Below are 54,887 nucleotides of genomic sequence, written 5' to 3' on the forward strand. Positions count from 1 at the left end.
GCGTCACTATGACCGCGGCTACGCCGAGATGAAGCGCATCATCGACTCCGGCGAGCTGGGCGCTCCCCTGGTCATCAAGGCCTGCCACCGCAACGTGGCTCAGGGCCCGGGCTTCAAGACCGAGAACGGCGTGACCAACGTGGCCATCCACGAGCTGGACATCTGCCGCTGGCTGCTGGACGACGAGTACGAGGACGTGCAGTGCGTCAAGGTCCGTCAGTCCGCCAACTCCGACAAGGGCTATGACAACCCCCAGGTCATGCTGATGCGCACCAAGAAGGGCTGCTTCATCGACGTGGAGGTCCAGGTCGCCGACGGTTACGGCTATGACATCCAGTGCGAGGTCGTCTGCGAGAACGGCACCGTCAAGCTGCCCGATCCCTACGCTGTGGTCCGTCGCTCTCGTCCCCAGGGCTGGGACAGCCTGAATCCCGCCGAGTCCATGCCCATCATGACCGACTGGAAGGAGCGCTTCATCGAGGCCTACGACATCGAGTTCTGCAAGTGGGTCGAGTCCGTCCACGCCGGCAAGCTGACCGGTCCCTCCTCCTGGGACGGCTATGTTGCCTGCGTTGCCGGTGACGCTCTGAACGCTTCCCGTGGCACCTCTCAGTTCCTGAAGGTGGAGACCATGGAGAAGCCCGAGATGTACAAGTAATTCCATTTTCCATCAGCACTTCAAACGGCGGAGCAGCCTGGCTGCTCCGCCGTTTTATGCCTGCTGTCTCAAATTGACTATCCGCCATCGCCGTAATATACTAAAAAAAACAATGGAGGTGTGCCCATGAAACGAAACCGCGTCATCCTTTTCACGATTGTCGCCCTTCTGCTTTCGGGATCACTGGCCTATCTGCTGATCCCCGCCAACGCGGTATCCGGTACATATCGGATTCACCAGGTGGAACAGGACGGCCGCTATATCACAGAGGATTTGGAGCCAGCCGCATTGGAAAACCTGGCAGCCCTAGTGTCCCGAGCCAAGTGTCGCCGCTGGTCAAACCCGCTGGGCGCTCACCCTGTCAAGGGCAGCATCTGCATCCACGGCATGGATGACAACGGCCCTTGCTTTTTCTACCTGGTGGGAAGTACTGGCCGTTATTCGGTAAATGACCATGAATTGATTCGCGGAGAGCAGCTTCTGGAGCAGGTACAGGACCTGTTGAATACCCCATGAAAAAACGGGCCGGATGGCCCGTTTTTTATTCAATCTCAATATGTACCGACTCATGGAACTCCGGCTCCACCAGGCCAGGGATCTCCACGGCGTCCGTGAACCGCACGTCTCCCACACACTCTTTCAGGAGGCTGACGATGTAGGGGTGGGGACGCTCATCCGGTCGCCGTGCCGCCACGCACACCACCGCCGTCTTGGGCCGCAGCATCTTCAGCAGCTTCCGGGTGGTGGAGGACAACGACGCGTGATGGGGCACCTTCAAAATATCGCAGGGGGTGGCCGTGGCCGTCTCCCACATGTGGGCGTAGGCGTCGCCCCCCAGCACGATCTCTTTACCGTGATAGTACAGCCGCTGCCGCAGGCTGGCCACATTCATGGACTTGGCCCAGTGGATCAGATCATATCCGTTCCGCTCGCCCCGGTAGGCGGCGTCGTACACTTCCTTCTGCCGGGGATACAGGGCCGGCTCACCGAAGAGGACATCCATGCTCAGGTCCTCGGTCAGGTGCAGAGTCTCCATCCGGTCTCCGGCAAATTCCACGATCTCCCGGATGCGGTCTCCCTGCCGCCGCAGGGGTTGGACATACATATCCACGCAGCGCAGCAGGTTTCGGGCTGCCTTGGGCAGGCCGTTGTCCCCGTCCGGGTCCAGAGCAGGAGCATCCGCAGGCGGCGCATAGGGAGTCATCAAACGATCTACCGTCACTGCGTCCAGTACCCGGCTCAGACCGCCCACATGGTCCCGGTGGAAATGGGTCAGCAGCAGGATATCCAGATGGTCCACTCCCTGCTGTTTCAGGAAGTCTCCCGCGTAAATACGTTGGGAGCGGGGGTCCAGCTCCTGGGCGTGGTCGTCACGTACCAGGTTGTCATGGCCGCAGTCCACCAGCATGGCAAACCGCTGCGCTCCCTCCTTCATCTCCCGCACCAGGATGGAATCGCCGTTGCCAACGTTGATGAAATCCAGTACCAGCATATACCAGTTCCCCCTGCCCGTTTATTGATAATACGATACCACAGTTGCCCCACAGCGGCAACGAAAAAACACATCCGGCCCCTCCAAAAATTTGTACTGAATTTTGTCATCCTGACGAAGACAAAGGGCTGTTTTCAGGAGCGGAAATGTCCTTGCCAACAGATGATGTTTTCTTTATAATAGTCCTATCAAACGCAGGGAGGTCGCTATGAAGCAGCAGACAAATATTCCCTCCATGGACGCATGGATCAAAGAGGCAAAATCCGCTCCCAATGCCGATCAGGTAGGCATGTACCTGTTCCACAATGGCGTTGTACGGGGTACAGCCAAGGCCCAGGTTCGCCTGGGGCAGCAGGATACGGCCCCCGTCACCGGCATGGTGTTCTCTTATGATCAGGAGAAGGTGGACGCCGCCGTGGAGGCCGCCTACCGGCTGGAGGGCATCTATTATATTAAGGTATGGCTCAACCAGGGTGCGCTCCAAGTAGGCGATGACATCATGTACGTGCTGGTGGGCGGCGACATTCGCCCTCATGTGGTGGATGGCCTGCAATTCCTGGTAGAGCGACTCAAGACCCAGTGCGTCACGGAGACGGAGCTGCACTGAGGCAAAGCCGTTTATTCTGGCAGCCCGAGCGCCAGCAAATACATCTATATAGATTTCAAGGGAGCTGACTTGTGCGTCAGCTCCCTTGTCCTTATATGTGCGCTTACAGCGTCCGCAGGGCGTCCACCAGAGCGGTTTTGCTCTCGGTCTTGGCGTCCTTCATCTTGATGACCCGGGCAGGGCTGCCCGCCACCACAGCGTTGTCGGGCACATCTTCAATGACGATGGCACCGGCGGCCACCACGGCGTTCTTGCCGATGTGGACGCCCTCGATGACCACGGCGTTGGCACCCACCAGGACGCCGTCCTCCACGATGACGGGAGTGGCGGAGGCGGGCTCCACCACTCCGGCCAGCACCGCGCCGGCGCCGATGTGGCAGTTATCGCCCACAGTGGCCCGTCCGCCCAGCACGGCGCCCATGTCGATCATGGTGCCCTTGCCCACCACGGCGCCGATGTTGATGACGGCGCCCATCATAATGACGGCGCCCTCACCGATCTCCACCTTTTCCCGGATAATGGCGCCGGGCTCGATGCGGGCCTTGATGTTCTTCAGGTCCAGCAGGGGCACACCGGAGTTGCGGCGGTCGTTCTCCACCACGTAATCGGTGATCTTGTCAGCATTGGCCTCCAGAATGGAGGACAGCTCGGTCCAGTCACCGAACACGGTGAAGCTGTTGCCGCTGCCGAAGACCTTGGCGGAGCCGAAGTCCACAGGGCCGGTGGTGTTGACATACAGCTTCACCGGGGTCTTCTTCTCGGAAGTCGCGATATAGTTGATGATCTCCTGAGCGTTCATGTGTCTCTCCTATTTTTATTCTCCAAAGAGAATTTTTTGCAGGTCATAGACCCCGGCAGGCTGCCCCGGCAGCAGGCGGGCCATGTGCAGGGCGCCATTGACGAAGATCTGGCGGCTGGCGGCCCGGTGAGTGAACTCCAGTTCCTCGTCAGGGCCGAAGAAGTGGACGGAGTGGGTCCCGGCCACGGTGCCGCCCCGCAGGGCGTGGACACCGATCTCGTCCTTTCCCCGCTTGCCGCAGTTCCCCTCCCGGCCATAGACCGGAGTCAGGGCGTGGGCGGGGTCGATGGCCTCCACCAGCAGCTTGGCGGTACCGCTGGGAGCGTCGGCCTTCTGGTTGTGGTGGGTCTCGGTGATCTCAATGTCAAAGTCCGGCTTCAGCACATCCGAGATGGTGCGCAAAGCCCGGTACAGCACCGCCACGCCCAGGGAGAAGTTGGCGCTCCACAGCACAGGGACCGTGCTGCCCAGGGCAAACAGCTCCGCCTTCTGGGCCTCGGTGTAGCCGGTGGTGCCGGACAGCAGGGGCGTCCCGGTACGGCGGACATATTCACAGACGGCAGGCAGGGCCTCCGGCCGGGAAAAGTCGATGACCACATCGGCCACTTTTCCCAGTCCGGCCAGCTTGCCCAGGTCATCGTGGCCGAAGGCGGCCACGACCTCGTCCCCGGCGGCCTTGGCGGTGGACTGGATCAGTTTGCCCATTTTTCCCCGGCCGATCAGAAGGATCTTCACAGCAGGCCCGCCTCCTTCAGGCTGGCCCGCAGGATGGCCTGATGCTCCTCACTCATTTCGCACAGGGGCAGCCGCATGGGACCAACGTTCAGGCCCATCATGTTCATGGCGCTCTTGACGGGGATGGGATTCACCTCGATAAACAGATCGTTCATCAGCTTCAGATACTTCAGGTGGTTGGCCAGGGCCTGAGCCTGGTTGCCGCCCAGGTAATCCGCCACGATCTGGTGGCACATGGCGGGCATGACATTGGCGTAGACGGAGATGACGCCGCTGCCGCCGATGCTCATGAGGGGCAGGGTGATGTCGTCATTGCCGGAGTACAGGGCGAAGTCCGGCCCGATGCAGTGGGCGATCTTCATGGCGTAGGACATATCGCCGCTGGCTTCCTTGATGCCGGTGATGTTGGGGTGCTTGCTGAGCTTCTCCACCACGCTGACGGGGATGGAGCAGCCGGTGCGGCCAGGGACGTTGTACAGCAGGCAGGGAATGTGGACGGCGTCGGCAGTCTCCGCAAAGTGGCGGTACATGCCCTCGGGGTTGGCCTTGTTGTAGTAGGGGGAGATCAGCAGCAGGGCGTCGGCGCCCATGTCCTGATACTGGATGCTCTTCTCCAGCTGAGTGGACGTGCAGTTGGAACCGCTGCCCACGATCACAGGCACCCGGCCGTTCACGACCTTGATGGTGTGCTCCACCACGGAGGCGTCTTCCTCATGGCTCATAGTGGGATACTCGCCGGTGGTGCCCAGGGTCAGGATACCGTCGGTGCCCTCAGCGATCTGCCGCTCCAGCAGCTCCGTCAGGACCTCAAAATTGACGCTGCCATCCTCGTGGAAAGGGGTGATCATAGCCACGATGGAACCCTTGATGTTTTCGAACTTCATGTTGTGTGCCCTCCATACTTTTTATTTCTGTATTTGTAAAAGAAAAAGTCGGTAGAGACACGCTCCTACCGACAGTCCATTCACGCACAAAAGCGTGGAGTCTCTGTTAGCGGATAGCGCCCCCGCAGTCTCCCGCGGACAGTCCAACGGGTGTTCCCCGCAGGCCCACCTTCCTGCCACGCCTGACCGAAAAGTTCGGCGGATTTGCCCTTCCCACCTTCCCAGCCTGCCGGCTCCCGTGGGTCCATCGCATCCGCGCCTCTATCTCATTTTTCGCTATCATATCATTATCCGCCAATCGTTTCAATAGAAATTTTCCAAAAATTCTATCCGTTTTTCTGACAGTATGTTATAGTAAGTGCAATAAAATTCCCGCAAGGAGGTCCCCTGCATGTCCCAAACTGTTGTTGACCACCGCCGTGCCCTGCACCAGATCCCGGAATTGGACAACCAGCTGCCCGAGACTGTGGCCTATACCCGCTCTGTTCTGGAGCCGCTGGGCTGTACCCTGTCCAGCCCCATTCCCGGCAGCGTCTGTGCCTTTTTTGACGCCGGAAAGGCCGAGACCGTGGCCTTCCGGGCGGACATGGACGCCCTGCCTGTCATGGAGTGCACCGGTCTGCCCTACGCCTCCACGCATCCCGGAAAGATGCACGCCTGCGGCCACGACGGCCACACCGCCATGGCCCTGGCATTGGCGGAATATGTGTCCGCCCATCTGGAAAAGCTGCCCCGGAACGTGCTGTTCCTGTTCCAGCCCGCCGAGGAGACCACCGGCGGCGCCAAGGGGTTGTGCGAAAGCGGCATTCTGGAAGCCCACCACGTCACCCAGGTCTTTGGCCTGCACCTGTGGCCGAATCTCCCCGCTGGAAAGGTCTTCACCCGCCCCGGTCCCCTGATGGCCCGGGCCAATGAAGTGACAGTCACCGTCACCGGAAAAAGCGTCCACCTCTCCCGGGCCAGCCAGGGCCTGGACGCCATGACGGCAGGTGTGGAGTACCTCCGCCGGGCCTACGCCATGGTGGACACCCTTCCCCCTGAAGAACCCCGGGCCTTCCTGTTCGGCAAAATGACCTCTGGCACCGTCCGCAACGCCGTCAGCGGGAAAACGGTGCTGGAGGGCAGCCTGCGGACCTACCGGGAGGAGACGTATCATTTCTGCAAACAACAGTTGGAGTCCATCGGGCAGGAGATTACCGCCGAGACCGGCTGCGGTGTGAAAGTCTGTCTCAACGAGGGGTATCCCGCGGTATGGAACCACGAGGGGCTGTACGAGACGGTCTGCACTGCCTTGGGGCAGGACGCCCCTTCCCTGCTGGAGGCCCCGGCCCTGGCGGCGGAGGATTTCTCCTTCTATCAGAAAGCCGTGCCCGGCGTGTTCTTCTTCCTGGGCGCAGGCGATACGCCGGAGCTTCACGCGCCGGACTTCTGCTTTGATGACGAGGCCGTTTTGCCCCAAGGCGTGGAATTTTTGAAGAAACTGCTATTCATGGCGTGAGATGTCCCCTTTGGGGGACGGGGGAGGCGCCCCCACTTTTCTTTGGGTTGCGCCCAAAGAAAAGCGCCGCGCCCGGTGGGAAAAGAAAGGCGCTTGGGGCCTCAAACTTGACCCGCTCCGGGGTCAAGTTTGGACCGGAGCGGGAGTGGAGCGAGACGATACTACCGTGCCTTGCAAGCCTTCTGCCGAGTGCGTCTGACACCGGCAAAACTCGGATAGAATATCCCCGCATTTGTTACTTCCGACATGCTTTCGGGGCGGTAGACGCATGGACCAGCGTCTCTTTCCGCTGCCGCTCCTGTGCATCTGCGCATGTCTCCGCAACCGCCGGTTGCGGTATTTGACAGCTTGAAATGGTAGTCTTTTCCCGGCCGGTCTGGTAGTCTATTCCCATCAAAGCAAGGAGGTCCCCCCTATGACGCTGGGTGCAAAAATACAGGCTTTGCGTACAGACGCCGGGATGTCCCAGGAGGATCTGGCAGAGCGCCTGGTGGTCAGCCGCCAGGCTATCAGCAAGTGGGAACTGGACAAAACCGTGCCGGATGTGAAATATATTGTGGCGCTGAGTGAGTTGTTTCAAGTGTCTACGGACTACCTGCTGAAAGACAGCCCCCATCATACCTCGCCGCCCCAGGCGCAGGCTCCGGCCCCTCCTCCGCCTCCCGTCTCCCCGGAGTCTGTCTTCCCTCTGACCGCATCGGCCTCTCCAGACCCTTCCTGCTTGCTTTTGGATGTAAGCCTCTGTCTGTTCGTGCTGCTGATTCTCCTGTATCTGGCTGACGATTGCTTCATGCTTTCCTTATTTTCGACCAGATGGCCGCTGCTGGTGGTTCTGCTGGGAACCCCGGTAATGCTGTTGGCTGGCTTCGAGCTTTTTACCGCTGATACTTCCCTTCAACGGTTCCGCCGGAGCGTAGCCGGATTCTGTATGCTGTGGGGTTTTTCCATGGCGCTGCTGTGCGGTTTCTCAGAAGTCTTTTTCGTGTTGATCAGTCAGGTAGGCGGCATCGCCAGTCTGATTCTCTCGCTACTGCTCATTGCTTTGTTTCTGCCCTTTGGGTACGCAGGCCGACGCCTTGCAGATCATCTCCTCAAACGGCGCAAGGTATAAAAAATACGCTGTGCACGGCGCACAGCGTATTTTTTATACCATTTACAGGGTCTTGATGAACTTCTCGATCCGGTCCAGGCCCTCTTTCAGGTCCGCGTCGGAGTAGCAGTAGCTCAGGCGCATATAGCCCTCGCAGTCGAAGTAGCAGCCGGGGATCAGGCCCACCAGGCCCTCCTTCAGCATCTTCTCGCAGAAGGTCAGAGAGTCCATGCCGTACTTTTTGATGTTGATGAACATGTAGAAGGCGCCCTCCGGCTCCTGGACCTCCAGGCCCATATCCACCAGCCGCTTGTACACGTAGTCCCGGCGCTTGCGGAAAATCTCCACCATGCCGCTGGTATCGCTCTCCAGAGCCGCCACACAGGCAGGCTGGACAAAGGAGGGGGCAGAGACCACCATGTACTGATGGAAGATCTGCATCCGGTCCCGGATAGGGGCATCCGCCAGGCAGTAGCCCAGGCGCCAGCCGGTCATGGCATAGGGCTTAGAGAAGCTGTTGATGACGATGATGCGGTCCCGCATGTCCTGATACTCGGAGAAGCTGTGGTAGTCCTCTGTGTAGACCAGGGTCCGGTACACATCGTCGCACAGAACGAAGATGGGCTTGTCCACCAGGATGTCGTGGATGGCGTCCAGGGTCTCCTTGGTATAGATGCAGCCGGTGGGGTTATTGGGAGAGGTCAGGATGATGGCCTTGGTCTTTTCATTGATGGCGGCCTTCAGAGCCTCCGGGTCCACCTGGAAATGGTTGTCCTCCGTGGGCAGGTTCACAGGAACGCCGCGGCACAGCCGGGTGATGGAGGCGTACAGGCTGAAGGAGGGCGTGGGGATGATGACCTCGTCGCCGGGGTTCAGCACAGTGGCCAGAGCGATGTGCAGGCTCTCGGTGGCGCCGATGGTCAAAATAATCTCCTCGGGGTCATAGTGTAGCCCATGGGCCTTATCCTCGAATTTGGAGATGGCCTCCAGCATATAGGGATAGCCGTTTCCGGGAGGATAGTGGGTGTCGTTGGCATCCAGGGCAGCCTTGGCGGCCTCCTTCACCATATCGGGGGTATTCAGGTCCGGCTCGCCGATGGTCAGGGCACAGGCGCCGGGCGTTCCCCGCACCAGGAAGGTAAAACGACGAATGCCGGATAGTTCCTCGCCGAGCACGGCGTTATTCAGTTTCAATTCCATGGGTCTCACGCTCCTATTTTACGATTTAAAGTAAGTATATGCGCATCCCCAAAAGATGTCAACGGCCAATTCTGCTTGCAGGAAAAAACGGGACGGCAAAACCGTCCCGTTTTTCAATGGTTTGTCAGGCCCTGGTCTCCAGGGGGAAATCATCCGTGGGCTTCTCCTCGCCCTCGAACCGGAAATCAGAAGCAGGAATGATACCATTCTCCGGGAAAGAAGCCTCATCCAGCCGGTAGGTGTACCAGATACTGTCGCCCACATCCAGTAAGACGGCTCTGGGCACCTCCGCCGCGTTAAAGTCCAGATAGCCCAGGCTGTGCTCCATGCGCACATAGTAGTGGGTGTTGCCGCCCACCACGGCGCTGCGGATCTCGGCGATGATGCCGTGCTCCTCCCTGACATCGCCCTGGTTCACCTGGGCGTCTCCGGCGCCGATCAGGCCCGCGTTGGCCAGGGTCTTGCGATAGTTGGTCTCGCACTGGGCCACGGTGCTGCCGGTCTCCACGATCTGATACTGCTGGACGTTGACCATGGCATACATTTTCACCAGGCCGTCCTCGCCTTTCAAAGACATGAAGTAGGTGGGCTGGTCTGCAATGTTCAGCAGCAGGGGGAAGGTTGCCACATAGCGCATCTGCTGCACCTGGCTCTGGGCGGAGTCCATGGCAGAGGTCTCCGTGGCGCCGGCGCAGGGATAGAAGTGGGTCTCCTTTGTCCGCTGATTGGAGAGGATGAAGCCGATGTTGGACTGGTCAGAAGTAACGGAGGTGACACCAGTGTACATATACACATCGTCGTTGATGGCAATATAGTTCCAGCCGGAGGTGGTCAGCGTCACATCCCGCTGGCCGAACAGAGAGTTCAGGAAACCGTTGTGGTACATGCCGTAATAGTCGTACTGATCCATGATGATGTCGGAGGAATACACCCGGTCCACCCAGTTGGGGACCTCCTGGTAGTACTCGCTCTCACCGGTGATGGCGTTCACCAGCACGGCCCCCTCCACATCGGTGCCGCCGAAGAGGCCGATGGTCTTGACGATGCGGGAGCAGACCCAGTAGGGGATGCCGTCCTCGTCGATCTCAAAGACCGGCTCATCAAACATCATGGTGGGGTACTGGAACCGCAGGTGGCGGTACAGGTTCCGGCCAAAGTGCTCAGCCACGGTGTACTTCATCCCTTCGTTCAGCCGCACCACCTCAGCCTCCTGGGTCACCATGTCGATGACGATATAGGCCGGCAGGCCATCGGAGCGGTTGGTAAACCACTTGATCAGGTCGCCGTAGGCCAGAGAGGTGACCCGGACCGGGCGGCCCTGGTAGTTGATCTGGGTGTAGCTGGGCAGGATCTCAAACTGGGACACCATGTCCGCCAGCTCGCCCAGCTTCCGGCTGCCCAGACGGGAGGCGGAATCCGCATCCAGCATGGGGATCTGGTCATAGCTGATCTCCTCCACCTCGGCGGTGAAGTCGCCGCTCTGAAGGGGCAGCAGTTCACTGTAGCTGGAGGCCCGCAGCACCACCCAGGAGCTGATGGCACCCACGGCGATGACGGCGATCAGGCCGATGAAAGCCAGGAAAGGGACCGTGCACTGCTTCTTCACGAAGCCCACATACCCCCGTACTCCCTCACCCTGGAAGCCGGAGGTCAGCACGGCGCATACGCAGTACACCGCGCACAGCAGGAAAGCAAAGACGTAGAATTCCTCCGCATGGAGGTTGATGGCCGGCAGTTCCACGTAGAAATACACCAGGCCGAATACCAGTGTCACAGCCAGGTTGATGAGGGTGCGGGTGAAGGCGTTGCCGATGGGCTTCCGGGGCTTGCGTTCCTTCTTGGGGCGGGGCGGCGTATAGCCGGCGTTCCCCTGGCCTTCCGCGCCGTTGAAGCCGCCGAAATCCCCGGGATTGAAGCCGCCGAAATTGAATGTAAACGGCATGAGACATACTCCCTTCTTTAGATGGTCTTTCTATTTGTTAAATTTCAAATTAACGTTGATATTTATGATACACGAAAAGTATGAACAAATCAAGTTTCCCCCATGCGTTGAAAAATTTGTCCCCACTCGCCCTGCCGCTTTCCTTTTTCGCCCCTCTATGATACAGTATAAAAAACACTCCGACCACGCGTAGAAAGGATATGCCATGAAGCTCACACCGCTGGAATGCCGAAAGATTCGCCTGATTCTGTTACTTCTGGGCTTGATTCTGCTTTTAGCGGCAACTCTCTCCCTTCGCGAACAGCACAAGGAAGAGCCGCGGTGGGATACCTTGCCCCATGTGGAAGTAAACGGTGTCAAGTACCTGTCCTCCTCCCACGGCGCAATTTTCGAGGACTGCCCTCCAGGCTTTGTCTACGGAGGCGATACAGAGCTGGATGATCAAAGCGTTCCCTGCTATGCCAATCCGGCAATGCCTGAATGGGTCTATCTCTATCAGACGTGCTACAATCAATGGACGCGGGAGTATTATCCGGCCTATGTCCGCTATGTGGAGGAGACTCTGCGAGGGCTGGAGCTGTTGCGGTACAACGGACAGCTATATGCCCGGTTGCTGGATGTGGACTACCTGCTCCTTGACCCGGCGTATCAGAAGGACGCAGAACTGGTAAAGCGCTTTGACGGTGCGGATACCCGCTATGGCTGGCGGTTCGAGGGGATAGCTCCGGAGAGTTTCTCCCCGCTGGGCATCACGGTATTTGACGGCTATGATACCATCCCATCTTCAGAGCTGGGTGTCAATTCCCACTGGGGTGAACAAGTCTGGGGTTCCTCCACAGAGCCGGACGTGCTGCTGGTCGAGGATTCCTGGTCTACTCACATGTCTCAGGAAAGCGGCGAGACGCGGCACGACGGCTTTCAGGTATATATCCGCTTTGATTTTCAAAACTGACGCAAACAATCCCCTGCCGCGGTGCGGCAGGGGACTGTTTCTTATTTCGTGACGCAGAGTCTGTTGTCCTCCACGGTGAGTCTGGCGGTATCGCCGGCCCGGAGGGTGCCGTCCAGCATCTTCTCGGCCACGGCGTCCTCCACCTTGCTCTGGATGGCCCGGCGCAGGGGCCGGGCGCCGTACTTGGGGTCGAAGCCCTCCTTGGCAAGTTCCGCCACCGCCTCGTCACCGGCATCCAGATGGATGCCCATGGTCTCCATGCGGTCTGCCACAGTCTTCAGCATCCGGCGGGCCACCTCCCGGATATCCTCCTCCGTCAGGGAGCGGAAGACGATGATGTCGTCGATCCGGTTCAGGAACTCGGGGCGGAAGGTCTGGCGCAGCTCCGTCATGACGGTCTCCCTGGCCCGTTGGAAGGCCTGTTCGGCGTCGGGGTCCCGGTGCTCCTGGGTATTGAAGCCCAGCTTGGCGCCGGCGGCGGTCAGGGCCTTGGCGCCGATGTTGCTGGTCATGACAATGACCGCGTTCTTGAAGTCCACGGTGCGGCCCTGGGAGTCGGTGATCCGGCCGTCGTCCAGAATTTGCAGCAGGATGTTCCACACATCCTCATGGGCCTTCTCGATCTCATCGAACAGCACCACGGAGTAGGGCTTGCGGCGCACCTTCTCGGTGAGCTGGCCGCCCTCCTCGTGGCCCACATAGCCCGGGGGAGAGCCAATCAGGCGGGACACCGTGTGCCGCTCCATGTACTCGGACATGTCAATGCGGATCATGGCATTCTCATCGCCGAACATGGCCTCCGCCAGGGACTTGCACAGCTCCGTCTTGCCCACGCCGGTGGGGCCCAGGAACAGGAAGCTGCCGATGGGCCGCTTGGGGTCCTTCAGGCCCACACGGCCACGGCGGATGGCCCGGGCCACGGCCTTGACGGCCTCGTCCTGGCCTACCACACGCTGGTGGAGGGTCTCCTCCATGTGCAGCAGCCGCGTTCCCTCGTCCTCCGTCAGACGGGTGACGGGGATGCCGGTCCAGCCGGACACCACGGCGGCGATGTCCTCGGCGTTCACAGGCCGGTGCTGGGCATGGTTCCTGCGGCGCTTGTCCCGCTCGTTCTCCACCTGCTCCCGGTAGTTCTTCTCAATATCCCGCAGCTGGGCGGCTTTCTCATAGTCCTGGTTCTGGATGGCATCGTCCTTTTCCTTCACCAGAGCCGCGATCTTCTCCTCCAGGCTCTTCAGCTCGGGAGAAATTTCTTCCGTCTCCATCCGCACCCGGCTGGCGGCCTCGTCCATCAGGTCAATGGCCTTGTCGGGCAGGAAGCGGTCGTTGATATACCGGGCAGAGAGAGACACAGCGGCCTCCAGGGCCTCGTCGGTGATCGTCAGCTTGTGGTGCTGCTCGTACTTCTCCCGCAGACCCTTCAAAATCTCCAGGGACGATTCCTGGCTGGGCTCACCCACCTGCACCGGCTGGAACCGGCGCTCCAGGGCGGCGTCCTTCTCGATATACTTGCGGTATTCGTTCAGAGTGGTGGCGCCGATGACGCGGATCTCACCCCGGCCCAGGGCGGGCTTGATGATGTTGGCGGCGTCCACGGCGCCCTCGGCGGAGCCGGCGCCCACGATGGTATGCAGTTCGTCGATGAAGAGGATCACGTTGCCGGACTTTTTAACCTCCTCCATGACCTTCTTGATGCGCTCTTCAAACTCGCCCCGGTACTTGGTGCCTGCCACCATGCCGGAGAGGTCCAGGGACAGGATTTTCTTGTCCAGCAGATCGTCGGGCACGTCGCCCATGACGATCTTCCGGGCCAGGCCCTCGGCAATGGCAGTCTTGCCCACGCCGGGCTCGCCGATCAGGCAGGGGTTGTTCTTGGTGCGGCGGGACAAAATCTGGATGACCCGCTGGATCTCCTCGTCACGCCCGATCACAGGGTCCAGCTTGCCGGCCCGGGCGTCGGCCGTCAGGTCCCGGGTGAACTCCTTCAGGGTCTTGTTCTTGCCGCTGTCCTCCTTGGCAGTGGCAGCGGCGGTCCTGGCCTCGGCGGCCTTGCCCCGGGGTGTCTCGTTCAGCTTTTGCATGAGGGCGGTGTACAGGTGCTTGGCCTCCACACCGGCGGCCCGCAGGATGCGGACGGCCATGTTGTTGCCCTCCCGCAGGATGCCCGCCAGCAGGTGCTCGGTGCCCACGTAGTTATAGCCGCCCCGGACGGAATCCTCCATGGCGATCTCCACCACCCGCTTGGCACGGGGGGTGAGCCCCTGGGCGGGGTTGCTGCCGGGCAGCCCCACGCCCACACTCTTCTTAATGATCTCCACGATCATGTCGTCGGTCAGACCCGTCTCGGTGAGGACGGTGTGGGCCATACCCTCTTCCTCCCGGATCAGGCCCAGCAGCAGGTGCTCTGTGCCCACGTAGCCGTGGCCCAGCTCGCCAGCTGCCTCCTGGGAAAGCCGCAGGGCCTCTTCGGCCCTGGGCGTGAATTTGTTTTCATTCATAGTTGTCTGCCTCCCCTCTGGGAAATCGTTCGTTTACTTGTTTTCCTGGTGTTCCGCTTCCAGCTTGTGGATCTCGTCCCGCAGCTCCGCGGCCCGCTCGAAGTTCTCCTGGTGGACGGCCTTCTTCATCTCCAGCCGCAGGGCGTTCAGCTTTCGCTGATAGGCGAACCAGTTCTGGTCCTCCTGCCCCACCAGGTCCTCCTGCTTTCCGCTGGTCTGGACCTCCTGCTGGACCGGTGCCGCACTCAGTGCCGGCATATCGGCGAAGAAATCATCGAAGGGGTCCTCCAGCATCCGGCTCATCCGGCCCATCAGGCTGGGCACAGGGGCAAAGAAGTCATCGAAGAGACTGCCGCCGAACATGCTGCCGAAGCCCTGCATCATCCGCTGACTGTGAGCCGCCAGCTTCTGGGTGTAGCCCAGCTTCTCGGCACACTCGCTGCACAGGTGCTTCTCGGTGACCTTTCCGTTGATGTTGCTCTGATACATAAAGGTAACTTCATTCTTACCGCAATTCTCGCATTTCATAATCAATTCCTCCTATATATTCATTATAATAATCATAATAACTAATTTATTGTGTGTCTAAGGTCAAACTCATACTTGCAGGATCAAAACCTGCTTCATAATATCCGCCCGGACAGCATCCCGGTTCTCCCGGAGCACGGCCCCCAGGGCCTTGTCGCCCACGGCAGCCAGCAGCGCCCGGCCCACGTCTTCGCTTAGCGCTCCGGACTGCACCAGATTGCTGAGGATGGCCCGTGCCGAGGGCAGGTCCACCCGGTCGCCCAGAGAGTTGATGACGTGCATCAACAGCGTCTGCCGGTCCACCTGCACCCGGGTGATGCGGATGTATCCGTTGCCGCCCCGGCGGCTCTCCACAATATAGCCTCGCTCCGGGGAAAAGCGGGTGCTCATCACATAGTTGATCTGGCTGGGCACGCAGTTGAAGCGCTGGGCCAGGTCATTGCGCTGGACCTCCAGCACACCGTTCTCCGCCTCCTCCAGGCTCTCCTGCAGGAAGCTGGCGATCAGATCCGAAATACCCACTTGTTGACCATCCCTTTCCAAGAACGTCAAATCATTCTTTGACTTTGACTTTCTTTGATCTTTTGTTCTGACGTCAGTATATCACTCTGCCGCCCAATGTCAATAGGTTGTTTTTGACTTTCTTTGACCTTTTTGAAAACAAATTGTGAACGGCCTTTTCAAATCCTTGCGAATTTTTTAACGGCATGGACTTGCATTTTCGAAATTGTATGGTACAATGAGAATCACAAATCTTATGGAGGTGCTTCCCATGGCCTACAAAATCACTTCTGCTTGCGTGAGCTGCGGTTCCTGCGCTGACGCTTGCCCCGCTGGCGCCATCTCTCAGGGTGACGATCAGTACGTGATCGACGCTGCCGCTTGCCTGGACTGCGGTTCCTGCAGCGACACCTGCCCCAACGGTGCCATCGTCCCCGAGGACTAATCTCAAAGGGATACATAAAAGTCCCGCAGGTGATCCCTGCGGGACTTTTTGTGTCTTTCCTCCCGGTCCGGAGGGCCGGAGTCCCCTTCCCTATCTTGCGCTTCCGCGCATTTTTCGCTATAATGTGGTAACATCATTGGAGGGGAGGCAGCTTATGGAACACTGGGAAGCCCTTTGCCCCAGCGGATACCGCTTCGTCTACGATGACGCGCTGTTCCGACCCGGTACGGACACCTTTCTCCTCTCCTCCCTGCCCCGGCTGAAGCCTGGTCTGCGGGTCTGCGACCTGGGCTGCGGCACCGGGCTGCTGGGCCTGCTTTTATTGCAGCGGCAACCGAAGCTGTCCGTCACCGGCATGGACATCCAGCCCGCCGCCATCCGTCTGGCTGAAAAAGCGGCGGCGGAAAACGACCTGACGGACCGCCTGACCTTCTGCACCGCCGATCTGCGGGACGTAAAATCCCTGTTCCCCACCGGCTGCTTCGATCTGGTGGTCTGCAACCCGCCCTACTACCCGCCCGCCAGCGGCGCGGTGGCAGCGGACGGCTCTCTTCGCACCGCCCGGGCAGAGGTGGACTGCACCCTGGAGGACGTCTGCCATGCGGCTGCTTATCTGCTGCGCTGGGGCGGCAGCTTCTGCCTGGTCCACAAACCGGAACGACTGACGGACCTGCTCTGCGCCCTGCGAGGGGCCGCCATGGAGCCCAAGCGGCTGCGGCCTGTCTGCAAGACGGCCGGGACAGCCCCGTCCCTCATCCTGCTGGAGGGCCGCCGGGGCGGAAAACCGGGCCTGGCCATAGAAGCGCCTTTGATCTTACAGTATCCGGACGGCGCCCCCACCACAGAGGTGGACGCCATCTATTTCAGACAACAGGAGGACACACCATGAGCGGCACGCTGTATCTGGTCGCCACCCCCATCGGCAACCTGGGCGACTTTTCCCCCCGGGCCGTGGAGACCCTGGAGACCGTGGATTTTATCGCGGCGGAGGACACCCGGGTGTCCGTAAAGCTGCTGAACCATTTTGAGATCAAAAAGCCCCTGGTCAGCTACCATGAGCACAACCACGTCTCCGCCGGGCAGGCCATTCTGCAGCGGCTGCTGGCAGGCGAATCCTGCGCCCTGGTGACAGATGCCGGCACCCCTGCCGTCTCCGATCCCGGCGAGGACTTGGTGCGTCTGTGCGCGGAAAACGGCGTGAAGGTGCTGTCCATCCCCGGTTGCTGTGCCGCCGTCAACGCCCTGGCCGTCAGCGGCCTGCCCACCGGGCGGTTCGCCTTTGAGGGCTTCCTGACCGTCAACAAGAAGAACCGCCGGGAGCGGCTGGAAGCGCTGAAAAACGAGGAGCGCACCTTGATTTTCCACGAGGCGCCCCATAAGCTCCTGACCACTCTGCAGGACATGGAGGCCGTCTTCGGCTCCGACCGCCGCATCGCCCTGTGCCGGGAGCTGACCAAGCTCCATGAGGAGACCTTCCGGACCACCCTGGGCGGTGCTGTGGCGCATTACACGGAGAATCCGCCCAAAGGCGAGTTTGTCCTGGTGCTGGCCGGCGCCGAGCCCCGAGAGGCGGCAACAGTCACCCTGGATGACGCCGTGGCTCAGGTCCTGACCCTGAAGGCCCAAGGTGTCCGCCTGAAGGACGCCGCCAAAGAGGTGGCGGAGCATACCGGATTTTCCAAAAACGAGCTGTATGCCGCCGCGCTGGAACAATAAATAAACACAAATAAATGCCTCTGCGGATATTCCGCAGAGGCATTTCAGCTTGTCGAAAAAGTCTTTTCGACAAGCTGCTGCAAGTTTTTCTGAACTTGAAAGATTCAGAAAAACTTATGATTGAAAACGAATGGCCCAGGCCACCCTCTCTTGCCGCTGCGCGGCAATTCACCTTGAGACACCCTTCCTGGGTTATCTCCGCGCTAAGAGCCGGGCTTTGCCCGGTTGCGCTCCGAATCGCACCTGCGGGCGCAGTCTTTCGTAACTATCTTCCTTCCCGTCGCGCAAGTTTTCCGGGTTTATCGACAGCCTGAAAATGCCTCTGCGGATATTCCGCAGAGGCATTTTTCATAGCTTTGCTTTTACAGACTCTTCAGTTCCTTCAGACATTTGGGACAGACGTTTTTGCCCTTGAATACGGTGATATCCTTGGAGGCGTCACAGAAAATGCAGCTGGGCTTGTACTTTTTCAGAATGACAGAGGAACCTTCCACATAGATTTCCAGTGCATCCTTTTCCGCGATGTCCAGCGTGCGGCGCATCTCAATGGGAAGTACGATCCGCCCCAATTCGTCTACCTTTCTCACGATCCCCGTCGATTTCACAGCATATCTCCTTTTCCCAAAAAATACGATTACATTTGTGTAATACGACCATACCACATTCTGTCATATTCTGTCAATTCAAAAGTAAAAAGTTTAAACTTATTTTACAAAAATCGGCAAAAAAGGAGGCTTTTTTATGGCAATGGCCTGGATTTGGACCGGAATGGTGGTGCTGTCTCTGATATTCGGAATCCTCTCGGGAAATCTGGATGAGGTGGCAAATGCCGCCATGGCAGGCGCCCAGTCGGCCATTGACCTCAGCGTCTCCATGGCGGGAATGCTGTGCCTGTGGAGCGGGATCATGGAGATCATGAATGTCTGCGGTCTCTCCCGGGGACTGGCCCGGGCCTTCCGTCCCCTGCTGCGGCGGCTGCTTCCGGATGCCAGCCGGGACGAGGAAACGCTGGCCGCCGTCTCCGCCAATGTCTCGGCCAACCTGCTGGGTCTTGGCAATGCGGCCACGCCCCTGGGCATCCGGGCCGCCCGCAGGATGGCCCGGCGCTGCGAAGGCGTGGCCAGCGATGAGCTGTGTCTTCTGGTGGTGCTGAACACCGCCTCCATCCAGCTGCTGCCCACCACCATTGCCTCCGTGCGGGCGGCGGCAGGCTGTCGGACTCCCTTCGACATTCTCCCGGCAGTATGGTTCTCCTCGGTGCTGTCTGTGACAGTGGGGCTGCTGACGGCCAGACTTCTCTCCCGCTGGGGAAGGGGGCGGCCATGAACCTCAGTTCCCTGGTGATCCCCCTGCTGATGGCTTTTGTGGCCCTGTACGGCATGGGGAAGCGGGTGGATGTGTACAGCACCCTCACCCACGGAGCGGAGGAGGGCATCGGGGTGCTGCTGCGCATTATCCCGGCTCTGGTGGGGCTGCTGACCGCCGTCGGCATGTTCCGGGCCTCCGGAGCCATGGAGTGGCTGTCCGGTCTCTGCGCACCCCTGCTGGAGCGGCTGGGCATCCCGCCGGAAACCGCACCGCTCATGCTGATCCGCCCGGTCTCCGGCAGCGGGGCCCTGGCCGTGGTCAGCGACCTGCTGTCCACCTACGGTCCCGACAGCTACGAGGGCCGGGTAGCCGCCGTCATGCTGGGCAGCACGGAGACCACCTTCTACACCATTGCCGTCTACTTCGGCTCCGCCGGTATCCGCCGGACCCGCCACACAGTCCCCGCCGCCCTGGCGGCAGACCTGACAGGCTTTTTCGCCTCAGCCCTGGCGGTGCGCCTGTTTTTCGGCACATAAAAAGAACGGGCGGGAACTCTGTCCCGCCCGTCTTTTTCAGCTCATATAGGGCCGCGCCACGTTGACGGAGCCGTAGTAGTCCGCGAACTCGCCGTCCACCAGGTATCGAACCTCTCCCACGCTCTCCAGCGAACACAGGGCCTTTGCCAGTGCCCGCAGAGCCGTCGCCAGTCCTCTGTCTCCGGAGATCGTTTCCAGCATGCCCGAGGAGAGGTTCACGTAGCATACGTCCTCCTCCAGCCACACCGATTTCACCCGGAAACCCTCCGGCAGAACAGATGATAGCTGCTTATCCAGCGACCCGTTCTCCATGGCCCGGGCCACCGCGCTGACCTGGGTGTCGCCCTCGTAGAGGTCCAGCGTCCGCTGCTCCGGCTTCAGATAGCCGTTTCCGTCCAGGAAGTACAGCATCACATCCACTGTGCTGACCACATCGCCCTCCGGCGCCAGCAGCACATCCCGGGCCGCGAAGACCTGCTTTTCCCGGTAGGCCAGTTCCCGGCCCCGGACCGTGATCCGCACGGATAGGATGTCCGGCAGCTGGGTCAGGGTCAATGTGATGGCCTGGTCCGCCAGAGTCAGGGCCACTCCGGACAAGGTCCCGTAAGGCGTGGACAGGTCCACCAGCACCTGAGACCCCTCCACGTGCAGAGACAGCAGTATCGTTCCCGACGGGATGGTGTTCTTCAGGGTCTCGTCCTGAGGGCCGGCCAGCAGCTCCTGCACCAGAAGCGTTGCCAGAGTCTCCGTATCCGCCGTCTCCGCCTCCGGCAGCCAGATACTCTCCGCCCGCAGGGCGCCGCCGCCCGGCACGGATTCCAGATCCTGCTCCAGGAAATACAGGAGATAGCCACCCGGCTGCTCCGGCTCCTCTCCGGTCCCGTACATGGCATAGCCGCACACCAGTACCAGGCACACCGCCAGAAGGATCAGCATCCACTTTTTCATGACGCCTCTCCTCCTTCTGCCGCAGGCCACCGGACAGTGAACACCGATCCGCCGCCGGGGCGGTTGGCGGCTTCCACCGTGCCGCCCCGCCGCTTCACCGTGTCGCTGACGATGGACAGACCCAAGCCGGTGCCGCCAGCAGCCCGGGAGCGGGCCTTGTCCACCCGGTAGAACCGCTCAAAGATCCGGGGCAGATCTGCCTCCGGGATACCCGGGCCCCGGTCCGCCACAGACAGGACCACCTGCCCGTGGACCTTCCGCAGGGAGACCTGCACCGGCCCTCCAGCGGAGTATTTCAATGCATTGTCCGTCAGGTTGGAGATCACCTGATGGACCTCATCCCGGGTAGCCATCACCAGACAGCCCTCCTGAGCAGAGAAGGTCAGCTCTGAGCCCCTCTCCTGAGCTACCAGGCTCATCATCCGCATGGCCTGCTCCAGCACCGACAGCACGTCCACCACGACGGGTTCCTGGATGATGCCGCTGTCCAGCTTTGTCAGCTGCAGCAAGTCCTCGGTGATGCGGCTGAGGCGCTCCGCTTCCATGCCGATATCCGCCACGAATTCCCGGGTGGTCTCCTGGTCCATGTTGTCGGTCTGCAGGATGGAGTCCGTCAGCAGGCGAATGGCCGCCAGAGGCGTTTTCAACTCGTGGGACGCGTCGGAGACAAACCGCCGCCGGGCGTCCTCCGTGGTCTGGAGCCGGTCTGCCAGGCTGTTGAAGGCGTCGCCGATCTGGGCGATCTCGTCACCGCCCCGGATCTCCGCCCGGTGGCCGTAGGCGCCCTCCCGGACCTGCCGGATGGCCGTCATCAGGCGGCTGATCTTCTCCGTCAGGGCCATGGACAGCAGCAGGCTCAGTGCCAGCACGCCCACCCCAACCACGGCGGAGATGCGCAGCAGGTTGGACTGCAGACCCTCCAGCAGCGCCGCCTGCTCCACGTCGTACTCGTAGGCATACACGGAGCCGATGATCTGGTTCTGGTACAGCACCGGCGAGGAAGCACGGCTGCGGAAGGCCCCGTTCCGGTAGCTGCAGGAGAAGGCGTCGTTGCCCATCAGTGCCTGGACGATCTCCGCGTACAGCACATAATTTCCCACAACGCTGCCGGTCTCACGGGTGTCATAGAGGACCTTCCCCGCCCCGTCCGTCACCAGAATACGGGAGAGGCCCGTCTCCTCCACCACCGCCATGGCTGCCGCCACGTTTTCCTCGTTGAGCCGGTCCAGGCCCGACAGAGAGTACACCATCACGGAGACGCTGCTCTGCATGGTGGTCTCCTTGGAGCGGAACACCATGCTCTGGGACACCAGCAGGGGGTACGTGTTCAGCAGCAGCAGGACCGCCAGGATAATGAGGATGTAGCTGAGGCCGAATTTGACCCGCAGGCTGTTCCATACCCGTTTCTTACCCTTTGAAATAGTACCCCACTCCCCACTTGGTCATAATGTGGTCCGGCTCCGCCGGGTTTTTCTCCAGCTTCTCCCGCAGGCGGCGGATGTGGACATCCACCGTCCGGTAATCTCCGGCGTAGGTATAGCCCCACACCACGTTCATCAGGTTCTCCCGGCTGTACACCCGCCGGGGGTTGCGCATCAGCAGCTCAATGAGGTCGTACTCCTTGGCCGTCAGGTCCACGATCTCACCGTTCCGGATGGCCACCCGTTCCTCGGTGTTCAGGGAGATATCCCCTACCGTCAGCACAGCGCCCTGGACCCGCTGGACACCGGCGGCCCGCCGCAGCAGCGCCCGGACCCGGGCCTTCAGCTCCAGGATGTTGAAGGGCTTGGTCAGGTAGTCGTCCGCGCCGCACTCAAAGCCCATCAGCTTGTCCGCGTCCTCGCTCTTGGCGGTCAGCATGATGATGGGCACATTGGAAAACTCCCGGATACGCATGCAGGCCTCCAGGCCGTCCACCTCCGGCATCATCACATCCAAAATCAGCAGGTCAAATTTCTCGTTGCGGGCCAGGTCCACGGCGGCTGCGCCGTCGTAGGCGCACTCCACCTGGTAGCCCTCGTTCTCCAGATTGAATTTGATGCCCTTCACCAGGGTCTTTTCGTCATCTACCACCAAGATCTTCATGTCGTTTCCTCATTTTCCACGGTGACGCGGCCCTCCAGCCCGTCCAGCTTGCCCTGGCCGATGCCGGAGACCTCCATCAGCTCCTCTACGGTCTCAAAGGGACCGTGCTCCTCCCGGTACGCCACGATGCGGCGGGCCAGCTCCGGGCCGATGCCCGGCAGTTCCGCCAGTTCCTCCGCCGGAGCTGCGTTCAGGTCCAGGGGCGCCAGCTCCGGCATGAACACCTCCTGGGGTACATCCCTGGCGGTCTCCACCGGCGACGCGGCCAGTCCCGCCTGGTCATGGGCGTACAGCGCCATCAGGCCGCACAAAAACACCGCCGTCAGACCCAGCAGGAGCCATTCGGTTTTCGTGATTTTTCCAGCGGCCATATTGGTTGAACTCCCGTAATTTTTTTGATATACTGTTGCCAGAACCATTCGTTCCCTGCCGGCATCCCGGCCGCGGAGCGTTTCTGATACCGATTATAACATATTTCTCAGGAGATAGATATGAAAACGAACCGCTTTTTTGCTCTTTTTTTGGCTCTTGTCCTGAGCCTTTCTCTGTTCCCCACTGCTTATGCCGCCGGTGACGGGAAGCCGGAGCTCCCCGCCGACCCGGATATTCTAGCCAAGGCCGCCCTGCTGGTGGACGCCAATACTGGCGCGGTGGCCTACGCCAAAAACGAGCATCAGGAGCTGTATCCCGCCAGCCTGACCAAGATCATGACGGCCCTGCTGACCCTGGAGGCCATCGACGCGGGCAAACTGTCCATGGACCAGGAGTTGACCGCTACCGCCACCGCTCTGGAGGGGCTCTCCTCTGACGGCAGCTCCGCCGGCATCAAGGTGGGTGAGACCATGTCGGTGCGGAACCTGCTGTACTGCATGCTGGTGGTCTCCGCCAACGAGGCCTGCGACATTTTGGCGGAGGCGGTCTCCGGTTCTGTGTCTGCCTTTGTGGCGGCCATGAACGCCAAGGCAGCGGAGCTGGGCTGCGAGAACACCCACTTCGCCAACCCCAACGGTCTCCATGACCCCCAGCACTACACCTCGGCCTGGGATATGTACCTGATCACGAAGGCCGCTATGGAATACCCGGATTTCATGACCATCTGCGACACCGCCGCCTATACCGTTCCCGCCACCAATCTCAGCGGAGAACGGAAGCTGTATACCACCAACCACCTGCTGTCCAACTGGCGGGTCATCGGCTATCGCAATACGGAGGCCCACGGCATCAAAACCGGTTCCACCGATGCGGCGGGGCACTGTCTGGTGTCCTCTGCCATGCGGGGCAGTCTCCACTTTATCAGCGTGATCCTGGGGGCTGACCGGGTGGTGGAAAACGGCGTGGGCAACATCCGCAGCTTCTCCGAAACCACCCGGATGTTCAACTACGGCTTTGATAACTTTACTTACAAAACCATTGTGGAAGAAAAGGAGGTCATTCAGGAGGTCGCTGTCTCCCTGTCCAAAATGGACCATGTAACGGTCCATCCTGCTAAGGACATTGAGGTCCTTCTGCCCAAGGTCCTGGGGGCAGGGGATCTGGAGCGGACCATTACCCTGGAAGCACCTGTGGAAGCCCCGGTGGAGAAAGGCCAGAAGCTGGGCACCATGGTGCTGAGCTATGACGATGTCACCTACGCCTCCGTGGACCTGCTGGCCAGCTTCGACGTGGAGGCCAGCAAGCTGATGACCTTCTGGCGGGATGTGAAGGTCTTCTTCGCCAAAACCTCTGTCCGGGTGGGCATCATCGTACTGGTGGTGCTGATCGTGGTACTGGTGCTGTGTAAGCTGCTGTTCGGCCGCCGCCGCTACCGCTACGGCCGTAGCGTCAGCCGCCGGGGCGGCGGGAATTACCGGGGCCGCCGCAGACATTGAGGAAATATAAAAAACGGAGACTGCAGAAGCAGTCTCCGTTTTTTTACGTCGGATTACAGGTACTTCACCAGTTCCTCCAGGGGCTTGCGGGAAGCATGCAGCCGGGAGGGATGGGCGCCCTCGGCGGGATAGCCCAGGGTCAGCATGGCAACCGGCATGGTACCCTGCATCTCCGGGAAAGCCGCCCAGAGCTTTTCAGGCTCGAACATCCCCACATAGGTAGTGCCCAGGCCCAGGTCCGCCGCCTGCAGCATCATCTGGGTGGCAGCGATGGCGGCGTCGATCTCGCCGTGGTTCTTGCCATCGGTCTCCCGCTTCCAGGCCTCCTGCAGATCGCAGGCCACCACTAGGATCACCGGGGGATGGAAATGGGAACCCATGCAGCCGTCGGCCTTTTCCAGTGCCTCGGGGCTCTGGATGACAAAAATGCGCTGGGGCTGGAGATTATGGGCAGTAGGGGCATTGCGCCCGGCCTCCAGGATCAGAGCCAGCTTCTCCGGCTCCACCGGACGGTCGCTGTATTTCCGGAGGGAGTACCGCTCTGCGGACAGCTTTTCAAAATCCATGGGACTGTCTCCTTTATCTGATGTGATATCCGGATTTTAGCACACTCTCCCCTGCACCGCAATCCTTTTTTCAGCGGCGGGGCATACCGCCCATGGCGCCGCCGGAGCTGCCGCTCATGCCGCCGCCCATTCCGCCGGACATGCCGCCGCCCATGCTGTCGCTGATGCCGTTGCTCTGCCAGCCGTCCTCCCGCAGCAGCTCGGCACACCGGCGGCGGCGCTGGATATCATAGAATTCCACGAATTTCAGGGAGTAGTAATCGCTGACGATATAGCGGTCCCGGCTCTCCTGATAAATGGTGAGATAGTCGTTGCCCACATCGAACAGGATGCCCTCCCAGGACACGGTGTTCTGGGTGCCCACCAGGAAGGTGGCCACCACATAGCTGCCCTCATAGCGGGACAGCAGGGCCTTCCAGGACCCCAGGTACGCCTCCTCCCGGGAGGTAGGCGCCTCAATGACCTCAACGGGAAGCTGATTGCCCATGTCCGCCAGCTCCGGGGGATTCGCGCCGGTCATGGAGGTTCCCCGGTCCATGGTCCCGGTCATGGTGCCCCGGCCGGCAGTCACGGGATAGCGGGGCTCCGTAGGTTCCCGGCTGATCTCTCCGGACCAGTCCATCCGGTCCCGCTGGCGATCCCGGTCCATCGTCCGCGGCATGGCTGCGGGCTCGTAAGTATTCTGCAAACGCTGCATAATGACACCTCTCAAGTTTTATAATACGCATCCGTGGGATTGTAAAAGCAGTGGTCGCCGATCCGCGTCTGCCAGTATCCCACATTGGATGGAAAGAAAGATCTGCACTGGGGGCCGAAGGGGTTGTAAAACCACAGGGACTCCGCCACATCCGGCAGCCGGTTGCCCGCGATGGCCCAGTCGGCGATATCGTAGTGGATCTGTTCAGGCCGCATATTGTAAATATTCTGAGGATTGTAGGCGCCGCCCTCGGTCTCACTGGCGCAGACGAACTGGTAGGGCTGGAAGATGATCTTGCGGATGCTGCCCTGGCCCACCCGGGCGTATTCCCCGCCTTTGGCGTGGACCCGGTTCATCACCACACCCGCCACGGCCTTCATGCCGTTCTCCCCTTCCCCGCCCGCCTCGCACTGGATCAGACGCGCCAACAGCTCCCGGTCGGAAAATGCCATGGTGTATCTCCTCACTTCCTTTGCTGAGACAGTGTATGCGGAGGAAACCCTGCTTGTGAGGGCAGCCGAAGCTTTCGGGCATAACAAACGGCCGCCCGTAGGGGCGGCCGTGCTCAGGTCTGATGTATTCAGGGATGTACCGCTTTTCTGGCCGCGCCCTGTTCGGCGATGGCCATGCGGAACATCTCCTCCGTTTTCTTGATGGACTCCTCCATCGCATACTGCTTGGCGTGCTCGGCGTAGCGCAGTTCCATTGTCTTCCGCTCCTCCGGATGCTCGATCCACCAGTCGATCTGGGCAGCCAGGGCGGCGCTGTCCCCGGCGGGGAACAGACTCCGGCCATCCAGGGCGAACTGGGGTGTGGCGGACCGGGAGGACTCCGCGATAATAGGCACCAAGCCGCAGGCGAAGGCCTCCATGCAGCTCATGGCCTCGATCTCCGCGTCGGAGGTGTGAACATACAGGTCCGCCATGTGCAGAATATCGATCAGGCGCTCCGGCTCGTAGAACTGCATCACGATGGGATTCTGGAGCTTTTCCGCCAGCTTCCGGTACTTCTTCTCCAGCGGGCCCTTCCCCGCCAGGATCACCTGGATCTCTTTGGCATGATGGCTGCGGGCGCAGGCCTCAATCAGCACGTCCTGCCGCTTTTCTCCGGCATAGCGGCCCACCATCAGCACGTTGAAATAGCCCTTCATCCAGTCCTCCTTGGGCAGCTTGCCGTAGAAATACTGGGGACTGATGCCGTTGGAGATCACATGGAGCTGAGCCGTATATCCATGCTGGCGCAGCTGATTTGTGATCATGTTGCTGGGGCAGTGGATATGGGTGAACCGGTTGTAAAAGGTATCCCGAAACCCGCTGTACAGCAGGTCGTTGGCCCGCTTGCTTCTGCCCAGGTGGAAGGTATAGGTGATGTTCTCCGGCTGGCAGTGGAAGGCCGCCGTGTGGGGGATGCCCAGCTTTTCCACATGCCGCAGGCCCGTGACCGCCAGAGGCGAGGGCATCATAAAATGCACCACGTCCGCCCAGGCGGCCGCCTTTTCAAAGACATGCTTGTTGGGGATGGCCAGCCGCATCCCCTGGCTGGTGACCAGATGCTCCATCACCGGCAGGAACTTCATCTGCTTCACTGCGTATTTGTAGTCGGCGGGCTTGCCGATGGCAATGACCCGGACCTCGTTGCCGTGGTCCTTCAGGGCCTTGGCAAAACGGCGGGCGCTAATGGTAGTTCCGTTATTGGCGTCGTCAAACTGGTCGATCACCAGTACGATTTTCATAAGCCTCTCCTCACTGTTTCTCCAGCGCGGCCTCCAGGTTCTGTGCGAACTGGTCCGGGCAGGAGGTGTCCTTAAAGCCGCAGCGGATGCCCTTCAGCCGCTCAATGGCCTCCCGGGCGGGCATGCCCTTCACCAGGGACGCAATGCCCTGCAGATTGCCGCTGCAGCCCCCCAGCACCCGCAGCTCCTGAATGACGCCCTGGTCATCCACATCCACCTGCATCTCCTGGGAGCAGACGCCCCGGGGGCGAAAACGATAAGTCATGGGTTCTTTCTCCTTTTGTTTAAATATTCCACTTTAAGATACCACACGTGCCGGAAAAAGGCAAGGTCACAAATGCCCGCCCGCTCCCTCGTTCGATATTCTTTGGGAGGGCAGCCTTATTGCCGCTTGACATTAACGATATTCGATATTATACTGATATTTGAAATAACGATATTCGATAATAGGAGGTGTCCTATGGCCCGGGAAAAATTTCAAACTCTGACGGAGCAGATGTTTTACATCCTGCTGTGTCTGCGGACAGAGCTGTGCGGCACAGACATCATGGCCCGCGTCACGGAACTGACCCAGGGCCGGGTCAGCGTCGGTCCCGGCACGCTGTACAACCTGCTGGAGAGCTTTTTGTCCGCAGGCTATATTGCGGAAACGAAAATAGAAGGCCGGAAGAGGAGCTATCTTATCACGGAAGCAGGCCAGAAGGCCCTGGAGGACGAATACCGCCGCCTGCGGACCCTGGCGGCGGACTACGAAGCACAGACAGGAGGTGCGGACGCGTGAAAAATACGAAACGGGAATGGATGCCCCTGTACGGCTATCTGGACCGGACCGCCATCACCGCCCATCTTTCGGACATGGCTGCCAAGGGCTGGATGCTGGAAAAGATCGGCGGCTGGAGCTGGCGCTATCGCCGGACGGAGCCGAAAAAACTGCGATTCTCCCTCACCTTCTTCCCCGCCGCCTCTCAGTTTGACGCCGTTCCCTCCGAGGGGCTGGAGACCTACCGGGACTACTGTGCCGCCGCGGGGTGGGTCCTGGCGGCGGACTCCGCCCAGGTGCAGATTTTTTACACCGAGGATGAACAAGCCGTCCCCATTGAGACGGACCCGGCAGCGGAATACGCCAACATCCGCCGCTGCATGAAAAAGAGCTTTCTCGGCAGCTATTGGGCGCTGCTGGCCCTGTCCCTGTTCCAAATCCTGTTTCAGTTCTATCGCATCTGGACGGACCCGGTGGACACCCTGTCCAGCACCGCCAGCCTTTCCACCATTTTGAACTGGCTGCCCCTGGGCCTGCTGATTATCGCGGAGCTAACCCGATACTATCGCTGGCAGCGGAAAGCCAAAGCAGCGGCGGAGTCAGGCGCCCCCCTGCCGGACCTGCGGAGCGTCCGATGGCTGGGCATTTTGGTAATGGTGTGGTCCTGTTTCATCGTCCTGTGGCTGCTGGCCTCTTACTGGAATTCCCGGGGGATGTTCCTGCTGATGGTGGGGATGCTCCTCTATATGGGCCTGATGATTTTCCTGTCCCTGGCCGCCAAAGACGCCCTGAAGCGCCTGAAAGCTCCCCGCTGGGCGAATATCGCCGTCACCTACGGCCTGATCATCGCCCTGACCGTGGGCGGTATGGCGGGCATGACGGCCCTGATTTTCCGCAATTCCGGCTGGCTGGAGGACCGCCCAACCGTGGAGACCTACGAATATAGGGGCATGACCTGGTCGGTCTATCACGACGACATTCCCCTGCGCATCGAAGACCTGGTGGAAACGGACTACACCCAATGGAGCACCCAGGCCCGGGTGGACAGCTCTTTCCTGCTGACTCACGGGACCTACACCCAGCGGGCCCGGATGGATGCCCTGGATCAGCCGGACCTGGAATATGAACTCGTCACCGTAAAGTCGGGATTCCTCTATAACCTGTGCAAAAAGGACTTTATCTCCTGGGTGGAATGGGGCAATGACCAGCTCCCTCAGGAAGACTGGGATGAATACCGCCCCGTGAACGCCGCCCCCTGGGATGCGGACGAGGTCTATCAGCGATACAGCGCCGGGGAGGCCATCAATCAGTTCCTGGTCTGCTGGCCGGACCGGATCGCCGAGGTGCAGTTCGACTGGGACTGGACCATAACAGAGAACATGATGTCCACCGCCGCTGAAGCCCTGAAAGGAGGACGCTGAGTCATGCTGGCCAATCCCGCCGCCCTGAGTACGCTGGCCCTCTGGCCCCTGCTCATTCTCTTTTGCGCCACGGAGATCTCCAGCTACTTTCTCTGGCGCCGCAAAGCCAGGCGGATCGCGGACGAGGAGGGCCGCTTCACCCCCACCCGGGGCCACCGGCGGCTGCGGCTGGCCTATGAGCTGCTGACGACGGTCGCTCTGCTCTGCATGTTCTTTTCCTTCAGTACCCAGATATCATTTATCTTCGCTGGTGTCTTTGTGGTAATCGTTGCCCTTCAGGGGCTGCTGGCCGGGCTGCGGTATCTGCTGCGGCGCACCGGCTGGTCCACGGAGGTCAACCGTCTGGTGACACAGCTCCTCAGCTTTCTGGTGGCCTTCGCGGTCATCGGCGGCGTGACCTGGGGCGCTATTCGGCTGATCCAGGATGAGCCGTGGCGGGAGACCTACACCTGGCAGGGAGATGAGTACGACGTCCACCCCATCGACCTGCCCCTGACCCTGGCGGACCTGACAGGCCAGCCCTATGAGCATATCTCCCGGGAGCAGTTGGAGACCCGGACCTTCTTCCTCTCCCGCCAGAGCTGCAAGGAGACCGTCGGCCAGCCCCAGAAGCAGCTGACATGGAACTACGAGGTCACGGACATCCGCCGTCCCTGGCTGCGGGACACGGTGGTCCGGGACTATCTGGAAAATACCGGCGATACCTTCACCATCCCCTCCCGCCAGATCAAGTTCACCATCGACTGGGATTGGGTCCCGGAGGAGGACCCCGGCGCCTGGGGCGCCGATGCGGCATATCGGAAAGTATACATTGACAAGCAGAACGGCCACCGGAATCCGGTCAACACCTATCTGCTTTTCTACGGCGACCGGATCGTGGAACTGGACCTTCCCCAGAAGCTCACCGACATCCAACGGGCCACGGTGGGGGAAAGGCTCGGGATCCATATATAAGGAAAGGGAGAGGCATTTGCCTCTCCCTTTGTTTGCGCTTTTCAGCCCAGCAGGCCCGTGCCGTTTTTCTTCTCCAGCAGGAGCCGGTCAGCGATCATGGCGATGAATTCACTATTGGTGGGCTTGCCCTTGGCGTTGCTCACCGTGTAGCCGAAGTACTTCTGCAGGGTTTCCAGGTCGCCCCGGTCCCAGGCCACCTCGATGGCGTGGCGGATGGGTGTGCCTGTCGGCCCACAGAAAACGGCTTCGCTTCAAAACAGATTTGTTGCTTAATTTGCTGGAATGAACCACGACTGTTCATCGGGTTGTCCTAATGCTATCAGATGTTTTTGAATCCGTCAACTTCTAAGCCTATAAACTCTTGAAATTCGAAGTTTGTTGGGGGTATTTAAACACAAATCGATCTCCACTATCAACTTTTGAAGACTTTCTTCAACTTTCCAATAGGTTTTGAGAACTTTGTAGTGTCCAGGAGTCAGAAAAGAGTCTGCCGCAAGGCTTGCCCTCATGCCACTTTGAGTCCCGCTCCAAAGTTCGGTTTCTCCTGCCATCAATCAGCCTCAAATGCGAGGCTGATTTTTTCTTTTTTACAACACCTTGATGGAATGTTTATGTGCCAGGGCATAAAAATAATTTTGCTATACTAATATCAGAAAACAGGGGAACACAAAACAACAAAACAAAGGAGATTATAAAAATGTTCGAAAGAATGACTGTTGCTGACTACAAAGAAATCTATGAAAAAATTCTTCACCTCTCATTTGATGCCGACGGTTTTGGGCTGTTTAAGCACATTACTGATGAAGATGTCGAAAAGTGCATTTGGATCGCTGCAATCCTGGATGTGCTGAACGATGTCCCTCTCAGCAGAATGGAGCATACCTTCAAGCAGAAGAAGATGACATTCGATTGGGATAAGTTCTGGAAAGAAAATTACGAATCCTAACAACGGTTCATTTTTGTGCCAGGCCAATACACCGAGTTTGCTATACTAATATCAGAAACAAGGGGAACACAAAACCCAAACAAAAAGGAGATGACGACATGAAGAAGAGAAAGAGAAAAAGGAAAAGGTAATGGAACACTTTTGTACCAGGTAAGAAAATCAAATTTGCTATACTAACATCAGAAACAAGGGAAACAAAAAATTCAAAATAAAATTATTAAAAGGAGATTATTAAAATGACTAACATGACTATTCGCTACATCGACGAGAAGACTGCTCAGGTTACCAAGACTTTCCAGAAGAACGCTTCCATCTTCGGCACCGACGAGTTCAAGCTCTGGCGTGAGTACAAGAAGGAGTTCCCCAATGCCGTAATGGTCACCAAGAGCATCAAGAAGAACCCCAACAAGCTGAACATCACCAAGAACATGACCTACGAAAACATGGCTGCTTTCATCCGCGAGCAGGACGATGCTGAGGCTGTCATGGCTGAGTTCCAGAAGCAGATCAATCTCTCTAAGGTCAAGGCTAACCCCTACCGCGCTGTCCTGGCATGGTTCAAGCAGAAGTACACCAATGTCAATGACTACATGGATTACTTCGAAAACCTGGCTGCCGAGAAGGCTCAGAAGGAAAGCCTGTTTGCTCTCGCCCCCGCCGCGAACTTCTAATCCGCTAACAGATACGAATTTGAATTAAGAAAGGAATTTTGAATTATGGCTACTAAGGGTTACAAGATTGACTTCACCAGCAATACTCTGGTGATGAACTACAAGTTCCACTCCGCTTCTCAGGAATACGGCACTCCCGAAAACAAACTGGTCAAAGAAATTCTGAGCGACTTTCCCACACTGATTGTTGTTGTCAAGGCTGGCCGCGAGGTCAAGACCACCAATAAGAACAAGCGCCTGACCTATGAGAACATGGAAAAGCACATCAGCGCTTATGAGAACTCCGCCGAACTCCTGGATGTTTTTGAAACCGTCAAGGCTCTCTCCAAGACTGCCGCCAGCCCCTACAAGTATGTTACTGACTGGTTTGTGGCACAGTTCCCCGACTACAAGAAAGCCCCTGTTTTCAAGGATGAAAAACTGACTGTCCCCCCCGTGAAGGTTCCTGACATCAGAGAATACAAAATCAAGAAGGCTGCTTAATCAAGAAATGGAGGAAATGAAAATGACTAAGTTTGAGAAGTATGTGGAAGATCTGGAAATCTACTGCCAGGAGTTCGGCTGCAATAAGCGTGAGGGTCTGATCGACATTCTGTTGATGCTCCATGAAGGTGTCGCCTGGATGGATCAACTCGAAAAAGAACTCGATTCCATGAGCGATGAAAAACTGATGGAAGTCTACATTAACTTTTGAGCCATGGAAGAAGTAATCTTTTACAAAGAGTGGCTGCCACTGCCAAAAGCAGAGTTCAATGTGTTGGCGATGATTGCTGAGCAAGGCGGCTCCTTCTCTGGCAACTACTCTGACATGTGCAGATACTTAGGTGTAACCCCTCAGGATCGAAACAGAACCGCACTTAGAAACGCCATTGAGTCTTTAACCTCCCATGGCTTCATCTCCTGTGAGAGCCACGGCAGAACCCGCCATCTGACAGTCATTCCAAAAGCAACAGAGATCAGGCTGCCGCGCCCCTGGGTGCAATCGGTCATTCAGCACGACTACTCTTCCGAGGCAGTTGCCTTTGCCCATGTCCTCAAAGTCTTCATCTGGATCGCCCTCAACGATCTGAGCGTGGTGACAAACGGCATGATTGCCGAAGATCTGAATGTGTCTGTGTCAACTGTGGTGAATGCAAAGAATGTCCTTGAGCGCGAATATCAGAACATCTCGAAAAGAAAAGTTTCAGAGAAACTTGGCGAGGATTTTTTCAGGACATTGGGACAGGAACTTGCGGCTGGTGCATGGTGGACAGAGATCTAAAAGAGATACTTTTTCCTTGCTAATAAATAGAAACTAAAATTATTACTGAGAAAAAAGTATCTCTTTTTAATTGAAATAAGCATCGCTCTTTTGCTACGAAGCCGCAACAGCGGCGTTCGTGCAAAAGTAGCGAATGCTTTAGTGGATAAATCGACCTCCGCCGAGTCCGTGTTTATTCGTCATTACCGAAGCAGCCGTGAAAGTTCAGAAAACTGTCCTCAGAGCGCTTGATTTTGATTTTACACAAAATTTTTGTTATAATATTTATAGAAAGTTAAGGGATTAGAACTTTCCTGAAGCTTTACTACGATGAAAAGGAGCTCATTTTATGAGTAAGTCTATTACAGTCGATCTTGATTGGTTTAACATCATTACCGCCTACGCCGAAGAGCATTGCATGACAAAGAAGGATACCTTGTCGATGCTGTTGGACATCTCTATCGGTCGCAAGAACACATTTTACGATTGGTATTTGGCGTATGGCACGGAAGACACAGAAAAAGCAGGAGGAAATTCTGATGAAGAATTATGAGAGAAATAACTACGAAGAAAACGTATACAAGTGGCTAAAGCGCAATGGCTGGGCAGATACTTTTGAATACCCCGGCATTTATGAAATCCGCATCGATGATTAGACCGTCTACATCGGCAAAAGCAAAAACATGCTCCGCCGTCTGGCGCAACATTGGGTCGGCTTCCAAACAAAAAGTGAACGCAAATACTGTATCCTTTCTGAAGCAAAAAAACATGGGCACAGGGTTTCTTTCGGTGTACTTCATTACGCCAACAATTTGTTGCCCCAACTGATTGATGAAGAGTTAGGATAGATCGAGGGTGAGTTCATCAGGGAGTTAATGCCCGTTTTGAACACATAGATTCCAAAAGCCGACAACTGGAGAAACTATGAAATCAACAAAGCCGCAAGCACCATCACTCTGTCCGAGATTTTGCAATAGCAAAATACATAAATCTTGATAGAGCAGATTTTATATAGATTGAAGAAATTTTCATTAGGGAGGATTAGATATGAGTTATAGCAAACTTGACTACATCGACATGATGATAGAACACGTTTAGGACTTACGCAGAAGTATTTGCGGAGAACCATCCGCAGATACACTTGCCTTATGGCATTTGGACGATGTGCATTTTCAAATGTGGCGCGACTACTACGCCCAGCATGAAGAAGAACTCGACGATAACTTTACCTTTAAGTTTACAAGTGAGGTGAAGTTGAAGTGAGTGACAAGAAGAAAGATAAGGAGAAAGACAAGAAAAAGAAGAAGTCCGTAATGGAGGCTGAAATCATGCGGTTTATGGAAAAGAGCCTAAAATCTGCACTGGATGTCGCCTTAGATGACATCTTTAAAGAATGGAAATAACAAGAGGCGGAAGCCGTTCTGAATGGAACGACTTCCGCCTTTTTTCGTTATCCTACGCCTGACGGCAGACTTTCCCCCTGTCGATCACAGCCCATAAAACCGTCTTCTGGATTGAAAATGCCTCTCCGTGGGAGCGTTGCCCACGCATTTTCGGCAAGGGGCATCGGAAAAATTTTTATCCCGAAATGGGTGCCCCACCTGTCCAATCAACCATTTGTTTTGCTGAACACTTTTGGATGGATTCAAAGGGGCTGAAAACTGCCCCGAAAAGGAGGAATTTTGTTCAGGGAACTTCGTCCCCCGTTTCCTGAACAGGGACATACTCAATCAGGTCTGCGGGCTGACACTCCAAGAGGCCGCAGAGCGTTTCAAGGTTTTCCCAAGACACGCCTTGCTTGTTTCTGAACTTCTGGAGCGTGGATTGGCTCAGCAATCCATCTGTGCGGATTTTGTTGGTGTTGTAGCCCTTCTCCTTCAACGCAGCCAGAACATCGACTTTATACTGCAACGGTATCGCAATCGCCTCCTTTTCCATTGTCCTTATTATAGTCTATCCATTGCACGAAATCAAGTGCAAAATTACACAAGGAATAGCACTATATTTCGTGCAAATCGTCAATTGCATTGCACGATAATTCGTGCTATAATAAAGACAGTTAAGGGAGATACCCAAACACAAATAACATCCAAAAGGAGATATGAATTATGAGTAAGAACGAACTGATTGCCAAGATCGAAGCCCTGAACGAGTGGGAAGCCCTGATGGAGGAAGCCAAATCTGAAGCCGAAGCCATCCGCGACAGCATCAAGGCTGAAATGTTGGAGCGAGAGGTTGAAGAACTGACCGCAGGACAGTACATCATCCGCTGGACTTCTGTGATCTCCAACCGCTTCGACACCACGGGATTCAAGAAGGTCTATGGTGATCTCTACAAAGCCTTTACGAAGCAGACCAACAGCCGCCGCTTCTCCATCTCTTGCTAAACCAAATACGCTCCACGGGCAACACCAAGCCCGTGGAGCAGTCAAAAAGGAGGACAGACATATGAACCACGGATACGCACGATGCTCCACCAACGAGAGCAAGCAGGACATTGATCGTCAGGTGCGGGAACTGAAACAGGCAGGGGCAGAACGCATCTTCCTTGAATACGAACACGGGGACGCCGACGTGAAGTGCCAGTTGTCTTCTCTTTTGGAACAGGCACAGCCGGGAGACACGATTATTACTTTGGAAGTCTCCCGTCTCGCCAGAAGCACAAAGCAGTTGTGTGAGATCATTGAGATCATCAAGGCGAAGCATTTGCGGTTGGTGATTGTGGGGAGCATTACCGTGGATTGCTCCAACGGAGAGATTGACCCTATGACAAATGCCTTTATCCAGATGTCCGGGGTGTTTGCCGAATTAGAATTGCGTATTATCCGGGAGCGTGTGCGGTCTGGCATGGCAAACGCCAGAGCAAAGGGAGCAAAGATTGGCAGACCGCAGGCAACGGCAGACGATATTCCCGCCGTGTTTCTCCGCCATTATCCCGCGTTCAAAAATAAGCAGTTGAATGTATCGGAGTTGGCAAGAGTCTGTGATTTGAGCAGAACGACAGTCTATAAGTATCTCAACCTTTTGGAATGTTAAAAAGGAGTGGGATTTCCCACTCCTTTTATGTACTGTATTACTCGACAATGTAAGCATCCACGCAACCATCGGCGGTTATTTTGTAGGAATATGTGATTTCCTGTCCTTTGTAAGAACTAACATCATCTCTAAAATGAACTACCTTCAAGTACGAGTTGTTGGGGAATTCGATATTCCATGCATTCTCACCATAACTTGCGTTTTGGCTATGAAGTTTTCCTGTTGCTTCAAAACGATCGCTGGCAATGGCGGAGTTCTTGAATACCAGGTCAATAACAGTCTGCGTACCCCAATCGGGAATCGTTTCATCATGGCTGCTCACATCATCGAGCTTGCCAACAAAATTCAGTCTCTGCTGATGCTCTAAAGAGATCAGATCATCCAAAGGAAGATACAGATGTGCAACCATCATATTTGCGGCAGTTGCATAGGCCCCCTGTTCATCTGTAATGTAAAAAGTGATAACTGCATGATCTTCTTCAACAGACCAAATCTCGCCGCCAAAAGTGTATACATTTCCTACTAAACTCTTGGCAAAAGCAATGTTAGTGATAGACTTGTCGATTTCATCTCGTGTTAAAGCAGTTGCACTACTCAACATTTCCTCTTTAGTAATTGTTGCAGTAATTTCTGTAGCAGTTGTATTTCCTTCATTCTTGGTTGCTTCTTCGGGTGTGTTGTTTCCTCCACCACAAGCACACAGGGACAGGCATAGAACAAGTGCCAAGAGCAGGGAAATATACTTTTTCATAGTCATCCTTCTTTCTCTAAAATTAAAAAAGTGTGTAGCCCCGAATGGAACTACACACCGAAAAACGCATAGCCCCATTGCTGCGACACAATCATTCGACGACCCCAAAGGATGCCAAATTAGAGGGTGCGTTTTTACCAAAGTAAAAACACATCCTTTGTATCGCCGAAATTATATGATTGTGTCGCAAGAACACTTTACCACAGTTAGATGGAAAATTCAAGATAAGGCGAGACGCAATGTCTTTTTTCTTTTACTTTTGGCGTGGTATAATACTCAAAACATCATCTACGGAGGCTGCAAGCATGGCATCACCGATCAAGAACAGCGACAAGGGCGGCAAGCGTCCCGGCCAGAAGTTCAAATCTCTGCTGGTATGGCAATATCTTTTGAAGCACACAGACGATGACCATGCTGCCAGCTCCGAGGCCATCAAGGAGCATTTGCGGGAATACGGCATCACCGCAGACCGTCATTCCATCGCCCGCGACATCGATGCACTGAATGAACTCTTCGCCCTGGACATGAACGCGGATATTGAAGACCGTGACCGCTTGAATTATGAAATTGTCTACGATGCCAGCAAGCGCGGCTACAAGGTCGTCTGCCGCCCCTACGAGTTCCAGGAACTTCGTCTACTGGCAGAGTGCGTCCGCGCTTCCAAATTCATCTCCAAGAGCCAGGAAGAGCATTTGCTGACTGCCATTGAGGGTCTGTGCAGCGAGAGCCAGGTGGAGGAACTGCAAAACGAAGTCTACCTGGTCGGACGCAGCAAAACCAGCAACAAGTACATCATGGCTTCCATGCTGAAGATCAACCAGGCAATCAAGGCAAAATGGAAAATCAGTTTCAAGTACCTGAAGCACACCCTGAATGATCGTTCCACCCAGGTCGCCAGGAGAGGCGGAAAGGCGTACATCCGCAGTCCCTTCAAACTGCTTATCAATGACGGCAACTACTACCTCCTGGCTTACGACAGTGACAAGGAGGACATGAGAACCTACCGCCTTGACCGCATGAAGGAAGTCGAGATCATCAGGGAACCGAGAGACGGCACTCAGGTTTACGAAAAGATAAACATGAGAACTTACACCCAGCGCGTCTTTTCCATGTTCGGCGGCGAGGATAAGTTCGTCAGCATCCGCTTCACCAATGACCTCCTGGACACCGCCGTGGAACGCTTCGGCAACAGCGAAGAGGTTTTTTACCGTCCTGACGATAGTGGACATTTTGTTGTGTCTGCCCATGTTGAGATCAGCAAACAGTTTTACGCATGGATTTGCGGTTTCCATACCAAAGCCAGGATCATCAATCCCCCTGAAGTTGTAGAGGGCATGAAATCCTTCCTTAAGGACATCTCCAGCAGATACGAAAGTGAATAAAAGTAGAAACAACCCTCCAGAAAGTTGATACTTCTGGAGGGTTGTTGTCAAAAGTTGATGGCTAAAGCCAATTAAAGGTGGTTACATCCGCGCCACAGGACTGAAGTTCTGATAGCGTTTCCCAATGTCTTCATCGTTCAAATCGAGGTAGGCTTGCTCTGTGACGGTCACGCTGGAATGACCGAGAATTTTACTCAGCGTGTAAATGTCCATGCCACTCATCAGACAGCGCTTCGCAAAGTTGTTCCGCAGACAATGAGGCGAAACCTTTTCACTCAGACTGGCGCGGCGGAGGTAATGTTTGAAGTTGGTTTCAAAGTTGCTCACCTGGATGCTTGCCCCGCTTCGCTTCACAGGAAAAAGGTAGTCACTCTCCACATACCTGTCCTTGAACTGAATCCACCGCCGCAGGATCACTTCTGTTTTGGGAGAGAAGAAGACAACTCTGTCCCGCCGCCCCTTGGTAATCTCAGCCCGCAGGAAAACCTTGTGTGCAGCCAGGTCAATGTCATCCATCAGCAAGCAACTGCATTCTCCCAACCGCATTCCACTGTCGATCATCAGCATAATCATGGCAAAGTCGCGGTGTTCAGGGTAGTAGGACTTATCCAACTGAGCAATCAGTTTCTTGAAGTCATCATCACTGATGAACTCCTTCGCCTTGCGGTTCACCTTCAACTGTCTGACTTTCCTCATGGGGTTCTTTTGGAGAACATAGTCCCTGTCCAGCCAGTTGAAGAAAACGCGGAGATTGCGGATGTAGTTGTTAATGGTGGTCACAGTGATAGGATTGCGAAAATCCCTTCGTCTGTCGGGATGGTTGGTTTCCTTCTTCTTTTCGTCTGCGTAAAACGAGTATTTCCCACGCTCCTGCAAATCATTGATGTAACGGCGGATGATGGACTCTGTAACCTTGTCAACTGTGAAAATGTTCATCTGCTCTTCGCACCATCTCTGAAACAGGCGGAGGGTCTGTTCGTAACTGGTCATTGTTCGCTCGCGGAGTTGACGGCTTCTGCAAAACACCATAAACTCATCAATCTGCCAATCAAAACCCATGTCTGTCATAGCCATAAACACTCCTGTTCATTGGGATATTTTCATACCCAATAAAGCAGGAGTGTTCATAGGTTCAGCAAAATAAGTTTATAGGTCTGTTTTGTCGGCGTTCATTGAAACTTTGGAGCCTTCGTAGGTTTGGCGATTTTGAAAAAATTTTAGCAAACCTTTGTGCCGCAAGGCTTTCAGCCAACATGATTTTTCTTCATGTCGAGGCAAAGTCTGTCTGCGATCATGGCGATGAATTCACTATTGGTGGGCTTGCCCTTGGCGTTGCTCACCGTGTAGCCGAAGTACTTCTGCAGGGTTTCCAGGTCGCCCCGGTCCCAGGCCACCTCGATGGCGTGGCGAATGGCCCGTTCCACCCGGCTGGGCGTGGTGGCAAACCGCTTGGCCACCGCCGGATACAGCACCTTGGTCACAGCGTTGATGACCTCCATATCGTTCACGGCGATGATGATGGCCTCCCGCAGATACTGGTAGCCCTTGATATGGGCCGGGACGCCGATCTCATGGATCACTGCTGTCACCCGGTTCTTCAGGGCCACGGCGTGCTCCTCCGGTGTGGCCGGCTGGCCAAAGATCATCCGCATCCGATCCAGCAGGGTCCCCACCTCACAGGGCTTGGGCAGGAAATAGGCGGCGCCCATGCCCATGGCCTCCGCCACCACCTGGTCTGTGCAGAAAGCGGAGAGCACGATCACCTTGGTCTTTCCCTGCTGCTCCTTCAGCTGCCGAAGAATCGTGACACCGTCAGTTCCCGGCAAAACCAGGTCCATCAATGCCACATCCGGAGTCTTCTGCTCCAGAATCTGTAAAGCTTCCGTCCCGTCACCCGTAGACCCCACCACGGCAAATTCTTCTGTTTTTTCGATCACTTCCCGCAACATGCTGCGGAATTCTTCGTTGGCATCTGCCAGTAATACGGTTTTCCTGTTTTCCATGCTACCTTTCCTTTACAAAGAATTTTGATTTGCGACGGATTCGTAACGCTTCAAATTACGTTTTCTATAAACTAGCATAAACTTACAGTTTTTTCAAGTTCTTGACTGTAAAAAAATTCCAGAATCGTTCGACACATTTCTCGAGATTCACCGCAATTGCCTGCCGCCCATGGGATTGCGGCTTCCCTTTCGGCCACAGATATGGTATCATGAGAAAAAACGTTCAACAGGAGACGCTTATGGACCTTATATCAGCACTACGTGCATACCGCCCCTGGAACCCGCAGGAGGTGCGGGATACCGCAGAGCTTCTCCGCCGTCTGGAGAGCGGCGAAGATCTGTTTCACCGTGAAAATACTGCCGCCCACCTGACGTCCTCCGCCTGGGTGGTGAGTCCGGACCGGACGCAAATTTTGATGGCCTATCACAATCTGTACGACTCCTGGGCCTGGCTGGGAGGACACGCCGACGGCGAGCAGGACCTGCTGGCAGTGGCCCTGCGGGAGGTCCGGGAGGAGAGCGGTGTAACGGCCCGGCCTGTGTCCGACCAAATTTTTTCAGTGGAAATTCTGCCGGTCTCCGGTCACGAAAAGCGGGGGGAATACGTCTCTTCCCATCTCCACATGAACGTCACCTTTCTCCTGGAGGCAGACCCTGCCGCCCCTGTGCGCAGCAAGCCGGATGAGAACAGCCGGGTGGCCTGGTTCGCCCTTCAAGACGCGTTGGCTGCCTCCTCGGAGCCCTGGATGCGGGAACGCATTTACCAGAAGCTCAATGAAAAGCTGCGGGAAAGTTCCAATTTCTGACGTATGCAGAGATTATATACCATTTTTTCAGTTTTATCCAGTACGAAGGCGGGATTTCTCCCGCCTTCCAGCTTGTCGAAAAAATCTTTTCGACAAGCTACTGCAAGTTTTTCTGAACTTGAAAAGTTCAGAAAAACTTATGATTGAAAACGAATGGCCCAGGCCACCCTCTCTTGCCGCTGCGCGACAATTCACCTTGAGACACCCTTCCTGGGTTGTCTACGCGCCAAGAGCCGCCTTTGGCGGTTGCGCTCCGACACGCTCTGCGGAGCAGTCTTTCGTAACTATCTTCCTTCCCGTTGCGCAAGTTTTCCGGGTTTATCGACAGTCTACGAAGGCGGGATTCCTCCCGCCTTCGTACTTTTTATGCCGCTTTCAGCATAGTTTCCATGGAAATTCCATATCCTTTACAAGGATCGTTCAGCAAAACGTGGGTCACGGCGCCCACCAGCTTTCCATCCTGCAGAATGGGACTGCCGCTCATGCCCTGCACAATGCCGCCGGTGACGGCGATCAGCTCCGGGTCCGTCACGGAAATCACCATCTCCCGACCGTCCGAGGCATTGGGGATCACCTTCAAAACTTCAATTGCATATTCCTCCACCGTATCGCCCCGGACATTGGCCCGGATGACGGCAGGTCCCGCTTTTGCCGTGCCGGTGGATACTGCTGCGCCCAGCACCGCGGCATGATCCGCTGCATCCAGCGTTCCGAAAACACCGCAACTGGTGTTGGCGTACAGGTCACCCAGGTCAGCCGTCAGGTCAAAGTCGCCCTTCAGCTCACCGGCGCTGCCCGCGGTCCCCTTTTTCACCGCCTTGACTGTGGAAGGCAGGATGGAACCGTCCGCAAAGGGCATCAGTTGGGCAGTGTCCACGTCGGTGATGCCGTGTCCCAGGGCGCCGAAGACACCCGTGGCCGGATCATAATAGGTCATGGTGCCGATGCCCGCCATGCTGTCCCTGATCCAGGCGCCGATGCAGTAGACGCCCTGGTCATTGGGTTCCGGCTCCACGGTCAATGTCACCGGGTCGCCCTGGCGCTGCACCTGAAGGTCGGTGGTGCTGCCGTCGCTTTCCTGCAGAAGCGCCTGGAACTGCTCCGTGGAGGTCACGGTGCTGCCGCCGCATTTGACGATGACATCTCCCGTTTGCAGTCCGCAGGCCCGGGCAGGCGTGCCGCCGTCCGAGAGCTTCACCACCACCACGCCCCGGGCAAACAGCTTGATGCCCACGGTGTGGCCCACCGGTACCAGCATCCGCGGCGTCATTTCGACGGCCATGGCCACACTTGCGGAGCACGCCAGAACCGCCAGGAGGCACGCTGCTCCGAACCGCAAAAGCCGTTTTCTTGTTCCCGTTGTTCCATACAATCCAAAAAACACTCCTTTCCAAAAAAATTGCAAACCGCCGGATGTCCCGGCTGGGTTATCTTCTGCGGTCTGTCCACGGTCCACACCCAGCAAAAAGCGGCAGCGATCCCATGGTTGTTTTTTGCTTTCCTGAAAATCCGGACGAAAAAAGGACCTCACAGCCAAAAGACTGTGAGGTCCTCCAACATTTAGCAGTTAGTCACGTTTTTCAAAAATTTTCAGAATGTCATCGAAAATGTGGTCATCGTCATCCACCTCTGCGGCCTTCTTTTCCTCCTCAGGGTCAATGGGTTCAGGAATCTTTGCGCCGTGGGGGGTAACTGCCTGCGCAGACGCAACGCCTGCGGAGACCTTGGGCAGCTCAGTAGTCACCTTGTCGAAGCCGGTGGCAATGACCGTGACGCGGATCTCGTCGTCCAGCGTCTCGTCGAAGGTGGCGCCGAAGATGGTAAGGGCGTCGGGATGGACGGCCTGCTGCACCAGAGAGGCAGCCTGCTCCACTTCCTCCAGGCCGATGTCCATGGAGCCGGTAACGTTGATCAGGACGCCCTTGGCACCCTCGATGCTGGTCTCCAGCAGGGGGCTGGAAATGGCCATCTTGGCAGCCTCCTCGGCCTTGCCCTTGCCGGCGGCGCGGCCAACGCCCATGTGAGCCATGCCCGCGTTCTTCATGATGGCGGTCACGTCGGCGAAGTCCAGGTTGATGAAGCCGGTATCCCGGATCAAGTCGGAGATGGACTGCACCGCCTGGCGCAGCACATCGTCGGCGATCTCGAAGGCGTTTGCAAAGGTGATCTTCTGGTCAGTGGCGTGCTTCAGCCGCTCGTTGGGAATAATCACCAGGGAATCCAGCTTGTCCTGCAGTTCGGCAATGCCGGCCTCGGCCTGCTGCATCCGGCGGCGGCCCTCAAAGCCAAAGGGCTTGGTGACCACAGCCACGGTGAGGATGTCCATTTCCTTGGCGATCTCCGCCACAATGGGCGCCGCGCCGGTGCCGGTGCCGCCGCCCATACCGGCGGTGATGAACACCATGTCGGTGTCCTCCAGAGCCTTGGCGATCTGGTTGCGGCTCTCCTCGGCGGACTTGCGGCCCACCTCGGGGTCGGAGCCGGCGCCCTGACCGTGGGTCAGCTTTTCGCCGATCTGAATTTTATAAGTAGCGCTGGAGACGTTCAGCGCCTGCTTGTCGGTGTTGACCGCCACGAACTCCACGCCCTTGGTCCCGGAACGGACCATGCGGTTCACGACGTTGTTGCCGGCGCCGCCCACGCCGATGACTTTGATATTCACAACGGTATCAGGACCTGTTTCCAATCCAAATGCCATACTGGTGCCTCCTGCTATCATTTGTAGAAACGGGCCGAAAAGCCCGTCATTTGACCCTATATCCTGTGGTCCAGGCTATTTAGTTTATTGTAAGACACTTTCCTCCCGCGGTCAAGTATCCCGACACGTTTTCCCATGTTTTTTTCTGAAAAACAGAGGAGCGGTATCCCGACGGAGCCCGCTCCCCCCCTATTTACCGTGTGCTTTGGTCCAAATAGATCCGCCCGCTCTCCCGGGTCATGTCGAAGGTACCGGTCATGTTGTCCTGCACCTTCCCGCTCTCCATGGCCTGTCGCAGCATTTTCAGCTTCATGGGATAATCTGCGCCATAGGGCATCTTCACGGTGAAGCGGCCGAGATAATCCATTCGGATGGCAGAGAGGTCATCCAGACGGATACCGTCCACATCCTCCAGCATGTCGGCCTCCTCCAGAGCCGCCATCAGCTCCAGCAGGCTCTCCTGCTGTGAGGCATATTCGGTAGCCAGAGCTATGGACGTCCCCACGGTGGGCGCCAGCAGCTGGCACCCGGAGATCATGCCGCAATCCGCCGCCGCAGAGGGGTCCAGCTGATCCACCAGCATGCCCTTGGGGCTGATAAGCCAGGCGCTGCCGTCCTGCACCAGAGCGAAGGGCGTGCCGCATTCCTTGATCTCAATGACCAGGGTGTCCGGCAGCCGCCGGTTGATGCGGATCTCCTCGATGTAGGGCAGCGCTTCCCGGATGTTGCCCGCCACGGTGTTCTTGTTCAGCAGGTAGAGGTTGTCGCCGTTCTCAATGGCCGAGGCCTCCCGGATCTGCTCCTCCGTGTACCGCTGCTCCCCCAGAATCTCCACATGGTCCACCCGGAAAAACAGCGTCACGGCGGCCACCACGGCGCCGCAGATCACCAAGATGGACAGCAGCTTATAGAGGAAGCCAAAGCTTCCCCTGCGCCGCCGGCTGGAATTTCTGCGTCTTGCCATGAAGTTACCCCTCGATCTGCTCTGTTTCTATCCGAACGATATCCGCTCCAAGAGCGGACAGGTCCCGTTCCAAGCTTTCATATCCCCGGTCGATGTGACCGATCCGCATGATGCGGCTCTCTCCCTCTGCCGCCAGGGCCGCTACGCACAGCGCCGCCCCGCCCCGCAGGTCCGTACACTGGACGGCGGCTCCGTACAGAGTGTCCGTCCCACTGACCACCGCCACCCGGCCGGACACCTGGATGTCCGCTCCCATGCGGATCAGCTCATCCACATGGCGGTAACGGTTCTCAAAAATATTCTCCTCAAACACCGTGGCCCCCCGGCTCCGCAGCAGCGCCGCCATCAGCACCGCCTGGGCATCCGTGGGGAAGCCCGGATAGGGCGCCGTCCGCACCGGGCGGACCGCCCGCAGCCGCTTGTCACAGGCGCAGGCAATGCCCGCCGCGTCAGACCGCACGGTACAGCCCGCCTCCCGCAGCAAGGCGGTAACAGTAGCCAACTGCTCCTCCCGGGCGCCCCGCAAAAAGGCCCTGCCTCCGGCGGAGGCCGCCGCGCACAGGTAGGTGGCCGCGGCAATGCGGTCCGGCATCACAGTGTAGGTACACCCGTGGAGCCTTTGACCTCCCTCCACCGTGATGGTGGAGGTCCCCGCTCCGGACACTTTAGCCCCACAGGCATTCAGGAAGTTCTGGAGATCCATGATCTCCGGTTCCCTGGCGGCATTGAAGATAGCGGTGATGCCCTCAGCCCCGCAGGCCGCCAGCATCAGATTCTCCGTGGCCCCCACCGAGGGCAGACTCAGCACCAGATCGGTGCCCCGCAGGCGGGCGGCCCGACAGTGCAGGTGGCCGCCGGTATCGTCGATCTCCGCGCCCAGGTCCCGAAGCCCCGCCAGGTGCAGATCAATAGGCCTGGGTCCCAGCTCACATCCGCCGGGATAGCTGAGCTCCGCCCGGCCGCACCGGGCCAGGATGGCACCCAGGAAAATGGCGGAGGACCGCATTTCCCGCATCAGTGTATCAGAGATGGCGCAGCCCTGCAACCCGGCGGTATCCACCACCAGGCCGTCGGCCTCCCAGCTGGCATCGCAGCCCAGGCCCTGTAAAATGCGGATCGAGGCGTCCACGTCCCGCAGACGGGGGCACCCCCGCAGCTTTACCTGGTCCCCGGTCAGCAGCGTGGCCGCCAGGATGGGCAGTACACTGTTCTTGGCCCCCTGGACCGTCACCTCTCCGTTAAGACGGGTGCCGCCCCTCACCAAAAGCTGGCTCATAGTCGTTCCCTCCGCTCCCAAAGAATGGTTCAACAGTCCATCCTATGGGAGAAAGGGATTTCTGGTTACTGCGTGATCTGCAGAATGGTCTGGTAAATGCGCTCCGTAGCGTCCCGGATGCCCAGGGCGGCCATGGCTGTTTCCATGCCGGCCCGCTTCTCCGGATCCCGGAGGATGCCGCAGGCTGCCTGGAACAGGGACTGACCGGAGCTGTCCTTTTCCAGCAGCACCGCCGCGCCGCCAGCCTCCTCCAGCACCCGGGCGTTCTTCTCCTGGTGGTTATTGGTCACATAGGGAGACGGCACGATCAGGGCAGGAACCCCCAGGGCCGTCAGTTCGCTGATGGTGGAGGCCCCAGCCCGGCAGATGACCAGGTCTGCCGCCCGCATGACCTGCGCCATGTCATAGATATACTCCCGCACCTGCAGGGACGGATGCTGTGCCAGGTCCACGCCCTTTTCCTTCAGCAGCTCAAGAACCACCGGGTAGCCGCCCTTGCCGGCGGCGTGGATGTGGTGGAAGGGCTCCTTGGCCGCCTCCAGGGCCAGGAAATCCGCCATCTGGCGGTTCATGCCGGAGGCCCCCAGGGACCCCCAAAAGGAGACGATCAGGGGTCGGCCGTCATCCACGCCCAGCTTCTGCTTCGCCTGCTTCTTCGTCAGATCAAAAAAATCCCCCCGCACCGGCGTGCCGGTGACTACCACCTTGTTCGTGTGCTTGTAGTGCTGGCGGCAAGACTCGAAGCCCACCATGATACGGTCCGCGAAGGGCTCCAGCATCTCGGTGGTGAGCCCCGGCACCATGTTGGACTCATGGACTGCCGTGGGGATGCCCGCCTTGGCGGCGGCCTTCACCATGGGATAGCTGGCGTAGCCCCCGGTGCCGATGACCACATCGGGCCGGAACTCCCGCAGGATGGCCTTTGCCTCCCGGGGCGCCCGGGTCAGATTATAGAGGGACACTAAGTTGTGTTTGATCTCCGCGGGCTTCAGCGAACGGTGAAAGCTGGAGATGTGGACCGTGCGGAACGCATAGCCCGCCTTGGGCACCAGGTCCTTTTCCAACCCCCGCTCAGCCCCCACAAAGAGGAATTCCGTCTCCGGGTCTTTCTCATGCATCAGCTGCGCCAGGGCAATGGCGGGATTCACATGGCCCGCCGTGCCGCCGCAGGTGAAAGTGACCCGTTTTATCTTCTTTTCCATCCTATCAACCTCATTTCTTTTGCCGACAGCAAAAGAAATCATTCAAATCATTTTCGCCGCGGCGTGTACGTGGCGAAAATTCCCCGACCCAGCCGCCTTGGGCGGCGTTCACCAGTCCGAAGACTGGTGGTGGGGGATTCTCAAGGGGGAGCCTGCTCCCCCTTGACATACTATCCTGCCTTCGTCGGCTTCATCTGCCGCGACACCGACAATACGATCCCCATTTCCGCCAGCTGCATGGACAAAGCCGTGCCGCCGTAGCTGAAGAAGGGCAGTGAAATGCCGGTGGTGGGCAGCAAACCCGTCACCACGCCGATGTTCAGGAATGTCTGCATGGCGATCAGCGTGGTGACGCCCACCACCAGAAGACTGCCGAAGCGGTCCCGGGCATGGAGGGCGATCCAGTAGCCCCGCAGGATCAGCGCCGCAAACAGCAGCATGATAATGGTAGCACCGATGAGGCCCAGTTCCTCGCAGATGATGGCGAAGATAAAGTCGTTGTGCTCCTCCGGCAGGTACAGAAACTTCTGCCGGCTTTTCCCCAGGCCCACGCCCAGCAGGCCGCCGGAGCCAATGGAGATCAGGCTCTGGGACAGCTGATAGCCGGCGCCCCGGGGGTCGATGAAGGGGTTCTGCCACATGGCGATGCGGCTCTGGCCGTATTGGATGATGCCGGACATCATCAGGAACAGCACGCCTCCCGCGCCACCCACGGCGGCGATGACCCAGGCCCAGTTGATGCCGCCCACCAGCATCAGCACCGCGCCGGTGCCCAGGATCAGCACCGTGCCGGACAGGTGGGGCTCCAGCATCATCAGCACCGCAATGACGCCCATAATCAGCAGATAGGGTGCGATGCCGTACCGGGTGGTTCGCATTTTATCCTTTTTGTGGGAAATGCTGTCAGAAAAATACAGCACCACCGCCATTTTCGCGATCTCGGAGGGTTGGAAGGTAAACAGCTCGCCCACGCCGATCCAGCGGGTGGCGTTGTTTCGGGTGACGGCGATGGGGTTGCCGGGGATGATGACCAGCACCAGCAGGATAATAGCAAGGTACAGCATCAGCTTTGCAACGCCCCGAAACCGCTGATAATTGATCCTGCCGATCAGAAACATGGCCGCGATACCCATGGCGGCAAAGACGCCCTGCCGCACAAAGTAGTGCATGGGGTCCTGGCCGTCGGTCTCGTAATAGGCGGAGGGAAAACTGGCAGACAGCAGCATCACCAGGCCGATGGCCGTCAGCAGCAGCACCAGCAGGCAGAAGGGCAGATCAATGGGCCCCTTGGCCAGTTCCCGGCTCTCCGCTTCCTTTTCCTTTCGGCGCTGGACCCGTTCCCGCCGGGCCTGCTCGGCCTCCTGCTCCCGCCGCTTCCGCTCCTGGTAGCGGTCCATGGCTGCCTGCCGTTCCGCGGCTGTCATACGCCGCTGTGTCGCCATCTTCACCCCTCCTTTCCCACAAAAGCTCCGCTTTTGCGGGAGCCCTGGAATTTTATTCAAATCGCCCGAACTGAATTTGGCCGATTTCAAGGTTTTCACATCCGTGAAAACGCTTGACGCGCTGGCCGCGCGGCGTGCGCTTTGCGCCCGCGGCTCAGTACCGTCCCTGTACGCCCAGATAAGCCAGCACGCAGCACACCAGGGTGATGCCGGAGAACACCGCCACCAGCTTCGCCTCGCTCCAGCCGGACAGCTCCAGGTGGTGGTGCAAAGGTGCCATTTTGAAGAATCGCTTGCCGTGAGTTGCCTTGAAATAGGCCACCTGGATAATGTCGCTCATGGTCTCGGCGATGTAGATGATGCCCACGGGGATCAGGATCAGGGGCATATCCAGCGCAAAGCCCAGGGCCGCCACAGCGCCGCCCAGGAAGAGGCTGCCGGTGTCGCCCATGAAGACCTTTGCCGGGTGGTGATTATACACGAAGAAGGCCGCCAGGCCGCCTGCCAAGGCGGCGGGAAGCAGAGCCAGGGTGGTCAGGTGCCACAGGGCGGCGGTCACGGCGAAAAACACCATCACCACGAAGGTGACGCCGGTGGCCAGGCCGTCCACACCGTCTGTCAGATTCACGGCGTTGACGCAGCCCACAATGACGAAGGCCGCGAAAATCAGATACACGATCCAGGGAATGGTGATACTGACCTGGAAAAACGGGATATACAGGTCATTGGTCAGCAGACCCTCATACCGCATCAGCACCAGGAACACCACGGCGGCCGCCAGCTGCAGAATAAACTTCTGCTTGGCGGTCAGGCCCTCGTTCTGGTGCTGGCGGACCTTGCGGTAGTCATCCACAAAGCCGATCAGGCCAAAGATCAGTGCAAACAGGTATACATACAGGTGGTCGAATTCTCCCGCCAGCATCCGTCCCCAACCCAGGACCAGCACGGTGATGCCGGTGCCCAGAATGAACATGATGCCTCCCATGGTGGGGGTGCCGGCCTTGCCGGCATGCCAGGTGGGGCCGTCCTTCCGGATCTCCTGTCCGGCCTTCAGTTTCCGCAGCTCGGCCAATACAAACCGGCCCAGCACCACGGTCAGCACAAAGCTGACCAGGGCCGCCAGCAGCAATATCATCTCCATAGGTCTCTCTCCCTTTTGTGCGTTTTCTTGTTTTATTTCCCGGCGTTCAGGTAGTCCGCCACGATCTCCCGCTCATCCATATGATGCTTGACATGGTTTACTTCCTGATAGGTCTCATGGCCCTTGCCGCAGAGGACGATCACGTCGTCCTTCTCCGCGTGGTCCATGGCCCAGTGGATGGCCTCGATGCGGTCCTCCACCACCACGTAGGGGGTGTCGCTGCCGTCGAAGCCCGGCAGAATATCAGCAATGATGTCGGCGGGCTTTTCCGTCCGGGGATTGTCGGTGGTGACGATGGCAAAATCCGCGATGTCCGCCGCCACCTTGCCCATCTTGGGCCGCTTGGTCTTATCCCGGTCGCCGCCGCAGCCGAAGAGGGCCACGGTCCGTCCCTTGGCAAAGCCCTTGACGGAGGACAGCACGTTCACCATGCCGTCGGGGGAATGGGCGTAGTCGATCAGGATGGTGTAGTCCTTCCCCGGAGTGGGGACCACCTCCACCCGGCCCTTCACATGGGGGACACCGGCCAGGACTTCAGCACTCTTTTCCAGGGAAATGCCCAGAGCCAGCGCAGCACCCAGCACATCCAGGGTGTTGTATACCATGAAGCCGCCGGGGATGTTGACCCGGATGGGGACCCGCTGGTCAGCGGTCACGGCCGTAAAGGCAATGTGATCCGCTTCCAGGCAGATGTCCTCCGCCCGCAGGTCGCTGGGGGCCTTCTCGCTGTAAGTGAACTTCCGGCAGGTGGCCTCCGCCAGCAGCCGGTCCGTCCAGGGGTCGTCGGCATTGCAGACGCCGGTGTCGCAGTTGCGGAACAGGATGGCCTTGGCGTCGCAGTAGGATTCCATGGTCTTGTGGAAATCCAGGTGGTCCTGGGTCAGGTTGGTGAAGATGCCCACGGCGTAATGGACGCCGTAGACCCGGTCCAAAGCCAGAGCGTGGGAGGAGGCCTCCATCACCACGTGGGTACAGCCTGCATCCCGCATCCGGGCAAACAGCTTCTGGAGCTCAAAGGACTCCGGGGTGGTGCGCTCCGTGGGGATGACCTCATCGCCGATCATGTTCTGATTGGTGCCGATCAGGCCCACCCTGGCCCCCAGGGCCTGCTCCAGGATGCTTTTCAGCAGATAGGTTGTGGTGGTCTTGCCGTTGGTGCCGGTGACGGCCACCATGGTCATGCTGTCCGCCGGATGGCCGAAGAAGTTGGCGCCCACCACGGCGAGGCCCCGGCGGGAATCCGCCACCTGCACATAGGGGATGTCTTCCTCGGGAATCTTCTCGCACAGCACCGCTGCGGCTCCGGCAGCCGCCGCCTTGCCGATGAAGGCGTGGCCGTCCACCGCGAAGCCCGTCATGGCCACAAACAGGTCGCCGGGCTTTGTGGTCCGGGAATCATAGCTGACGTCTGTGATCTCCATCTCCAGGTCCGCCGTGGCGGACAGGATCTCCATATTTTTCAACAGTTCACTTAATTTCATAAAGCCTGCTCCTTATCACAGTCTCGGTGCCTGATACACCAATGGTATTATAGACGTCCGAAAATGTGAAGTATACGGAGAAATGTGCCAAAAATTCTGCAAAACCTGCGTTAATCCAGCACTGAACCGTCACCAAACTGGATGGTGACCACGGTACCGGCCTCCAGTTCCGTTCCCTCGGCCACACTCTGGGAGATGGCCCGGACGTTACCGGCATTGGCAGAGGTGGCACCGGACACCTTCATAATGAGACCCGCATCCGCCAGGACCTTGTTGGCCTCCGACGCCGTCCTGCCCACCACGTTGGGCATGACCCGGGGCGTATTGTTCTTTTCCACACCCAGGTACAGCACCACAGTGGCGTTGTTGGGCACGATGGCGCCGCCCGCCGGGGTCTGATCGGTGACGGTCTCCCCATCGCCCACGGTCCGGCAGGAGAAGCCGGCGCTCTCCAGAATGGACTTGGCGTCCGCCGCGGTCTTGCCCACCACGTTGGGGACGGCGGCGTCCATGCCCGCCAGCTCCTCGGCGGTGTAGTCGGGCTCCACGCCCAGAACGGGCAGGATATCCGCCATGATGCTGCTGGCGGTGGGGGCCACCATGTTGCCGCCGGACACGTAGACGCCGGTGTTCCGGCTGGGGGTATCCATAGTGATCAGCATGATGTACTGGGGATCGTCCGCCGGGGCGAAGCACATGAAGGAGACCACCACTTCCTTCGTGGTGTTTCTGGTGGCCGTTTTATCGGCCGTACCGGTCTTGCCGCCGATGCGGTAGCCCGCCACCTGACCGTTGCGGCCGGTGCCGGAGGCCACCACGTATTCCAGGCACTCCCGGACCGTGGCGGAGGTCTCCTCACTGATGACCTGGCGCACCGGAGTGGCTTCGTGCTGATAGACCACATTGCCCTCGCCGTCCAGCTCCTGCTCCACCACATAGGGGGTGTACAGGTAGCCGCCGTTGATACAGGCCGCCTGAGCCCGGATCAGCTCCAGCGGGGTCACGTTGAAGGTCTGACCGAAGGAATAGGACGCCAGGGACGCGGCGTCGTTCATCAGGCTGGTTTTGCTGACGATGCCCTTGGTCTCGCCGATCATATCCACGCCGGTGGGCTCCGTCAGGCCAAAGGCCTGCATATACTCATAAAATCTCTCGCCGCCCAGCCGCTGGCCGATATTGATAAAGGCCGGGTTGCAGGAGTTGCCCACCGCTACCTCCAGGGACTGCAGGCCGTGTCCCGCTTTCTTGGAGCAGTGGATGGTCCACTTGCCCACCTTCACGGAGCCGGTGCAGTTGAAGGTGGAGTTCTTGTTGACCAGTCCCTCCTCCAGTGCCGCCGCCAGGGTGATGGGCTTGAAGGTGGAGCCGGGCTCATAGGTGGAGTCGATGCATTTGTTTCTCCAGGCGGTGTTGACCGCGTTGCTTCTGGCCGCGCTGACCGCCTCCTGGTACGCCTCCTCGGACGCATAGCTGCTGCGGTTCTTCTCGATCTCCGCCAGAGATTTGTCCAGGGCCTCCTGCAGAGTGGTGTCCAGGATCATGCCGTACTGGTTGGAATCGTAATTGGGATAGGAGGCCATGCCCACGATGGCGCCGGTATTCACGTCCATGACGATGCCGGTGGCGCCGTTGGCGGCGTCGAACTTCTCCAGCATGCTCTCGATGCCCTTTTCCAGATAGGACTGGACCTCCACATCCAGGGTCAGCACCAGATCATGGCCGTCCTCGGCGTCGTAATACTGCTCGAACTGGTACAGCATCTCCGTGCCCGCCGCGTTTTTGGCGCTGACGGTCATACCGGCGGTGCCCTCCAGCACATCGTTGTACTTGGCCTCCAGGCCCACGCCGCCCTGGTTGTCGGCGTTGACGAAGCCCAGCACGTTGGCCGCCAGGCTGCTGTACGGATAATAGCGCTTGGAATCCGGTTGGAGCCAGATGCCCTGGAGCTTGGTGGGACTCTTCTTGGGGTTCTCCTTCAGGACGGTCTTGCCGTCGTCGTTGACAAAGGTGAGCTCGTTGCCCTCCTGGTCGATCTCGCCGTTCATGAAGCGGCGGATCTGGTCGGCTTCCGCCTGCTCCACCTTCTTCTTGACGATCACATAGGCATCGTCCGTGTCCGCCATCCACTTTTCGATCTTCTCCTGGTCCACACCCAGAATGCGACTAAGACCCCGGGCGATATAAAGCTGATCCCGCACCTGAGGCGCCGTGTAGGTCTGGCCCTTCTCCGCGGCCTTTTCCCGGGCTTCCTCGATGGCCTGCTCCTGGGATTTCACATAGGCCGCCACGTCCCGGGGGGACAAAAGGACTGTCTCCGCCGTGGCGGAGGCCGCCATGATATAGCCGCTCCGGTCGTAAATGGTGCCCCGGGAGGCGGTGACCACCGCGCTGAGGGTCTGCTGGTTCACCGCCCGCCCCTGCAGCTCCTCGTGGCGGTTGATCTGCAGGTCGTAGAGCTTCCAGAACAGCAGCAGAAAGGTGCAAACGCCCAGCAAAACCATCACCAGCACGGTCCGGCTGCGGACCACCTGGTTGGCACGGCGGGCGGCGTCACTTTTTCTGCGGGAATTGACAGGCATAGACAGGTTCCTCCTTGGAACTGAACGGGCGCGCCGCAGGGCGGCGCATGAGTACGGGCGTTTTGGAATGTCATTTCCACATTCCGCCGGAATGCGAAAATGACCTGCGGGGAGCGAGAAGATGGCCTTCTCCCTCCCCGCGGTGTGACGTATGATCAGCGCAGCGCCCGGTGCCATCCATGGGCAGGGGGCTGCTGCATTATAATGCAGAGGTCATTTGAAATATTCCACCACCGCATAAACGCCGTGGTTCAGGGAAGTCAGCACGCTGCTGAGCACGCTGGGCTCCTCCTGCTGGTAAACGATGGCGGTATCGCCGCCGGCCATGTCCAGGTAGCAGATCTGGCTGGTGCTGGGCTTGGTCATACCCGCCGCTTCCGCCGCCTCCCGGACGGTGGTCAGGTCAAACATCTGCTCATACTGGGCGGTGAGAGCGGCGTGCTCTGTCTCCAGGGTAGAAAGCTGTTTCTTCAGCGCCACGGTATCGGAGGCCAGAGCGGTGAGCTGGATGTAGCTCATGAGCACCAGGACCGCCAGTCCCGCCACAGCGGCAAAGCCCAGCAGAGAGAACAGCGAAACCTGCTGACGCTCCCGGACCAGAACCTTGGGGGCCGCGTGGACCTTGGGCTGCTGCCGGACCTGCTCCTGCTCCTGATGGCGGGGGGCTTCCCCGGCATGGCGCAGTTCCCGTTCCCGGACGGCCCAGTCCAGATCACGTGCAAGGCTGCCGTCCACGGCACGTCCGCTCTGACGATATTGCAATTCCCGTGCCGTCGCTGCCATACTGGTTTCTCCTTTCCCCACAAAAGCTCCGCTTTTGCGGGGCCCTTTCCTTTGAATCACCGGGTC

59 protein-coding genes, 1 pseudogene and 1 riboswitch (1 of these 61 cut by a window edge) are annotated in these 54,887 nt (G+C 58.1%); of the genes and pseudogenes, 26 read left to right on the plus strand and 34 right to left on the minus strand.

The features are described 5' to 3' along the window. Both JQM66_RS04650 and JQM66_RS04655 read left to right on the plus strand, forming a co-directional pair. Window positions 1-658: the 3' portion of a Gfo/Idh/MocA family protein gene (locus JQM66_RS04650; protein WP_235228702.1), read on the plus strand. It extends 380 nt beyond the left edge of the window; 658 of the gene's 1,038 nt are visible here — the last part of the coding sequence; the start codon falls outside the window, past its left edge; the stop codon is at window positions 656-658. Between the two features lie 126 nt (window positions 659-784). Then, entirely contained in the window at window positions 785-1,174 is a 390-nt protein-coding gene (locus JQM66_RS04655) for a hypothetical protein (RefSeq protein ID WP_235228703.1), read from the plus strand. A gap of 25 nt (window positions 1,175-1,199) precedes the next feature. Here JQM66_RS04655 and JQM66_RS04660 read toward each other — a convergent pair whose 3' ends face one another. After that, entirely contained in the window at window positions 1,200-2,150 is a 951-nt protein-coding gene (locus JQM66_RS04660; RefSeq protein WP_235228704.1) for a ComEC/Rec2 family competence protein, read from the minus strand. Window positions 2,151-2,358: 208 nt separating this feature from the next. On the opposite strand from JQM66_RS04660, the gene JQM66_RS04665 reads away from it, so the two are divergent. Continuing rightward, window positions 2,359-2,757: a molybdenum cofactor biosynthesis protein MoaE gene (locus JQM66_RS04665; protein ID WP_235228705.1), complete on the plus strand. Its 399-nt coding sequence runs from the start codon at window positions 2,359-2,361 to the stop codon at window positions 2,755-2,757. A 103-nt stretch (window positions 2,758-2,860) separates the two neighbouring features. Here JQM66_RS04665 and dapD read toward each other — a convergent pair whose 3' ends face one another. The 3 genes from dapD to dapA are packed head-to-tail and all read right to left on the minus strand — an operon-like array spanning window position 2,861 to window position 5,175. Then, window positions 2,861-3,556, minus strand: a complete 696-nt coding sequence (gene dapD / locus JQM66_RS04670) for a 2,3,4,5-tetrahydropyridine-2,6-dicarboxylate N-acetyltransferase (RefSeq protein WP_235228706.1) — start codon at window positions 3,554-3,556, stop codon at window positions 2,861-2,863. Between the two features lie 15 nt (window positions 3,557-3,571). Continuing rightward, the gene (gene dapB / locus JQM66_RS04675) at window positions 3,572-4,291 is read right to left on the minus strand and encodes a 4-hydroxy-tetrahydrodipicolinate reductase (protein WP_235228707.1); all 720 of its coding nucleotides are present in this window, start codon (window positions 4,289-4,291) and stop codon (window positions 3,572-3,574) included. After that, entirely contained in the window at window positions 4,288-5,175 is an 888-nt protein-coding gene (dapA, locus tag JQM66_RS04680; protein ID WP_235228708.1) for a 4-hydroxy-tetrahydrodipicolinate synthase, read from the minus strand. Before dapA ends, dapB begins: the two co-directional genes overlap by 4 nt. Before the next feature lie 106 nt (window positions 5,176-5,281). After that, a riboswitch (Lysine riboswitch) is annotated at window positions 5,282-5,447 on the minus strand. 119 nt (window positions 5,448-5,566) lie between these two features. Here dapA and JQM66_RS04685 point away from each other — a divergent pair. Next, window positions 5,567-6,673, plus strand: a complete 1,107-nt coding sequence (locus JQM66_RS04685; RefSeq protein ID WP_235228709.1) for a M20 metallopeptidase family protein — start codon at window positions 5,567-5,569, stop codon at window positions 6,671-6,673. Window positions 6,674-7,088: 415 nt separating this feature from the next. Continuing rightward, complete coding sequence (locus tag JQM66_RS04690; RefSeq protein WP_235228710.1) at window positions 7,089-7,784, plus strand: helix-turn-helix domain-containing protein; 696 nt, start codon at window positions 7,089-7,091, stop codon at window positions 7,782-7,784. A 42-nt stretch (window positions 7,785-7,826) separates the two neighbouring features. On the opposite strand, the gene JQM66_RS04695 is transcribed toward JQM66_RS04690, so the two are convergent. Both JQM66_RS04695 and JQM66_RS04700 read right to left on the minus strand, forming a co-directional pair. After that, the gene (locus JQM66_RS04695) at window positions 7,827-8,963 is read right to left on the minus strand and encodes a pyridoxal phosphate-dependent aminotransferase (protein ID WP_235228711.1); all 1,137 of its coding nucleotides are present in this window, start codon (window positions 8,961-8,963) and stop codon (window positions 7,827-7,829) included. Window positions 8,964-9,087: 124 nt separating this feature from the next. After that, on the minus strand, window positions 9,088-10,905 hold the full coding sequence (locus JQM66_RS04700; protein WP_235228712.1) for a CvpA family protein: 1,818 nt from the start codon (window positions 10,903-10,905) through the stop codon (window positions 9,088-9,090). A gap of 331 nt (window positions 10,906-11,236) precedes the next feature. On the opposite strand from JQM66_RS04700, the gene JQM66_RS04705 reads away from it, so the two are divergent. Beyond that, window positions 11,237-11,857: a hypothetical protein gene (locus JQM66_RS04705; protein WP_235228713.1), complete on the plus strand. Its 621-nt coding sequence runs from the start codon at window positions 11,237-11,239 to the stop codon at window positions 11,855-11,857. 41 nt (window positions 11,858-11,898) lie between these two features. On the opposite strand, the gene JQM66_RS04710 is transcribed toward JQM66_RS04705, so the two are convergent. The 3 genes from JQM66_RS04710 to JQM66_RS04720 form a co-directional block, all read right to left on the minus strand. Further along, window positions 11,899-14,355 carry an ATP-dependent Clp protease ATP-binding subunit gene (locus JQM66_RS04710; protein ID WP_235228714.1) on the minus strand — a complete coding sequence of 819 codons (2,457 nt, stop codon included), beginning with the start codon at window positions 14,353-14,355 and terminating at the stop codon, window positions 11,899-11,901. Window positions 14,356-14,388: 33 nt separating this feature from the next. Next, the gene (locus tag JQM66_RS04715) at window positions 14,389-14,883 is read right to left on the minus strand and encodes a UvrB/UvrC motif-containing protein (protein ID WP_235228715.1); all 495 of its coding nucleotides are present in this window, start codon (window positions 14,881-14,883) and stop codon (window positions 14,389-14,391) included. A 69-nt stretch (window positions 14,884-14,952) separates the two neighbouring features. After that, the gene (locus JQM66_RS04720) at window positions 14,953-15,405 is read right to left on the minus strand and encodes a CtsR family transcriptional regulator (RefSeq protein ID WP_235228716.1); all 453 of its coding nucleotides are present in this window, start codon (window positions 15,403-15,405) and stop codon (window positions 14,953-14,955) included. Between the two features lie 250 nt (window positions 15,406-15,655). Here JQM66_RS04720 and JQM66_RS04725 point away from each other — a divergent pair, with 250 nt between their 5' ends. From JQM66_RS04725 to rsmI, 3 genes are all read left to right on the plus strand, one after another. Beyond that, entirely contained in the window at window positions 15,656-15,829 is a 174-nt protein-coding gene (locus tag JQM66_RS04725; RefSeq protein WP_235228717.1) for a DUF362 domain-containing protein, read from the plus strand. A gap of 154 nt (window positions 15,830-15,983) precedes the next feature. Further along, window positions 15,984-16,718, plus strand: a complete 735-nt coding sequence (locus tag JQM66_RS04730) for a tRNA1(Val) (adenine(37)-N6)-methyltransferase (protein WP_235228718.1) — start codon at window positions 15,984-15,986, stop codon at window positions 16,716-16,718. Further along, window positions 16,715-17,545 (plus strand): 16S rRNA (cytidine(1402)-2'-O)-methyltransferase, encoded by an 831-nt coding sequence (gene rsmI / locus JQM66_RS04735; protein WP_235228719.1) that lies wholly within the window; start codon window positions 16,715-16,717, stop codon window positions 17,543-17,545. Before JQM66_RS04730 ends, rsmI begins: the two co-directional genes overlap by 4 nt. Window positions 17,546-17,907: 362 nt before the next feature. On the opposite strand, the gene JQM66_RS04740 is transcribed toward rsmI, so the two are convergent. After that, the gene (locus JQM66_RS04740) at window positions 17,908-18,150 is read right to left on the minus strand and encodes an AbrB/MazE/SpoVT family DNA-binding domain-containing protein (protein WP_235228720.1); all 243 of its coding nucleotides are present in this window, start codon (window positions 18,148-18,150) and stop codon (window positions 17,908-17,910) included. Between the two features lie 136 nt (window positions 18,151-18,286). On the opposite strand from JQM66_RS04740, the gene JQM66_RS04745 reads away from it, so the two are divergent. Both JQM66_RS04745 and JQM66_RS04750 read left to right on the plus strand, forming a co-directional pair. Further along, window positions 18,287-18,871 carry a spore maturation protein A gene (locus JQM66_RS04745; RefSeq protein ID WP_235228721.1) on the plus strand — a complete coding sequence of 195 codons (585 nt, stop codon included), beginning with the start codon at window positions 18,287-18,289 and terminating at the stop codon, window positions 18,869-18,871. Further along, on the plus strand, window positions 18,868-19,389 hold the full coding sequence (locus JQM66_RS04750; RefSeq protein ID WP_235228722.1) for a spore maturation protein: 522 nt from the start codon (window positions 18,868-18,870) through the stop codon (window positions 19,387-19,389). Before JQM66_RS04745 ends, JQM66_RS04750 begins: the two co-directional genes overlap by 4 nt. 36 nt (window positions 19,390-19,425) lie before the next feature. Here the strand turns inward: JQM66_RS04750 and JQM66_RS04755 are convergent, their stop codons facing one another. The 4 genes from JQM66_RS04755 to JQM66_RS12575 form a co-directional block, all read right to left on the minus strand. Beyond that, window positions 19,426-20,337: a GerMN domain-containing protein gene (locus JQM66_RS04755; RefSeq protein ID WP_235228723.1), complete on the minus strand. Its 912-nt coding sequence runs from the start codon at window positions 20,335-20,337 to the stop codon at window positions 19,426-19,428. Beyond that, window positions 20,334-21,635, minus strand: a complete 1,302-nt coding sequence (locus JQM66_RS04760) for a sensor histidine kinase (RefSeq protein WP_235228724.1) — start codon at window positions 21,633-21,635, stop codon at window positions 20,334-20,336. The genes JQM66_RS04755 and JQM66_RS04760 overlap by 4 nt, the downstream gene beginning before the upstream one ends. 109 nt (window positions 21,636-21,744) lie before the next feature. Then, complete coding sequence (locus JQM66_RS04765; RefSeq protein ID WP_235228725.1) at window positions 21,745-22,422, minus strand: response regulator transcription factor; 678 nt, start codon at window positions 22,420-22,422, stop codon at window positions 21,745-21,747. After that, window positions 22,419-22,793, minus strand: coding sequence for a ComEA family DNA-binding protein (locus tag JQM66_RS12575; protein ID WP_268824327.1), 375 nt, complete (start codon window positions 22,791-22,793; stop codon window positions 22,419-22,421). Before JQM66_RS12575 ends, JQM66_RS04765 begins: the two co-directional genes overlap by 4 nt. 120 nt (window positions 22,794-22,913) lie before the next feature. Here JQM66_RS12575 and JQM66_RS04775 point away from each other — a divergent pair, with 120 nt between their 5' ends. Continuing rightward, window positions 22,914-24,290 carry a D-alanyl-D-alanine carboxypeptidase family protein gene (locus JQM66_RS04775; RefSeq protein ID WP_235228726.1) on the plus strand — a complete coding sequence of 459 codons (1,377 nt, stop codon included), beginning with the start codon at window positions 22,914-22,916 and terminating at the stop codon, window positions 24,288-24,290. A 53-nt stretch (window positions 24,291-24,343) separates the two neighbouring features. Here the strand turns inward: JQM66_RS04775 and JQM66_RS04780 are convergent, their stop codons facing one another. The 5 genes from JQM66_RS04780 to JQM66_RS04800 form a co-directional block, all read right to left on the minus strand. Then, window positions 24,344-24,856 carry a nitroreductase family protein gene (locus JQM66_RS04780; RefSeq protein WP_235228727.1) on the minus strand — a complete coding sequence of 171 codons (513 nt, stop codon included), beginning with the start codon at window positions 24,854-24,856 and terminating at the stop codon, window positions 24,344-24,346. 70 nt (window positions 24,857-24,926) lie between these two features. After that, window positions 24,927-25,553, minus strand: a complete 627-nt coding sequence (locus tag JQM66_RS04785) for a hypothetical protein (RefSeq protein ID WP_235228728.1) — start codon at window positions 25,551-25,553, stop codon at window positions 24,927-24,929. 11 nt (window positions 25,554-25,564) lie between these two features. After that, window positions 25,565-26,005 carry a cell wall hydrolase gene (locus tag JQM66_RS04790; RefSeq protein WP_235228729.1) on the minus strand — a complete coding sequence of 147 codons (441 nt, stop codon included), beginning with the start codon at window positions 26,003-26,005 and terminating at the stop codon, window positions 25,565-25,567. A gap of 128 nt (window positions 26,006-26,133) precedes the next feature. Then, the gene (locus tag JQM66_RS04795; RefSeq protein WP_235228730.1) at window positions 26,134-27,285 is read right to left on the minus strand and encodes a glycosyltransferase; all 1,152 of its coding nucleotides are present in this window, start codon (window positions 27,283-27,285) and stop codon (window positions 26,134-26,136) included. 10 nt (window positions 27,286-27,295) lie between these two features. Further along, entirely contained in the window at window positions 27,296-27,550 is a 255-nt protein-coding gene (locus JQM66_RS04800; RefSeq protein WP_235228731.1) for a TIGR03905 family TSCPD domain-containing protein, read from the minus strand. Between the two features lie 195 nt (window positions 27,551-27,745). On the opposite strand from JQM66_RS04800, the gene JQM66_RS04805 reads away from it, so the two are divergent. From JQM66_RS04805 to JQM66_RS04815, 3 genes are read left to right on the plus strand one after another with little or no spacing between them, the layout of a single operon-like run. Continuing rightward, entirely contained in the window at window positions 27,746-28,066 is a 321-nt protein-coding gene (locus JQM66_RS04805) for a PadR family transcriptional regulator (protein WP_235228732.1), read from the plus strand. Next, entirely contained in the window at window positions 28,063-29,466 is a 1,404-nt protein-coding gene (locus tag JQM66_RS04810) for a DUF2812 domain-containing protein (RefSeq protein WP_235228733.1), read from the plus strand. The genes JQM66_RS04805 and JQM66_RS04810 overlap by 4 nt, the downstream gene beginning before the upstream one ends. Before the next feature lie 3 nt (window positions 29,467-29,469). Beyond that, the gene (locus tag JQM66_RS04815) at window positions 29,470-30,420 is read left to right on the plus strand and encodes an MFS transporter (RefSeq protein ID WP_235228734.1); all 951 of its coding nucleotides are present in this window, start codon (window positions 29,470-29,472) and stop codon (window positions 30,418-30,420) included. Between the two features lie 41 nt (window positions 30,421-30,461). Here the strand turns inward: JQM66_RS04815 and JQM66_RS04820 are convergent. Further along, window positions 30,462-30,635 (minus strand): annotated as a pseudogene (locus JQM66_RS04820) (sporulation initiation factor Spo0A C-terminal domain-containing protein); the annotation flags it as partial. 482 nt (window positions 30,636-31,117) lie between these two features. Between JQM66_RS04820 and JQM66_RS04825 the strand changes: the two are divergent. The 7 genes from JQM66_RS04825 to JQM66_RS04855 all read left to right on the plus strand — a co-directional run bounded on the left by JQM66_RS04825 (window position 31,118) and on the right by JQM66_RS04855 (window position 34,680). Continuing rightward, window positions 31,118-31,366 carry a hypothetical protein gene (locus JQM66_RS04825; protein WP_235228735.1) on the plus strand — a complete coding sequence of 83 codons (249 nt, stop codon included), beginning with the start codon at window positions 31,118-31,120 and terminating at the stop codon, window positions 31,364-31,366. A gap of 236 nt (window positions 31,367-31,602) precedes the next feature. Next, complete coding sequence (locus JQM66_RS04830; protein WP_235228736.1) at window positions 31,603-32,037, plus strand: hypothetical protein; 435 nt, start codon at window positions 31,603-31,605, stop codon at window positions 32,035-32,037. Between the two features lie 45 nt (window positions 32,038-32,082). Next, window positions 32,083-32,520: a hypothetical protein gene (locus tag JQM66_RS04835; RefSeq protein WP_235228737.1), complete on the plus strand. Its 438-nt coding sequence runs from the start codon at window positions 32,083-32,085 to the stop codon at window positions 32,518-32,520. Window positions 32,521-32,542: 22 nt separating this feature from the next. Beyond that, window positions 32,543-32,731, plus strand: a complete 189-nt coding sequence (locus JQM66_RS04840; protein WP_235228738.1) for a hypothetical protein — start codon at window positions 32,543-32,545, stop codon at window positions 32,729-32,731. Between the two features lie 3 nt (window positions 32,732-32,734). After that, window positions 32,735-33,298 (plus strand): helix-turn-helix domain-containing protein, encoded by a 564-nt coding sequence (locus JQM66_RS04845; protein ID WP_235228739.1) that lies wholly within the window; start codon window positions 32,735-32,737, stop codon window positions 33,296-33,298. 328 nt (window positions 33,299-33,626) lie between these two features. Then, window positions 33,627-33,830 carry a hypothetical protein gene (locus JQM66_RS04850; RefSeq protein WP_235228740.1) on the plus strand — a complete coding sequence of 68 codons (204 nt, stop codon included), beginning with the start codon at window positions 33,627-33,629 and terminating at the stop codon, window positions 33,828-33,830. A 706-nt stretch (window positions 33,831-34,536) separates the two neighbouring features. Next, a complete protein-coding gene (locus JQM66_RS04855; protein WP_235228741.1) occupies window positions 34,537-34,680 on the plus strand; it encodes a hypothetical protein in 144 nt (47 codons plus the stop codon). A 283-nt stretch (window positions 34,681-34,963) separates the two neighbouring features. Here JQM66_RS04855 and JQM66_RS04860 read toward each other — a convergent pair whose 3' ends face one another. Next, complete coding sequence (locus tag JQM66_RS04860) at window positions 34,964-35,188, minus strand: helix-turn-helix domain-containing protein (RefSeq protein WP_235228742.1); 225 nt, start codon at window positions 35,186-35,188, stop codon at window positions 34,964-34,966. A 197-nt stretch (window positions 35,189-35,385) separates the two neighbouring features. Here JQM66_RS04860 and JQM66_RS04865 point away from each other — a divergent pair, with 197 nt between their 5' ends. Next, on the plus strand, window positions 35,386-35,664 hold the full coding sequence (locus JQM66_RS04865; protein ID WP_235228743.1) for a hypothetical protein: 279 nt from the start codon (window positions 35,386-35,388) through the stop codon (window positions 35,662-35,664). Window positions 35,665-35,725: 61 nt separating this feature from the next. Then, window positions 35,726-36,313, plus strand: a complete 588-nt coding sequence (locus JQM66_RS04870; RefSeq protein WP_235228744.1) for a recombinase family protein — start codon at window positions 35,726-35,728, stop codon at window positions 36,311-36,313. A gap of 37 nt (window positions 36,314-36,350) precedes the next feature. On the opposite strand, the gene JQM66_RS04875 is transcribed toward JQM66_RS04870, so the two are convergent. Then, the gene (locus JQM66_RS04875; RefSeq protein WP_235228745.1) at window positions 36,351-37,064 is read right to left on the minus strand and encodes a hypothetical protein; all 714 of its coding nucleotides are present in this window, start codon (window positions 37,062-37,064) and stop codon (window positions 36,351-36,353) included. 305 nt (window positions 37,065-37,369) lie between these two features. Here JQM66_RS04875 and JQM66_RS04880 point away from each other — a divergent pair, with 305 nt between their 5' ends. Next, window positions 37,370-38,446 carry a helix-turn-helix transcriptional regulator gene (locus tag JQM66_RS04880; RefSeq protein ID WP_235228746.1) on the plus strand — a complete coding sequence of 359 codons (1,077 nt, stop codon included), beginning with the start codon at window positions 37,370-37,372 and terminating at the stop codon, window positions 38,444-38,446. 81 nt (window positions 38,447-38,527) lie between these two features. Here the strand turns inward: JQM66_RS04880 and JQM66_RS04885 are convergent, their stop codons facing one another. Further along, window positions 38,528-39,520 (minus strand): tyrosine-type recombinase/integrase, encoded by a 993-nt coding sequence (locus tag JQM66_RS04885; protein WP_235228747.1) that lies wholly within the window; start codon window positions 39,518-39,520, stop codon window positions 38,528-38,530. Window positions 39,521-39,690: 170 nt separating this feature from the next. Further along, complete coding sequence (gene spo0A, locus JQM66_RS04890; RefSeq protein WP_235228748.1) at window positions 39,691-40,449, minus strand: sporulation transcription factor Spo0A; 759 nt, start codon at window positions 40,447-40,449, stop codon at window positions 39,691-39,693. A 239-nt stretch (window positions 40,450-40,688) separates the two neighbouring features. Here spo0A and JQM66_RS04895 point away from each other — a divergent pair, with 239 nt between their 5' ends. Further along, window positions 40,689-41,255 (plus strand): NUDIX hydrolase, encoded by a 567-nt coding sequence (locus JQM66_RS04895; protein WP_235228749.1) that lies wholly within the window; start codon window positions 40,689-40,691, stop codon window positions 41,253-41,255. 364 nt (window positions 41,256-41,619) lie between these two features. Here the strand turns inward: JQM66_RS04895 and spoIVB are convergent, their stop codons facing one another. The 10 genes from spoIVB to JQM66_RS04945 form a co-directional block, all read right to left on the minus strand. After that, complete coding sequence (gene spoIVB, locus JQM66_RS04900) at window positions 41,620-42,537, minus strand: SpoIVB peptidase (protein WP_235228750.1); 918 nt, start codon at window positions 42,535-42,537, stop codon at window positions 41,620-41,622. Between the two features lie 285 nt (window positions 42,538-42,822). Further along, complete coding sequence (ftsZ, locus tag JQM66_RS04905) at window positions 42,823-43,953, minus strand: cell division protein FtsZ (RefSeq protein ID WP_235228751.1); 1,131 nt, start codon at window positions 43,951-43,953, stop codon at window positions 42,823-42,825. 193 nt (window positions 43,954-44,146) lie between these two features. Then, window positions 44,147-44,917 (minus strand): cell division protein FtsQ/DivIB, encoded by a 771-nt coding sequence (locus JQM66_RS04910; protein ID WP_235228752.1) that lies wholly within the window; start codon window positions 44,915-44,917, stop codon window positions 44,147-44,149. Window positions 44,918-44,921: 4 nt separating this feature from the next. Then, entirely contained in the window at window positions 44,922-46,193 is a 1,272-nt protein-coding gene (murA, locus tag JQM66_RS04915; RefSeq protein WP_235228753.1) for a UDP-N-acetylglucosamine 1-carboxyvinyltransferase, read from the minus strand. Window positions 46,194-46,258: 65 nt separating this feature from the next. Beyond that, window positions 46,259-47,395: an undecaprenyldiphospho-muramoylpentapeptide beta-N-acetylglucosaminyltransferase gene (gene murG, locus JQM66_RS04920; RefSeq protein WP_235228754.1), complete on the minus strand. Its 1,137-nt coding sequence runs from the start codon at window positions 47,393-47,395 to the stop codon at window positions 46,259-46,261. Between the two features lie 170 nt (window positions 47,396-47,565). Then, the gene (gene ftsW / locus JQM66_RS04925; protein ID WP_235228755.1) at window positions 47,566-48,837 is read right to left on the minus strand and encodes a putative lipid II flippase FtsW; all 1,272 of its coding nucleotides are present in this window, start codon (window positions 48,835-48,837) and stop codon (window positions 47,566-47,568) included. Between the two features lie 154 nt (window positions 48,838-48,991). After that, window positions 48,992-49,972, minus strand: a complete 981-nt coding sequence (gene mraY, locus JQM66_RS04930; RefSeq protein ID WP_407946004.1) for a phospho-N-acetylmuramoyl-pentapeptide-transferase — start codon at window positions 49,970-49,972, stop codon at window positions 48,992-48,994. A gap of 38 nt (window positions 49,973-50,010) precedes the next feature. Next, the gene (locus JQM66_RS04935; RefSeq protein WP_235228757.1) at window positions 50,011-51,459 is read right to left on the minus strand and encodes a UDP-N-acetylmuramoyl-L-alanyl-D-glutamate--2,6-diaminopimelate ligase; all 1,449 of its coding nucleotides are present in this window, start codon (window positions 51,457-51,459) and stop codon (window positions 50,011-50,013) included. A 110-nt stretch (window positions 51,460-51,569) separates the two neighbouring features. Beyond that, window positions 51,570-54,038: a penicillin-binding transpeptidase domain-containing protein gene (locus JQM66_RS04940; protein ID WP_235228758.1), complete on the minus strand. Its 2,469-nt coding sequence runs from the start codon at window positions 54,036-54,038 to the stop codon at window positions 51,570-51,572. A gap of 213 nt (window positions 54,039-54,251) precedes the next feature. Next, complete coding sequence (locus tag JQM66_RS04945; protein WP_235228759.1) at window positions 54,252-54,821, minus strand: hypothetical protein; 570 nt, start codon at window positions 54,819-54,821, stop codon at window positions 54,252-54,254. Window positions 54,822-54,887 lie beyond the last annotated feature (66 nt).

This window comes from Oscillibacter valericigenes (assembly GCF_021531915.1).
Lineage (GTDB): Bacteria > Bacillota > Clostridia > Oscillospirales > Oscillospiraceae > Oscillibacter > Oscillibacter valericigenes_A.

Excerpts from the sequence above, each read along its gene's own strand:
- JQM66_RS04830 (WP_235228736.1), top strand. The coding sequence starts at position 31,603 with ATGACTAACATGACTATTCGCTACATCGACGAGAAGACTGCTCAGGTT.
- JQM66_RS04850 (WP_235228740.1), top strand. The coding sequence starts at position 33,627 with ATGAGTAAGTCTATTACAGTCGATCTTGATTGGTTTAACATCATTACC.
- JQM66_RS04795 (WP_235228730.1), bottom strand. The coding sequence starts at position 27,285 with ATGAAAATCGTACTGGTGATCGACCAGTTTGACGACGCCAATAACGGA.
- spoIVB (WP_235228750.1), bottom strand. The coding sequence starts at position 42,537 with ATGGCCGTCGAAATGACGCCGCGGATGCTGGTACCGGTGGGCCACACC.
- JQM66_RS04780 (WP_235228727.1), bottom strand. The coding sequence starts at position 24,856 with ATGGATTTTGAAAAGCTGTCCGCAGAGCGGTACTCCCTCCGGAAATAC.
- JQM66_RS04710 (WP_235228714.1), bottom strand. The coding sequence starts at position 14,355 with ATGAATGAAAACAAATTCACGCCCAGGGCCGAAGAGGCCCTGCGGCTT.
- JQM66_RS04760 (WP_235228724.1), bottom strand. The coding sequence starts at position 21,635 with ATGGTGTTCCGCTCCAAGGAGACCACCATGCAGAGCAGCGTCTCCGTG.
- JQM66_RS04790 (WP_235228729.1), bottom strand. The coding sequence starts at position 26,005 with ATGGCATTTTCCGACCGGGAGCTGTTGGCGCGTCTGATCCAGTGCGAG.
- JQM66_RS04885 (WP_235228747.1), bottom strand. The coding sequence starts at position 39,520 with ATGGCTATGACAGACATGGGTTTTGATTGGCAGATTGATGAGTTTATG.
- JQM66_RS04765 (WP_235228725.1), bottom strand. The coding sequence starts at position 22,422 with ATGAAGATCTTGGTGGTAGATGACGAAAAGACCCTGGTGAAGGGCATC.
- dapD (WP_235228706.1), bottom strand. The coding sequence starts at position 3,556 with ATGAACGCTCAGGAGATCATCAACTATATCGCGACTTCCGAGAAGAAG.
- JQM66_RS04655 (WP_235228703.1), top strand. The coding sequence starts at position 785 with ATGAAACGAAACCGCGTCATCCTTTTCACGATTGTCGCCCTTCTGCTT.
- JQM66_RS04750 (WP_235228722.1), top strand. The coding sequence starts at position 18,868 with ATGAACCTCAGTTCCCTGGTGATCCCCCTGCTGATGGCTTTTGTGGCC.
- JQM66_RS04800 (WP_235228731.1), bottom strand. The coding sequence starts at position 27,550 with ATGACTTATCGTTTTCGCCCCCGGGGCGTCTGCTCCCAGGAGATGCAG.
- JQM66_RS04880 (WP_235228746.1), top strand. The coding sequence starts at position 37,370 with ATGGCATCACCGATCAAGAACAGCGACAAGGGCGGCAAGCGTCCCGGC.
- dapA (WP_235228708.1), bottom strand. The coding sequence starts at position 5,175 with ATGAAGTTCGAAAACATCAAGGGTTCCATCGTGGCTATGATCACCCCT.
- JQM66_RS04870 (WP_235228744.1), top strand. The coding sequence starts at position 35,726 with ATGAACCACGGATACGCACGATGCTCCACCAACGAGAGCAAGCAGGAC.
- JQM66_RS04840 (WP_235228738.1), top strand. The coding sequence starts at position 32,543 with ATGACTAAGTTTGAGAAGTATGTGGAAGATCTGGAAATCTACTGCCAG.
- JQM66_RS04755 (WP_235228723.1), bottom strand. The coding sequence starts at position 20,337 with ATGAAAAAGTGGATGCTGATCCTTCTGGCGGTGTGCCTGGTACTGGTG.
- JQM66_RS04725 (WP_235228717.1), top strand. The coding sequence starts at position 15,656 with ATGGCCTACAAAATCACTTCTGCTTGCGTGAGCTGCGGTTCCTGCGCT.
- JQM66_RS04660 (WP_235228704.1), bottom strand. The coding sequence starts at position 2,150 with ATGCTGGTACTGGATTTCATCAACGTTGGCAACGGCGATTCCATCCTG.
- JQM66_RS04865 (WP_235228743.1), top strand. The coding sequence starts at position 35,386 with ATGAGTAAGAACGAACTGATTGCCAAGATCGAAGCCCTGAACGAGTGG.
- JQM66_RS04715 (WP_235228715.1), bottom strand. The coding sequence starts at position 14,883 with ATGAAATGCGAGAATTGCGGTAAGAATGAAGTTACCTTTATGTATCAG.
- JQM66_RS04835 (WP_235228737.1), top strand. The coding sequence starts at position 32,083 with ATGGCTACTAAGGGTTACAAGATTGACTTCACCAGCAATACTCTGGTG.
- JQM66_RS04945 (WP_235228759.1), bottom strand. The coding sequence starts at position 54,821 with ATGGCAGCGACGGCACGGGAATTGCAATATCGTCAGAGCGGACGTGCC.
- JQM66_RS04685 (WP_235228709.1), top strand. The coding sequence starts at position 5,567 with ATGTCCCAAACTGTTGTTGACCACCGCCGTGCCCTGCACCAGATCCCG.
- JQM66_RS04910 (WP_235228752.1), bottom strand. The coding sequence starts at position 44,917 with ATGGCAAGACGCAGAAATTCCAGCCGGCGGCGCAGGGGAAGCTTTGGC.
- JQM66_RS04815 (WP_235228734.1), top strand. The coding sequence starts at position 29,470 with ATGCTGGCCAATCCCGCCGCCCTGAGTACGCTGGCCCTCTGGCCCCTG.
- mraY (WP_407946004.1), bottom strand. The coding sequence starts at position 49,972 with ATGATATTGCTGCTGGCGGCCCTGGTCAGCTTTGTGCTGACCGTGGTG.
- JQM66_RS04805 (WP_235228732.1), top strand. The coding sequence starts at position 27,746 with ATGGCCCGGGAAAAATTTCAAACTCTGACGGAGCAGATGTTTTACATC.
- JQM66_RS04825 (WP_235228735.1), top strand. The coding sequence starts at position 31,118 with ATGTTCGAAAGAATGACTGTTGCTGACTACAAAGAAATCTATGAAAAA.
- murG (WP_235228754.1), bottom strand. The coding sequence starts at position 47,395 with ATGGAAAAGAAGATAAAACGGGTCACTTTCACCTGCGGCGGCACGGCG.
- JQM66_RS04935 (WP_235228757.1), bottom strand. The coding sequence starts at position 51,459 with ATGAAATTAAGTGAACTGTTGAAAAATATGGAGATCCTGTCCGCCACG.
- ftsZ (WP_235228751.1), bottom strand. The coding sequence starts at position 43,953 with ATGGCATTTGGATTGGAAACAGGTCCTGATACCGTTGTGAATATCAAA.
- JQM66_RS04845 (WP_235228739.1), top strand. The coding sequence starts at position 32,735 with ATGGAAGAAGTAATCTTTTACAAAGAGTGGCTGCCACTGCCAAAAGCA.
- JQM66_RS04745 (WP_235228721.1), top strand. The coding sequence starts at position 18,287 with ATGGCAATGGCCTGGATTTGGACCGGAATGGTGGTGCTGTCTCTGATA.
- JQM66_RS04940 (WP_235228758.1), bottom strand. The coding sequence starts at position 54,038 with ATGCCTGTCAATTCCCGCAGAAAAAGTGACGCCGCCCGCCGTGCCAAC.
- ftsW (WP_235228755.1), bottom strand. The coding sequence starts at position 48,837 with ATGGCGACACAGCGGCGTATGACAGCCGCGGAACGGCAGGCAGCCATG.
- spo0A (WP_235228748.1), bottom strand. The coding sequence starts at position 40,449 with ATGGAAAACAGGAAAACCGTATTACTGGCAGATGCCAACGAAGAATTC.
- JQM66_RS04785 (WP_235228728.1), bottom strand. The coding sequence starts at position 25,553 with ATGCAGCGTTTGCAGAATACTTACGAGCCCGCAGCCATGCCGCGGACG.
- JQM66_RS12575 (WP_268824327.1), bottom strand. The coding sequence starts at position 22,793 with ATGGCCGCTGGAAAAATCACGAAAACCGAATGGCTCCTGCTGGGTCTG.
- JQM66_RS04775 (WP_235228726.1), top strand. The coding sequence starts at position 22,914 with ATGAAAACGAACCGCTTTTTTGCTCTTTTTTTGGCTCTTGTCCTGAGC.
- murA (WP_235228753.1), bottom strand. The coding sequence starts at position 46,193 with ATGAGCCAGCTTTTGGTGAGGGGCGGCACCCGTCTTAACGGAGAGGTG.
- JQM66_RS04730 (WP_235228718.1), top strand. The coding sequence starts at position 15,984 with ATGGAACACTGGGAAGCCCTTTGCCCCAGCGGATACCGCTTCGTCTAC.
- rsmI (WP_235228719.1), top strand. The coding sequence starts at position 16,715 with ATGAGCGGCACGCTGTATCTGGTCGCCACCCCCATCGGCAACCTGGGC.
- JQM66_RS04665 (WP_235228705.1), top strand. The coding sequence starts at position 2,359 with ATGAAGCAGCAGACAAATATTCCCTCCATGGACGCATGGATCAAAGAG.
- JQM66_RS04875 (WP_235228745.1), bottom strand. The coding sequence starts at position 37,064 with ATGAAAAAGTATATTTCCCTGCTCTTGGCACTTGTTCTATGCCTGTCC.
- JQM66_RS04690 (WP_235228710.1), top strand. The coding sequence starts at position 7,089 with ATGACGCTGGGTGCAAAAATACAGGCTTTGCGTACAGACGCCGGGATG.
- JQM66_RS04895 (WP_235228749.1), top strand. The coding sequence starts at position 40,689 with ATGGACCTTATATCAGCACTACGTGCATACCGCCCCTGGAACCCGCAG.
- JQM66_RS04695 (WP_235228711.1), bottom strand. The coding sequence starts at position 8,963 with ATGGAATTGAAACTGAATAACGCCGTGCTCGGCGAGGAACTATCCGGC.
- JQM66_RS04700 (WP_235228712.1), bottom strand. The coding sequence starts at position 10,905 with ATGCCGTTTACATTCAATTTCGGCGGCTTCAATCCCGGGGATTTCGGC.